53 protein-coding genes and 1 tRNA gene (2 of these 54 cut by a window edge) are annotated in these 57,530 nt (G+C 63.4%); 30 read left to right on the top strand and 24 right to left on the bottom strand.

Features of this window, described 5'->3' with window-relative positions; all coding sequences use genetic code 11:
• From ESB00_RS09545 to ESB00_RS09515, 7 genes are all read left to right on the top strand, one after another.
• Positions 1–166, top strand: the end of a protein-coding gene (locus ESB00_RS09545) for a sugar phosphate isomerase/epimerase family protein (protein ID WP_129047462.1). 692 nt of this gene lie to the left of the window's left edge; 166 of the gene's 858 nt are visible here — the last part of the coding sequence; its start codon lies beyond the left edge, outside the window; its stop codon occupies positions 164–166.
• Positions 167–209: 43 nt separating this feature from the next.
• Entirely contained in the window at positions 210–1,661 is a 1,452-nt protein-coding gene (locus tag ESB00_RS09540; RefSeq protein WP_129047461.1) for a phytoene desaturase family protein, read from the top strand.
• Positions 1,662–1,669: 8 nt separating this feature from the next.
• A complete protein-coding gene (locus tag ESB00_RS09535; protein ID WP_129047460.1) occupies positions 1,670–2,119 on the top strand; it encodes a 3-hydroxyacyl-ACP dehydratase FabZ family protein in 450 nt (149 codons plus the stop codon).
• Positions 2,116–2,931 (top strand): enoyl-ACP reductase FabI, encoded by an 816-nt coding sequence (locus ESB00_RS09530; protein ID WP_129047459.1) that lies wholly within the window; start codon positions 2,116–2,118, stop codon positions 2,929–2,931. The genes ESB00_RS09535 and ESB00_RS09530 overlap by 4 nt, the downstream gene beginning before the upstream one ends.
• A gap of 3 nt (positions 2,932–2,934) precedes the next feature.
• Positions 2,935–3,972, top strand: coding sequence for a 3-oxoacyl-ACP synthase III (locus ESB00_RS09525; protein ID WP_129047458.1), 1,038 nt, complete (start codon positions 2,935–2,937; stop codon positions 3,970–3,972).
• Positions 3,966–4,847: an alpha/beta fold hydrolase gene (locus ESB00_RS09520; protein WP_129047457.1), complete on the top strand. Its 882-nt coding sequence runs from the start codon at positions 3,966–3,968 to the stop codon at positions 4,845–4,847. Before ESB00_RS09525 ends, ESB00_RS09520 begins: the two co-directional genes overlap by 7 nt.
• Positions 4,848–4,998: 151 nt before the next feature.
• Positions 4,999–8,625 carry an NHL domain-containing protein gene (locus ESB00_RS09515; protein ID WP_164976122.1) on the top strand — a complete coding sequence of 1,209 codons (3,627 nt, stop codon included), beginning with the start codon at positions 4,999–5,001 and terminating at the stop codon, positions 8,623–8,625.
• Between the two features lie 662 nt (positions 8,626–9,287).
• On the opposite strand, the gene ESB00_RS09510 is transcribed toward ESB00_RS09515, so the two are convergent.
• From ESB00_RS09510 to ESB00_RS09485, 6 genes are all read right to left on the bottom strand, one after another.
• Entirely contained in the window at positions 9,288–9,947 is a 660-nt protein-coding gene (locus ESB00_RS09510) for a hypothetical protein (RefSeq protein ID WP_129047455.1), read from the bottom strand.
• A gap of 521 nt (positions 9,948–10,468) precedes the next feature.
• The gene (lepB, locus tag ESB00_RS09505; RefSeq protein ID WP_246026450.1) at positions 10,469–11,791 is read right to left on the bottom strand and encodes a signal peptidase I; all 1,323 of its coding nucleotides are present in this window, start codon (positions 11,789–11,791) and stop codon (positions 10,469–10,471) included.
• A 14-nt stretch (positions 11,792–11,805) separates the two neighbouring features.
• A complete protein-coding gene (lepA, locus tag ESB00_RS09500) occupies positions 11,806–13,608 on the bottom strand; it encodes a translation elongation factor 4 (protein WP_129047454.1) in 1,803 nt (600 codons plus the stop codon).
• Between the two features lie 7 nt (positions 13,609–13,615).
• Positions 13,616–14,521, bottom strand: a complete 906-nt coding sequence (gene fabD / locus ESB00_RS09495; protein ID WP_129047453.1) for an ACP S-malonyltransferase — start codon at positions 14,519–14,521, stop codon at positions 13,616–13,618.
• Between the two features lie 45 nt (positions 14,522–14,566).
• A complete protein-coding gene (locus tag ESB00_RS09490; RefSeq protein ID WP_129047452.1) occupies positions 14,567–15,499 on the bottom strand; it encodes a hypothetical protein in 933 nt (310 codons plus the stop codon).
• Positions 15,499–16,593 (bottom strand): type IV pilus twitching motility protein PilT, encoded by a 1,095-nt coding sequence (locus ESB00_RS09485; RefSeq protein ID WP_129047451.1) that lies wholly within the window; start codon positions 16,591–16,593, stop codon positions 15,499–15,501. The genes ESB00_RS09490 and ESB00_RS09485 overlap by 1 nt, the downstream gene beginning before the upstream one ends.
• A 78-nt stretch (positions 16,594–16,671) precedes the next feature.
• Between ESB00_RS09485 and dapA the strand changes: the two genes are divergently transcribed.
• The 3 genes from dapA to ruvA are packed head-to-tail and all read left to right on the top strand — an operon-like array spanning position 16,672 to position 18,898.
• Entirely contained in the window at positions 16,672–17,562 is an 891-nt protein-coding gene (gene dapA / locus ESB00_RS09480; protein ID WP_129047450.1) for a 4-hydroxy-tetrahydrodipicolinate synthase, read from the top strand.
• 4 nt (positions 17,563–17,566) lie between these two features.
• Positions 17,567–18,298 (top strand): 4-hydroxy-tetrahydrodipicolinate reductase, encoded by a 732-nt coding sequence (gene dapB / locus ESB00_RS09475; protein ID WP_179954380.1) that lies wholly within the window; start codon positions 17,567–17,569, stop codon positions 18,296–18,298.
• Positions 18,299–18,898 (top strand): Holliday junction branch migration protein RuvA, encoded by a 600-nt coding sequence (gene ruvA, locus ESB00_RS09470; RefSeq protein WP_129047449.1) that lies wholly within the window; start codon positions 18,299–18,301, stop codon positions 18,896–18,898.
• 53 nt (positions 18,899–18,951) lie between these two features.
• Here ruvA and ESB00_RS09465 read toward each other — a convergent pair whose 3' ends face one another.
• Both ESB00_RS09465 and ESB00_RS09460 read right to left on the bottom strand, forming a co-directional pair.
• Positions 18,952–19,644 (bottom strand): anti-sigma factor family protein, encoded by a 693-nt coding sequence (locus tag ESB00_RS09465; RefSeq protein WP_129047448.1) that lies wholly within the window; start codon positions 19,642–19,644, stop codon positions 18,952–18,954.
• Positions 19,641–20,312 (bottom strand): RNA polymerase sigma factor, encoded by a 672-nt coding sequence (locus tag ESB00_RS09460; protein WP_129047447.1) that lies wholly within the window; start codon positions 20,310–20,312, stop codon positions 19,641–19,643. The genes ESB00_RS09465 and ESB00_RS09460 overlap by 4 nt, the downstream gene beginning before the upstream one ends.
• A gap of 117 nt (positions 20,313–20,429) precedes the next feature.
• On the opposite strand from ESB00_RS09460, the gene ESB00_RS09455 reads away from it, so the two are divergent.
• The 3 genes from ESB00_RS09455 (at position 20,430) to ESB00_RS09445 (ending at position 21,912) form a co-directional block, all read left to right on the top strand.
• Positions 20,430–20,504 (top strand) — tRNA-Lys (locus ESB00_RS09455).
• 112 nt (positions 20,505–20,616) lie between these two features.
• Positions 20,617–21,279, top strand: a complete 663-nt coding sequence (locus ESB00_RS09450; protein ID WP_246026449.1) for a response regulator — start codon at positions 20,617–20,619, stop codon at positions 21,277–21,279.
• Positions 21,280–21,366: 87 nt separating this feature from the next.
• Positions 21,367–21,912, top strand: coding sequence for an OmpA family protein (locus ESB00_RS09445; protein ID WP_129047446.1), 546 nt, complete (start codon positions 21,367–21,369; stop codon positions 21,910–21,912).
• Between the two features lie 101 nt (positions 21,913–22,013).
• On the opposite strand, the gene ESB00_RS09440 is transcribed toward ESB00_RS09445, so the two are convergent.
• The 3 genes from ESB00_RS09440 to purH form a co-directional block, all read right to left on the bottom strand.
• Positions 22,014–23,384: a M20/M25/M40 family metallo-hydrolase gene (locus ESB00_RS09440; RefSeq protein ID WP_129047445.1), complete on the bottom strand. Its 1,371-nt coding sequence runs from the start codon at positions 23,382–23,384 to the stop codon at positions 22,014–22,016.
• A gap of 59 nt (positions 23,385–23,443) precedes the next feature.
• Entirely contained in the window at positions 23,444–24,226 is a 783-nt protein-coding gene (locus ESB00_RS09435) for a M48 family metallopeptidase (protein WP_129047444.1), read from the bottom strand.
• A gap of 121 nt (positions 24,227–24,347) precedes the next feature.
• Positions 24,348–25,895: a bifunctional phosphoribosylaminoimidazolecarboxamide formyltransferase/IMP cyclohydrolase gene (purH, locus tag ESB00_RS09430; protein WP_129047443.1), complete on the bottom strand. Its 1,548-nt coding sequence runs from the start codon at positions 25,893–25,895 to the stop codon at positions 24,348–24,350.
• Positions 25,896–26,055: 160 nt separating this feature from the next.
• On the opposite strand from purH, the gene ESB00_RS09425 reads away from it, so the two are divergent.
• The 4 genes from ESB00_RS09425 (at position 26,056) to ESB00_RS09410 (ending at position 29,966) form a co-directional block, all read left to right on the top strand.
• Positions 26,056–26,439: a Co(2+)/Mg(2+) efflux protein ApaG gene (locus ESB00_RS09425; protein WP_129047442.1), complete on the top strand. Its 384-nt coding sequence runs from the start codon at positions 26,056–26,058 to the stop codon at positions 26,437–26,439.
• Positions 26,440–26,537: 98 nt separating this feature from the next.
• Positions 26,538–27,896 (top strand): MBL fold metallo-hydrolase, encoded by a 1,359-nt coding sequence (locus ESB00_RS09420; protein WP_129047441.1) that lies wholly within the window; start codon positions 26,538–26,540, stop codon positions 27,894–27,896.
• Positions 27,897–28,054: 158 nt separating this feature from the next.
• Positions 28,055–28,492 carry a hypothetical protein gene (locus ESB00_RS09415; protein ID WP_129047440.1) on the top strand — a complete coding sequence of 146 codons (438 nt, stop codon included), beginning with the start codon at positions 28,055–28,057 and terminating at the stop codon, positions 28,490–28,492.
• Positions 28,493–28,589: 97 nt separating this feature from the next.
• On the top strand, positions 28,590–29,966 hold the full coding sequence (locus ESB00_RS09410) for a Gfo/Idh/MocA family protein (protein WP_129047439.1): 1,377 nt from the start codon (positions 28,590–28,592) through the stop codon (positions 29,964–29,966).
• Between the two features lie 141 nt (positions 29,967–30,107).
• On the opposite strand, the gene ESB00_RS09405 is transcribed toward ESB00_RS09410, so the two are convergent.
• The 5 genes from ESB00_RS09405 to der all read right to left on the bottom strand — a co-directional run bounded on the left by ESB00_RS09405 (position 30,108) and on the right by der (position 35,221).
• Positions 30,108–30,905, bottom strand: a complete 798-nt coding sequence (locus ESB00_RS09405) for an inositol monophosphatase family protein (protein WP_246026448.1) — start codon at positions 30,903–30,905, stop codon at positions 30,108–30,110.
• A 161-nt stretch (positions 30,906–31,066) separates the two neighbouring features.
• Positions 31,067–31,999: a ParB/RepB/Spo0J family partition protein gene (locus tag ESB00_RS09400; RefSeq protein ID WP_129047438.1), complete on the bottom strand. Its 933-nt coding sequence runs from the start codon at positions 31,997–31,999 to the stop codon at positions 31,067–31,069.
• Position 32,000: 1 nt separating this feature from the next.
• Complete coding sequence (locus ESB00_RS09395) at positions 32,001–32,567, bottom strand: LysM peptidoglycan-binding domain-containing protein (protein ID WP_246026447.1); 567 nt, start codon at positions 32,565–32,567, stop codon at positions 32,001–32,003.
• A 37-nt stretch (positions 32,568–32,604) separates the two neighbouring features.
• Complete coding sequence (gene fmt / locus ESB00_RS09390) at positions 32,605–33,609, bottom strand: methionyl-tRNA formyltransferase (RefSeq protein ID WP_246026446.1); 1,005 nt, start codon at positions 33,607–33,609, stop codon at positions 32,605–32,607.
• 115 nt (positions 33,610–33,724) lie between these two features.
• The gene (gene der / locus ESB00_RS09385; RefSeq protein ID WP_129047437.1) at positions 33,725–35,221 is read right to left on the bottom strand and encodes a ribosome biogenesis GTPase Der; all 1,497 of its coding nucleotides are present in this window, start codon (positions 35,219–35,221) and stop codon (positions 33,725–33,727) included.
• Positions 35,222–35,341: 120 nt separating this feature from the next.
• On the opposite strand from der, the gene ESB00_RS09380 reads away from it, so the two are divergent.
• The 10 genes from ESB00_RS09380 to ESB00_RS09335 all read left to right on the top strand — a co-directional run bounded on the left by ESB00_RS09380 (position 35,342) and on the right by ESB00_RS09335 (position 45,645).
• On the top strand, positions 35,342–35,722 hold the full coding sequence (locus ESB00_RS09380) for a response regulator (RefSeq protein WP_164976120.1): 381 nt from the start codon (positions 35,342–35,344) through the stop codon (positions 35,720–35,722).
• Positions 35,723–35,882: 160 nt separating this feature from the next.
• Positions 35,883–37,223 carry a signal recognition particle protein gene (gene ffh / locus ESB00_RS09375; protein ID WP_129047435.1) on the top strand — a complete coding sequence of 447 codons (1,341 nt, stop codon included), beginning with the start codon at positions 35,883–35,885 and terminating at the stop codon, positions 37,221–37,223.
• A 43-nt stretch (positions 37,224–37,266) separates the two neighbouring features.
• Positions 37,267–37,530, top strand: a complete 264-nt coding sequence (locus ESB00_RS09370; protein WP_129047434.1) for a hypothetical protein — start codon at positions 37,267–37,269, stop codon at positions 37,528–37,530.
• Positions 37,531–37,698: 168 nt separating this feature from the next.
• The gene (locus ESB00_RS09365; protein WP_129047433.1) at positions 37,699–38,091 is read left to right on the top strand and encodes an iron chaperone; all 393 of its coding nucleotides are present in this window, start codon (positions 37,699–37,701) and stop codon (positions 38,089–38,091) included.
• A 154-nt stretch (positions 38,092–38,245) separates the two neighbouring features.
• A complete protein-coding gene (locus ESB00_RS09360) occupies positions 38,246–39,289 on the top strand; it encodes a Gfo/Idh/MocA family protein (RefSeq protein WP_129047432.1) in 1,044 nt (347 codons plus the stop codon).
• Positions 39,290–39,491: 202 nt separating this feature from the next.
• Positions 39,492–40,760: an MFS transporter gene (locus ESB00_RS09355; RefSeq protein ID WP_129047431.1), complete on the top strand. Its 1,269-nt coding sequence runs from the start codon at positions 39,492–39,494 to the stop codon at positions 40,758–40,760.
• A 13-nt stretch (positions 40,761–40,773) separates the two neighbouring features.
• Positions 40,774–41,970 (top strand): DUF6807 domain-containing protein, encoded by a 1,197-nt coding sequence (locus ESB00_RS09350; RefSeq protein WP_164976119.1) that lies wholly within the window; start codon positions 40,774–40,776, stop codon positions 41,968–41,970.
• 57 nt (positions 41,971–42,027) lie between these two features.
• Entirely contained in the window at positions 42,028–43,227 is a 1,200-nt protein-coding gene (locus ESB00_RS09345) for a Gfo/Idh/MocA family oxidoreductase (RefSeq protein ID WP_179954377.1), read from the top strand.
• Positions 43,228–43,396: 169 nt separating this feature from the next.
• On the top strand, positions 43,397–45,079 hold the full coding sequence (locus ESB00_RS09340; RefSeq protein WP_129047429.1) for an FAD-dependent oxidoreductase: 1,683 nt from the start codon (positions 43,397–43,399) through the stop codon (positions 45,077–45,079).
• The gene (locus tag ESB00_RS09335; RefSeq protein WP_129047428.1) at positions 45,079–45,645 is read left to right on the top strand and encodes a gluconate 2-dehydrogenase subunit 3 family protein; all 567 of its coding nucleotides are present in this window, start codon (positions 45,079–45,081) and stop codon (positions 45,643–45,645) included. The genes ESB00_RS09340 and ESB00_RS09335 overlap by 1 nt, the downstream gene beginning before the upstream one ends.
• Positions 45,646–45,752: 107 nt before the next feature.
• On the opposite strand, the gene ESB00_RS09330 is transcribed toward ESB00_RS09335, so the two are convergent.
• The 8 genes from ESB00_RS09330 to ESB00_RS09295 form a co-directional block, all read right to left on the bottom strand.
• Positions 45,753–46,865 (bottom strand): DegT/DnrJ/EryC1/StrS family aminotransferase, encoded by a 1,113-nt coding sequence (locus tag ESB00_RS09330; RefSeq protein ID WP_218938720.1) that lies wholly within the window; start codon positions 46,863–46,865, stop codon positions 45,753–45,755.
• Positions 46,862–47,866, bottom strand: coding sequence for an NAD-dependent epimerase/dehydratase family protein (locus ESB00_RS09325; RefSeq protein WP_129047426.1), 1,005 nt, complete (start codon positions 47,864–47,866; stop codon positions 46,862–46,864). Before ESB00_RS09325 ends, ESB00_RS09330 begins: the two co-directional genes overlap by 4 nt.
• Before the next feature lie 54 nt (positions 47,867–47,920).
• Complete coding sequence (locus ESB00_RS09320) at positions 47,921–49,222, bottom strand: bifunctional folylpolyglutamate synthase/dihydrofolate synthase (RefSeq protein WP_246026445.1); 1,302 nt, start codon at positions 49,220–49,222, stop codon at positions 47,921–47,923.
• A 79-nt stretch (positions 49,223–49,301) separates the two neighbouring features.
• Positions 49,302–50,228, bottom strand: a complete 927-nt coding sequence (gene accD, locus ESB00_RS09315; protein ID WP_129047425.1) for an acetyl-CoA carboxylase, carboxyltransferase subunit beta — start codon at positions 50,226–50,228, stop codon at positions 49,302–49,304.
• A gap of 17 nt (positions 50,229–50,245) precedes the next feature.
• The gene (locus ESB00_RS09310) at positions 50,246–50,980 is read right to left on the bottom strand and encodes a ComF family protein (protein ID WP_246026444.1); all 735 of its coding nucleotides are present in this window, start codon (positions 50,978–50,980) and stop codon (positions 50,246–50,248) included.
• Between the two features lie 64 nt (positions 50,981–51,044).
• Positions 51,045–51,803, bottom strand: a complete 759-nt coding sequence (truA, locus tag ESB00_RS09305; RefSeq protein ID WP_246026443.1) for a tRNA pseudouridine(38-40) synthase TruA — start codon at positions 51,801–51,803, stop codon at positions 51,045–51,047.
• Positions 51,804–51,857: 54 nt separating this feature from the next.
• The gene (ruvX, locus tag ESB00_RS09300) at positions 51,858–52,289 is read right to left on the bottom strand and encodes a Holliday junction resolvase RuvX (protein ID WP_129047423.1); all 432 of its coding nucleotides are present in this window, start codon (positions 52,287–52,289) and stop codon (positions 51,858–51,860) included.
• Positions 52,290–52,365: 76 nt separating this feature from the next.
• Positions 52,366–53,454, bottom strand: coding sequence for a mannose-1-phosphate guanylyltransferase (locus tag ESB00_RS09295; protein WP_129047422.1), 1,089 nt, complete (start codon positions 53,452–53,454; stop codon positions 52,366–52,368).
• Between the two features lie 92 nt (positions 53,455–53,546).
• Between ESB00_RS09295 and ESB00_RS09290 the strand changes: the two genes are divergently transcribed.
• From ESB00_RS09290 to ESB00_RS09280, 3 genes are all read left to right on the top strand, one after another.
• The gene (locus tag ESB00_RS09290) at positions 53,547–53,867 is read left to right on the top strand and encodes a rhodanese-like domain-containing protein (protein WP_129047421.1); all 321 of its coding nucleotides are present in this window, start codon (positions 53,547–53,549) and stop codon (positions 53,865–53,867) included.
• A 260-nt stretch (positions 53,868–54,127) separates the two neighbouring features.
• A complete protein-coding gene (rimO, locus tag ESB00_RS09285) occupies positions 54,128–55,552 on the top strand; it encodes a 30S ribosomal protein S12 methylthiotransferase RimO (RefSeq protein ID WP_129047420.1) in 1,425 nt (474 codons plus the stop codon).
• 192 nt (positions 55,553–55,744) lie between these two features.
• Positions 55,745–57,530: the 5' portion of an ATP-binding protein gene (locus ESB00_RS09280; protein ID WP_129047419.1), read on the top strand. Its footprint extends 899 nt past the window's final position; the window shows 1,786 of its 2,685 coding nt (coding positions 1–1,786); its start codon is at positions 55,745–55,747; the stop codon falls past the right edge of the window.

Here is a 57,530-nt window from a genome sequence, read left to right as displayed (position 1 = left end):
GCCGATCGACAACGTCGCCGTCGGCACCGGCCAGATCGACTGGCCGGCGGTCCTCAAGGCTGCGCAGGACATCGGCGTGAAACACTACTTTGTCGAGGACGAGACGCCCACACCGCTCGTGTGCATTCCCGACAGCCTGAAGTATTTGCGAGCACTCAAACTCTGAGTTGCGCTTTTCGCGGGGCCCCACTCACATGGGGCCCTTTTTCATGGCTTACGACTGGCTCAAAGGCATCGAGGATCACTACGACGTGGTGGTCATTGGCAGCGGACTCGGCGGACTGACCTCCGCCAACGTCCTCGCAAAGTGCGGGCACAAGGTGCTGCTGCTGGAGCATCACTACCAGCTCGGCGGCCTGGCCACCTGGTTCACCCGCAAGGGCGGTCACATCTTCGACATCTCCCTGCACGGTTTTCCGATCGGGATGATCAAGTCCTGTCGCAAATACTGGGGCCAGGACATCGCCGACTCGATTGTGCAGCTCAAGGGCGTGCGGTTCATCAACCCGCAGTTTGAGGTCAACACGACCTTCGACCGCGAGGATTTCACCCGGCAGATGGTCGAGAAATTCCAGGTCCCGGCCGAGACGGTGGAGCGGTTCTTCACCGACCTGCGGGCGATGAATTTCTACGACAACAACCCCGAGACCACGGGGCAGATGTTCGAGCGCTATTTCCCGGGTCGCGACGACGTGAAGCGCCTGCTTATGGAGCCCATCGCCTATGCCAACGGCTCCACGATGGACGATCCGGCGATCACCTTCGGCATCGTGTTCTCCAACTTCATGAGCAAGGGCGTCTATACCTTCCAAGGCGGCACCGACGTGCTGGTGAAGAAGATGGCCGCCGAGCTGAAGAAGAACGGCGCCGAGCTGCGCAAGCACGTGCTCGTGGAGAAAATCCTGACCGAGGAACGCGACGGCCGCAAAGTGGTGACCGGCGTTGTCGCCAACGGCCGCACCATCCGCTGCGACGCGGTGGTCTCGAATTCCAACATCAAGAACACGGTCCTGCGCCTCGGCGGCGAGGAGAACTTCAGTCAGGAATTCGTGGCCCAGACCAAAGCTGTGCGGGTTAACAGCAGCTCCTGTCAGGTCTATCTCGGAATCAAGAAGGGCGAGACACTGCCGCACATCGGCGACCTCGTGTTTACCTCCGACGAGCCGAAGTTCTCCAGCGAGAAGCTCGTGGACCTGCACACGACGAGCCGCACCTTCTCGATGTATTACCCGGACACCCGTCCGGGCAGCGACCGCTACACGGTCGTCGTGTCCATCAACGGCCGCTACGAAGACTGGAAGAGCCTGAGCGAGGAGGATTACGCCAAGCACAAGCAACGTCTGATCGACGAGTCCATCGCTTCGCTTGAGAAGTTCATCCCCGACGTGCGCGCCAAGATCGACTGGATGGAGGCCGCCACGCCGCGCACGATCGAGTATTACACGCACCATTGGAACGGCACGTCGTTCGGCACCAAGTTCGAAGGCCTCAAGGTCTCGATGGATCTGCCCAACCAGCTGCCCGGCCTCTACCACGCCGGCTCGGTCGGTATCATCATGTCGGGCTGGCTCGGCACCATCAACTATGGCGTGATCGTCGCCAACCAGGTGGACAAATTCATCGCCGCGAAGAAACGCACGACCGAGCCCGCCCACACCTGATTTTCACCGTGACCGAAGTCGAAAAACTCATCCCGCACCGTCCGCCGTTCCTGTTCGTGGACGAAATCGTTTCCCACGAGGGCGAGTCCCTTGTCGCCAAGCGCACCTGGCGCGCCGACGAGGATTTCTACAAGGGCCACTATCCCGGCGCCCCGATCACGCCCGGCGTGCTCCTGAGTGAGTCCGTCTTCCAGACCGGTGCCTGCCTGATGGCCAAGCTCATGGCCGGCGCAGCCGGACAGGGCGGGGGAGTGCCGCTCCTCAGCAAGGTCTCGGACATCCGTTTCCGCCTGCCGGTTTATCCGGGCGAGACTGTTACCATCGAGGTGAAGCGCAAGGAGACGGTCGGCGAGTTTCACTTCCTCACCGGCCTGATGAAAAACACCGAGGGCAAGAAGATCATGAACGTCGAGTTCGCGGTCGCGTGGAAGAAACCCGAGGGCCAGGTCACCACGTGAGCGACTTTCTCCAGCTTTCCGGCAAGACCTTCCTGGTCCAAGGCGTGGCCAACAGGAAGAGCGTCGCATGGTTCATCGCCAAGACGCTGGAAGAGCAGGGCGCGCGGGTGGTCTATGCCGTGCGCTCCGAGGCGCGGAAAAAATCCCTTGAGACGTTGCTGGCCGGAAAGCCGGTCTTCCTGTGCGACGTTGAGCAGGAGGGCGCCGCCGACCAGCTGGCCGCCGAGGTTGCGGCGGCCGGTTTCGCGCCGCTGCACGGGTTGGTCCATTCAATCGCTTTCGCCAACTACAGCGAGGGCTTCAAGACCTTCTCTGAGACGAAGCGGAAGGACTTTCTGCAGGCGACGGCCATCTCGGCCTTCTCGCTCGTGGAACTCGCGCAGGCCTTCAAGCCGCATCTCGCGAAAAATGCCTCGGTCATTACCATCGGCATTTCCTCGCTGCTCGTGACGCCCGATAACTACGGCTACATGGGCCCGATCAAGGCCGCGCTGGAGTCCTGTTCGCGCTTTCTGGCCAAGTCCTTCGGCTCTGCCGGGACCGGCGTGCGCTTCAACGTCGTCGGCTCTGGTCCGCTCAAAACCAGCGCCTCCGCGGGCATTCCCGGCTACATCGAGAGTTACATCTATGCGGAGAAACTGACCTTCCGGAACAGGAACCTTGAGACCCAGGAGGTGGCCAATGTCGCCGTGTTCCTGCTCAGCGAGCGCAGCAGCGGCCTGAACGGCACGACCCTCGTCGTCGACGCCGGACTGGGCAGCAATTACTTCGACAAGGAAATCATCCGGCTGGCCATGCGGCCGGAGAAATAAGCCATGCGATTCAAGCACGCCTGCATTGAATCGCTCGCCGTGGCGCTCCCGGACGATGTCTGGACTTCCGCCGCCATCGAGGAGCGCCTGAAGCCGCTCTACGACCGGTTGAAACTACCCGCCGGCCGGCTGGAACTCATGACGGGCATCAGGGAGCGCCGCATGTGGGCGCCCGGCACGAAGCCGTCCGACGCCAGCGCCGCCGCCGGCCGCAACGTGCTCAAGGCCTCGGCGCTGCGCGCGGAGCAGATGGAGGTCTTCATCCACTCGGCGGTGTGCCGCGACATGCTGGAGCCCGCGACGGCATCGTTTGCCCACCGCAAGATCGGCCTCGGGACCGACTGCCAGGTATTCGACGTGTCGAACGCGTGTCTCGGATTCCTCAACGGTTTGGTAACGCTCGCGGCGATGGTCGATGCCGGGCAGATCAAGTGCGGCATGGTGGCCTCGGGCGAAAACGGCCGCCCGCTCGTGGATCGCACGATCCGGCACTTGCTGGAAACGCCGCTCGACCGGAATGCGATCAAGCCGTTCTTCGCCAACCTGACGATTGGCTCGGCGGCCGTGGCGGCCATCGTCTGCCACGAGGACCTGGTCCCCGCCGGCCGGCCCAAGCACCGGCTGGTCTGCGGCAGCGCCCATGCCGAGACGAAGCACAGCGACCTCTGCCAAGGCGATAGCGACGGCGACACGCTCGTGATGGAAACCGATTCCGAACAACTGCTGCTCGCCGGCATGGACGTCGCCAAAGCGACGTGGACCAAATTCGCCGCCGAGTCGGGCTGGGGTGTCGGCACGCCGGATCGCGTCATCACCCACCAAGTGGGTTCCGCACACCGTCGGAAACTCTACGAAACGCTGCAGCTAGATGCGGCCAAGGATTTCGCCTCGGTGGATTTTCTGGGTAACACCGGTTCGGCTGCGCTGCCGGCCACGCTGGCGCTGGCGGCGGAGCGTGGCGCGCTGCAACCCGGGCAAAAAGCCGCACTCCTGGGCATCGGCAGCGGTCTGAACAGCCTGATGTTGGCCGTCGAATGGTGAGAGGGACGACACAACTCCCAGACTGGCTCACCGAGCTGTATCCATTCGAACCGAAGCAGTTCGACACCGGCGCAGGCGCGCTCAGCTATCTCGACGAAGGCCAGGGCGACGAAGCCGTGCTCATGGTCCACGGCAACCCGACGTGGTCGTTTTTCTACCGCAATGTCGTGCTGGAGCTGCGCGGGCGTATGCGCTGCATCGTGCCGGACCATCTGGGGTGCGGCCTTTCCGACAAGCCCCAGGATTACGACTACACGCTGTCCAACCATGTGGCGAACCTCGGCCGGCTGCTCGATTCGCTGAATCTGCGCAAGATCCACCTGATCGTCCACGATTGGGGCGGACCGATCGGGTTGGGGGCCTGCCTGCCGCGTCATGAGAAGCTGGGCAAGGTGGTCATCCTGAACACGGCGGCCTTCGCCGATACCGTCGTCCCGGCTCGCATCCGGTTCTGTCGCATCCCGGTGATCGGGGAGTTGGCCGTGCGCGGCTTCAATGGCTTTGCCTGGCCCGCTACGTGGATGGCCGTCACCAAACCGCTGCCAGCGGCGATTAAGCGCGGATTCCTGTTCCCCTACGACTCATGGACCAACCGGATCGCCACCCACCGGTTTGTGCGCGACATCCCACAGGGAGTGGGGGCCCCCAACGACGAAGCCCTGACGAAGATTGAAGCTGCCTTGCCCCTGCTGAGGCAGCACGAAGTCAGGATCATCTGGGGTGGACGGGACTTTTGCTTCAACCGGCACTACTTTGACCGCTGGAAAGCGCTCTTTCCAACTGCGCCTAGCGATTATTTGGCCGGCGCCGGACACTACCTCCTGGAGGACGACCCAACCGCGGTGTTGGCCGGCATTACCCACCATTTCCAGTAAAAATTATCCTGTGTCCTGCGCCTGAAACGAGACCTCAAGTCAGGACTGAAAGTTCTCACGAAAAGTGTGGAACCGGCCGCTTTTGTCGCTTACCAAAACCAACTTGCACATGATCAACACAAGGCTTGCCCCCCGTAACCGTTCCACCCGCTTGCATTCGCTTCTGGCCCGCTCGCTCCGGCGGGTGACTTTTCTGGTGGGGCTTGGCGGCCTGCTTGGCTCAGCCCTGGCCCAGGATTACACCTACAGCACCTTCGCCGGTGTGGCCGGCAAGGGCGGCAACCTGAACGGCAGCGGAGGCAATCAGCTGGTGCCCATCTTCAATTTTCCCATCAGCGTGGCTGTGAATCCGGCCGGTGACATTTATGTGGCTGATTCGGCCAACTCCCTGATCCGGAAGGTGACTCAAGCCGGGGTCGTAACCACATTCGTCGGCACCGCCGGTCGGGTGGGGGGCAATGACGGCAGCACCACCGATCCGAATGTCACGTTTAACCTGCCTCAAGGCACGGTGGTGGACAGCGCCGGCAACCTTTACGTGTCCGATTACGCCGGCCACACGATTCGCAAGATCACCGCCAGCGGCACCGTGACCACACTCGCGGGCACCGCGGCCACCGCCGGCACGGCTGATGGCACGGGGAGTGCGGCCCGCTTCCAGAATCCCAGCGGACTGGCCGTGGACACCGCGGGCAATCTCTATGTCGCCGACTCTGGGAGCCATGTGATTCGAAAGATCACACCCGCCGGCGTAGTCACAACTGTGGCCGGCACCGCCGGATCGGCCGGCAACGCCAACGGACTGGGGGCCGCCGCCCGGTTCTTCAATCCGCGAGGTATCGCGGTGGACAGCGCGGGCATTATTTATGTCGCCGACACGGGCAACAACATGATTCGCCGGATCGCGACCGATGGCACCGTCACAACCCTGGCCGGCGCGCCCAACACCTTTGGAGGCACGGATGGCACCGGCGCCGCCGCCCGGTTCAATTTTCCCAACTCCCTGGCGGTCGATACCGGTGGCAACGTCTATGTTGCCGACCAGCTCAACTCGACCATCCGCAAGGTGACGTCCGCAGGCGTCGTGACGACGCTGGCCGGCTCCGCGGGTGTGGCCGGGCGGGTGGATGGGAGCGGCAGTGCCGCGCGCTTCGACCGGCCGACGGGCGTCGCAGTTGACTCCTCGGGCAACATTTATGTCGCCGACTATCGGAATCAGCTGATTCGCAAAGTAACCTCCGCCGGCGTCGTGACGACGCTGGCCGGCTCGGGCGGCTTGGCTGGCCTGCAAAACGGCTCCGGCTTCCTGCTCGACCCCGTCTTGTTCCGCAACCCGGCCGACACCGCCGTCGATTCTGCCGGCAATATTTATGTTTCCGACTCCGGCAATCATGCGGTCCGGAAAATCACCCCGGATGGAGTCACCATGCTTTTCGCGGGCAGCACCGCCGGACTGCGTGGTTTCAGCAACGGCACAGGCAACGCGGCGTCTTTCTACAGCCCCGCCGGTCTGGCCTTCGACAGCGCAGGAAATCTCTTTGTCGCCGACTCCGCCAATCATCTCGTGCGCCGTATCACTCCCGCTGGCGAGGTCTCTTCCTATGCAGGCGTCGCCCTGACTTCCGGAACCACCAACGGGGACCGCAACAGCGCCAAGTTCAACTACCCGAGCGGGGTGGCGGTGGATGCCGCCGGCAACGTTTACGTGGCCGACTATGGCAACCATGTCATTCGGCAGATTTCCGCTGCGGGTGTGGTCTCAACCTATGCCGGCTCGGAAGGACTCTCCGGCGCCATGGACGGCTCAGGTAGCAGCGCCCGCTTCAACTATCCGCGTGACCTGGCCATCGACACCGCCGGCAACCTCTATGTGGCGGACACCGGCAACCATGTGGTGCGACGCATTGCGCCCGGCGGAGCCGTCACGACCCTCGCCGGCTCCTTGGGTGTGCCCGGTTCCACGGATGCGACTGGCAGCAGCGCCCGCTTCAGCGGCCCGAGCGGGGTGGCGGTGGACGCCAACGGCAATGTTTACGTGGCTGACACCAACAGCAGCACCGTGCGCAAAATATCACCGTCCGGAGCCGTCACGACCATCGGTGGCCAGGCTGGCAGCGTCGGCTCGGTTGACGGGGCCGGCTCCACAGCACGGTTCAACTATCCCAGCGGCCTCGCGGTGGATAGCACCGGAAATCTCTACATCGCCGACAACCGCAATCACACCATCCGCAAGGGCTTTGCGCCCGGCAACAGCGGTGGCGGGGGCGGCGGGGGCGGGGGCGGTGGGAGCGGCAACGATGGCAGCGGTGGTGGTATCGACGACAGCAGTGTCGGCTCGGGCCATTTGCTGCAGCCGAACGGAATCACGGTGGATGCGCTGGGCAATTATTACGTCTGCGACACCGCCAATCACTGCATCAGGCGAGTCAGTTCCACAGGCATTGTTTCAGTCCTGGCCGGACGCAGCGGCACCTCGGGCACGACGGATGGCACGGGAGAGGCCGCGCGGTTCAACAGCCCCACCGGCATTGCCTATGACAACGCCGGCAACCTCTACGTAACCGACACCGGCAATTCCACGATCCGCAAGGTCACCACCTCCGGTAGCGTGACCACGTTTGCGGGGACGGCCGGATCGAGTGGGACGACCGACGGCACGGGCACGGCCGCGCTCTTCAGCATGCCGACGGGCATCGCCTACGACGCCTCTTTGGGCGACCTTTATGTATCGGATGCCGCGAGCGCCACCATCCGCAAGATCACCAGTGGAGCGGTGGTGAGCACCTATGCGGGTGCCGCCCGCGTAACGGGCGATGCCGACGGCCACCGCACCGCCGCACGATTCAACAATCCCACCGGCCTCGCGCACGACAGCTTTTCCTCGCTGTTCATCGCCGATACCTACAATCACACGCTCCGCCGCATCAACACCGCACGCCGCACGGTTTCAGCCACAGCGGCCGGAACCATCGGCACCGCGGGCAACGCCCTGGTGGTCGTCACGGACTCGGCGTTGACCAACAGTCCGATCACCCTGAACGTGCCGGTGGCCGCCACCGATGAACCCGCCACCTGGGCGGCGAAAGTGGTGACCGCATTGAACGGTAATACGACATTGGCGGCGCGTTATACGGCTAGCTCGAGCGGGGCACTCATCACGCTCACGTATCTTTCGGGAGTGGATGACTCCAGCGTGGCCAACCTATCACTGGACAACGGAACCTGCACCGGCATCACGCCGGCACCGACCAGCACCGCCTCCACGGTTTCCGGGTTGGTGAGCACCATCGCCGGCTCGCCCGGAATCAGCGGCATCTACGACGGCATCGGCGAATATGCCTTGTTTAACCTCCCGCAGGGTGTGGCGGTTGATTCCAGCAACGGCGTCCTCTATGTCGCGGATACGGGCAACAGTTGCATCCGCCGCGCCGTTCCTACCGGAAGTGTCATCACCGTGGCCGGCATTGCCGGTATTTCCGGCAAGCGCAGCGGCCCGGCCGAACAGGCGTTGTTCAACCAGCCGAAGGGCCTCATTGCGGGCAGCAGCCTGATTATCCTCACCGACAGCGGCAACTCGATCTTGCGGGCCATCGGAGTAGGGACCAGCGGGGTAACCGTATCCACCGTGAAACTGACAACTGAAACCACTTCCGGCGGCGGAACCGATGGCGGTTCATCCGGCGGTGGTGGCGGTGGTGGTGCCCCAAGTCTCTGGTTCGTCGCCGCGCTCAGCAGCATGTGGGCGCTCCGCCGCTTTCAGAAAGCGAAGCGCTCTTGAGCACTGCCGGGTCAGGCCAACTCGCAGAATCAGCATGCGAGTTGGCCAGGAACCGCCATCAAGTTTGAGGCGGGGTTCTGGTAGGAAATTCTTAGCGAACTCGATGCTCAGCCGTAGATGGCAGGCAACTGCTTGGGGTTACCAAAAGGGTAATGCACAGAAAATCAGCATTATGTATATTAGACATAACCTATATTGTGCATGTTTTAGCTCTAGGCAAGGCATATTTCCAATTTTCCTCCCATCCGGTTTGAAATGCCACTGAGTCAACCGAGCAGGTATCTGTTATCTGTAACCCCCGCCTCAGTCAACCGACCTGTGAGGCACCTGATCAGAGAATTGAGGTAAAAGTTTAGGATATGGGACGAATACCAAGGGCGGCTACGCCGCCTACTCAGGCCCGGCCGACACATGCTTTAGGGGACAGTTGTCCCAATAATAACAAGGTTAGGGAATGCGGACCGCTTCGCGGCCCGCATTCCCACAACCTATCCCAGATAGGCCCCGACGCGACGGCGCGAGTTTGGTCAGTGTCGGCCGGGATTGCCCTCGACCCGTTGGGGTCGCGGGCCGGGCAATCCCTAATGCCCATATGCGGCGATGTCTGCCGGGATGGGCACACGAACGATTGAGGGGTTTTTCCACAAATCGACAGGCTCTGCCTACGAAGGCGGAATCTCGGCAGCTAGACGCCTTAACGAGCGAGTCGATTCCCATGCCTCTCTCCACCTGTCCGGCTCATCAAATACGAGTCCGTAAACCGTCAAATGCGTATAGGTCCCAGCGGGATCAGCACAAAGCTTATCCATCATCTCTTCCTTCTCGTGAAAGGTGCTCCAAATCCAAGCGGCAATGATAGTGCCCTTGGAGCCAGTGAGACCAAAGCAGGGAACGGATTTATTCGCCTTGTAGGCGCGAAATTCCGGAGGCTTTGGTTTAGCGGCAGCAGCAGACATTTGCTTCCGGTTCGCTTCATCCACAGCAGCCAAATAGCCCGCACGCGCCACCCCTACCCGATGAACCAGCTTCTTGCCCTCGATACTGAGAGGCGGAGGCTCTGGAATACGAACCTCCTTCAACTTCCCCCCAGAACGGCCAATAGCGCGATTCCTACGCTTCTCCTGCGCAGCTTTGAGGGCAGCCTGCTCATAACCTTCTACCGACTCAATAGCATCATGGCGTTGAACAAACCAGTTCACACCGCGAAGCAGCTCCAAAAGGATATCCACGTTAAAGTCAGAAACTCCGCCGACACGACTGACGGCGGAGTGACCAAGCCAAACCCAATGGACGGATACGCCGATCTCGCTATCAATCTCCATCCACCAGTAAAAATCACCCGGAATGAGAGACTGGATGGAGCGCCTAACAGTATGAACGACAGAAGTTGATGCGGCGCCTAGGACAACGCCGTCAGATACCTTAAGCAGGTCTTTTGCCTTCGCCCTAACCTTAGCAGGTTTCACAGCAAGAGACTAGGCTACCGCTTCGAGGCTTCACGAAGAAATTCCGCCATAGCTGCGTGGAATTTGTCACTAGGACAGCGTGCGATAGATTCAGCAACGTGAGCCAAGAAAGGCCCCGGTTTCATTCCCTGGCTACGGGCTAACTGAACAAGGGGCGTCATAGCATCACGACTAACCCGTGAGCTCACCTTCACCTTAATTGTCGCTAACGGTTGCATATATTTTCCTTTTCCTTCCCGTTCAGACAATAAGAGAGACAAACTAAGCCTGTGTAATGGTCGGCCTATCCCAATCTGCCGCCGATATTGCAGAACTTATTCTATATTGTGCTAGTAAATAGGTCTGCTCAGAGCCTCGTGCATCCATCCAACTTAATTCTACTTAGCCACGCCCCAACGCTTGGTCAGTGGATAGTAGATAAACAACGGACGCCCCACGACGTCCATTTCCGGTACGAAGCCCCAAACGCGGCTGTCCGCACTGTTTGAGGAATTGTCGCCCATGGCGAAATATGAACCCGCAGGAACGTCGAGCACTTCGCCGCCCTCCAGGTGACTGGATCCATTGAAGTAGCCGCGATAAAGTCCCTCGCGCCTGGCGTTGTGCGCAAAGGCCTCGGACCCCGTGATAGGCTCGCCGTTGCGATATAGAACCGGTTCCCGAATCTCCAATTGATCTCCGGGAAGGCCTACAAGTCGCTTCACATAATACTGGCTGATTTGACGGCCATTCGCGTCCTTCATGCTCTCGTGATCGATGTTGTCCGTTTTGAATACAAAGCCGGAACCAACCGACGGACGGACAAAGTTATAACTCATCCGGTCCACGAACAACAAATCGCCCGTCAGGATGTCGAAAGACACAATATCTTCGCCCTGTCGCACCTTGCGCCCCGTGGGAACCCAGTAAATGCGCGCTTCTATCCGCCGGCCGCCGCTGGTCACTTCCATCATGGACGACTCCAGCTGGCTGGCACCGTTGGCCTTTTGGGCCGCCTGCATCAGACCGTTACGGTTTCCGGCAAACAGCGTTTTCTCCAACACGTCATCGTAGCCGAATTCGGAACGGGCCCAGTCGGCCGGCACCGTCAGCTTCACCGGCTGTCCGCCTACCATAACCGTGTATTCGCGCATCAACGTGGGAAAAATGAAGAGGCTCCGTCCCGCTCGCTCCGTGTAGGCCGGTGCGCCGCTGCGGAATACCGGCACCATGACTTCACCTGCGGCCGGTGCCTTCATGGTATAGTTCACGGCACCCAAGCCAACCAGGCGCGCCGCCTTGCCAAGCAGCCCCGGCTCCTCGCCGGGGGTGAACACTTCCGAAGTCATGCCATAGTAGCTGGGCCACATGGAATTGGTCGGGATCTTGAACGGTTGAACAAAATACGCACGCAGCCCGAGGATCACGATCGCCGCGACCAGGAAAAATTCGACGTTTTCGGTCAGGGAGGTGGTCGGATAAAGCCGTCCGCCACAGGTCCGCATCGCTCCTTCGAGACGTTCGATGGCGGGTTTCAGCGCCGGCACGGCGGCCTTTTGCCTCACCAGCGCTTTAACCTCCGCCATCGCCGCCAGCAGTCCCCCGCCCTGTTCTTCCGTCAGCAGATCCTTGCGGAAATCATGGATCCGCTGGGCCATCTCCAACCACTGGGCGGCACTGCGCCGCAGTTTGGAATCTTCGGAACGCAGGAAGTCGAACACGGGCAAAGAGGGGGTTAGCTGTTCGTTTTAAGAACCTGGATGAAGGCATCCGGCGGGATCGAAACGCGACCGATTTGTTTCATCTTCTTTTTGCCTTCCTTCTGCTTGTCGAGGAGCTTGCGCTTGCGGCTGATGTCGCCGCCGTAGCATTTCGCGGTGACGTCCTTGCGCATCTCGCGCACGTTGTCTCGGGCGATGATTTTGCCGCCGATGGCGGCCTGCACGGCGATCTTGAACATCTGCGGTGGAATGATGTCGGCCAGCTTCTCGCAGAGCGCCCGGCCCTGCCCCTCGGCCTTGCTGCGGTGCACGATGCTGGCAAAGGCGTCCACGGGGTCCTGATTGACGAGAATGTCCATCTTCACGAGATCCGACACCCGGTATTCGCCGAGCTCGTAATCCATGGAACCATACCCGCGGGTGATGCTCTTCAGCCGGTCGTTGAAATCGACCAGGATTTCGTTGAGCGGCAGCGTGCAGGTCAGCATGACGCGCGCGCCATCCAGCGTATCCGTATGGTCGCAGGTGCCGCGCTTCTCCATGATGAGCGAGAGAATGTCGCCCATGAACTCGTTGGGGATGTGGATCGCGGCCTTGATGGTCGGCTCGGAGATTTCCTCGATGCTGCCGGGGTCTGGCAGGTTGATCGGATTGTCCACCTCGAGCACGGTGCCACCATGCTTCTTCACCTTGTAAACCACGCTCGGATAGGTGGAGATGATCTCGACGTCGTATTCGCGCCGGATGCGCTCCTGGACCACTTCCATGTGCAGCAGACCAAGGAAACCGCAGCGGAAGCCAAATCCAAGCGCGACAGAGCTCTCGGAGGAATAGACCAATGCGGAGTCGTTCAGCCGCAGCTTCCCAAGGGCGACCTTGAGTTTCTCGTAGTCGTCGGACTCGAGCGGATAAAGACCGCAATACACCATCGGCCGCACCTCCTTGTAGCCGGGCAGCATGTCGGCCGCGGGCTTCTGCGAATGGGTGATGGTGTCGCCGATCTTGATCTCGTCGGTGCTCTTGATGTTGCTGACGATGTAGCCGACATCGCCCGGGCCGAGGTGAGAAACCTTCTCCATGCCCGGACGGAACACGCCGACCTCCTTGACCTCCGATTTCTGTCCGGTGCTCATCAGCACCATCATTTCACCGGCTTTGATGGTGCCGGAGAAAACACGGCCGTAGGAAATGACCCCGCGGTAGGAATCATATTTGGAATCAAACACCAGCGCGCGCAGCGTCGGATAGTCCGTCCAGCGGGGCGGAGGCACGCGGGTTACCACGGCTTCAAGAATGTCCTGGATGCCGATGCCCGACTTGCCGCTGGCGAGGATCGCCTCTTCGGCCGGGATGGTGAGAATGTCTTCCAGCTGCTTCATGCAGAGCTCGAGGTTGGCGCTCGGCAGGTCGATCTTGTTGATGACCGGGATGACCTTGAGGCCCTGCTGAAAGGCCAGATGCGCATTGGCCACGGTCTGGGCCTCGACGCCCTGCGCCGCGTCAATGAGCAGCAGCGCGCCTTCGCAGGCCGCGAGCGAACGGGAGACTTCGTAAGAAAAGTCCACGTGCCCCGGGGTGTCCGTGAGGTGCAGCTTGTAGGTCTTTCCGTCCTTGGCCGGGTAATTCATCACCACCGGGTGCATCTTGATCGTGATGCCGCGCTCCTTCTCGAGATCCATCGAGTCGAGGTGCTGTTCGGTCAGCACGCGCTGCGACACCGTGTTGGTGTATTGCAGCAAGCGGTCGGACAAGGTGGTCTTGCCGTGATCGACGTGAGCGATGATGCAGAAATTCCGCGTGAGAGGTGCCAGCGACATGATGTGGTCAGGCGGGAATATCCGCGTGTTCGGCAAAGGATTTGACCACCCAGGCCTTGTCGGTGCGCTTGGCGAGGCCGGCCAGCACGGCGCCGGGGCCGCACTCCCAGAATTCCGTGGCGCCCGCGGCCACGGCGCTGCGCATGCAGTCTTCCCAAAGCACGGAGGAAACCACCTGCTTCACGAGCGCCTCCCGGATGGCCGCAGGTTCGGTGACAGCCAGACCGGTGGTGTTGGTGAAGACCGTGAACTTCGGCGTCCGGAACTCCACACCGGCAAGAAAACGGGCAAACTCCACCCGGGCCGGCTCCATGAGGCGGCTGTGATAGGCACCGGCGACATTGAGCGCGATGACCCGTTTCAGTCCCTTGTCCTTGGCGGCCGCAACGAGCGACTCCACCTTGGCCTTGTCGCCGGAGACGATGATCTGTCCGGGGGCATTGAAATTCGCCGCCTGGATGTCGAATTCACGGCATAGTTCTTCGATCCTGGCCCGCTCCTCGCCGATGATGGCGGCCATGCCGCCAACTGACTTTTCACAGGCCACCTGCATGAGCCGACCCCGCTCGGCCACCACCTTGAGGCCGGTGGCAAAATCGAAAACTCCGGCGGCGGTCAGGGCCGTCACTTCACCCAAGCTGAGGCCCAAGGCCATGGATACCGCGGGAAGTTTCCCCTTTTCCTGCAGAGCGGCCACCAACGCGAGACCGTGCACATAGAGAGCGGGTTGACAGACCTTGGTCTGGGTCAGTTCTGCATCCGGTCCTTCAAAGCAAACCTTGGTCAGACTCCAGCCCAGCACCCGGTCAGCCTCATTGTAAAGCGACTGCGCCGCGGCGGAGCCTTCGTAAAGCGACTTGCCCATCCCGACCTTCTGGGCGCCCTGACCTGCAAAAAGGAGTGCCAATGACATAGATGAAGGGTCGGTTAAACCCACCCGATTGGCAAAAACCAAGTCCTAAAATTTGTTCAGCTGGGGAAAGTATTTCTTGTCGTCCGCCTGCGGCGGCGGAGGGGCTTTTCTCTCTGCGGGACGCAGCTCCGGCACGGGCGTCAGCGGCGCAACAGACACGCTGGGCTGCGGCCCCGCTGCGAGGCTCGGAAGTTGAGCCGGAGGAGCCGTGTGAAGCGGCCGATTGAGAGCGTCCAATCCAATCCCCATGGCCGAAGAATTATCCAAATAAGGATTTGGCCCCGAGGGGAGTTGGGCAGGCTCGCTGGTCGCCGGACTGGCCGCTCCCGTGGTGTCAGTCGTGAGCGGCTGCCCGGGAGCCGTGACTCCAATCGGCTGCCCCGGTGAGCCGGACGACCGCCCTCGGACGAAATCATCAAATGCCGGTCCACGCGAAGGCGAGTTGCCCAGCCAGCCTTGCAGAAAAGGCGCAAGCGGATCGGCGACGGGCTTTCTGGTGCCGGCTGCAACGTTTTGCCGTCCCTCCTCCACCTTTTTTTGCTCGTCGTAGATCCGGAGCAAATACTGCGGGTCGGTGGTATCGGCAGGCGCGGACTCCATGGCCGCGCCTGCCTCAGCCGCCTCTTTCTGGCTCGGTTCGAGCGCGGCGCGCTTGTCCGCTGCTTCCAGTCGCCGGACCCCGTTCACGAGCCAGTTTTGGCTCTCCGCCCGTTCTTTTTCCGTTTTGCGCTGTTTCTCCTGTTTGTCAGGCGTCATGAGGACGGGCAGCGGCAACGATTCCTGACCGGGAATGCTCAAGCCTGGCGTTTCGGCTCGCAGACCCTCCTTGGCCTCGGGACCGCGGCTGCCGGTCTGGCCGCTTTCCAGTTTTCGCAGTCCCTGCTTGGACGATTCCAACGGCGCCACGGGTTCCGCGCCCTGCCCTGGCATGATGACAGCCAGATAGCCCAGCGCGAAAGCTGCCGCGTGACGCTTCATCAGGTCTTGAAGAAGATGCCCTTCAGATTCATCTCGAGTGCGGGCGGGTTGGGCGAGAAGCGGAGTCCGTCGGCCTTGCTGATTTTGCCTTCCTTGATCAGGCGGTAGAGATCCTTGTTGAACGACTTCGACATGCCGTCGGAACCGGATTCCAGCAGCTGCTGAATCTTGTCATTCTGACCGTCGAGGATGAGGTTTCGCACCGTGGCGTCGGCCACAAGGATCTCATGCGCCGCATAACGGCCACCACCTTCGAGGGCCGGAATCAGTTTTTGGCAGATGAAGCCTCGCAGCGAACCGGCAATCTGGCGGCGGGCCTGGGCCAGCTGCTCCGGCGGGAAGAACTCGAAGAGACGCGTGAGCGACTGGGCGACCGTGGCCGCGTGCATCGTCGAGAACACCAGGTGGCCGGTTTCGGCGGCGGAGATCGCGGTCTCGAAGGTTTCCTTGTCGCGCATTTCACCGATCAGGATGACGTCGGGATTCTGGCGCAGCACCGACTTGATCGCCATTTCGAAGTTGGGCACGTCGAGGCCGATTTCGCGCTGCTGAAACAGCGACTTGTCGTCGCTGAAAGTGTATTCGATCGGGTCCTCGATGGTCACGATATGCTTGTCCATGTTCTGGTTCACCCAGTTGAGCATGGCCGCCATCGTGGAGCTTTTGCCCGAACCGGTCGCGCCGCAGACCAGCAGGATCCCGTCCTTGGCCTGGGACATCTTGATGAGCGTCTCGGACTCGATGTTGAGTTCGGCGAACGTCGGCGGACGGCTCTTGATGTGACGAAAAACGATGCTGACCAGGCCGCGCTGATGGAAGGCGTTCACGCGAAAACGACCGATGTCGTCGGCCGCGTAGGCGAAGTCCACCTGGCCGTCCTTGTCCCACTTGTCGCGGAAGATGCGCGGCACTTTTTCGTCCACGAAGGCCTGGGCGTGCTCACAGCTGATGGGATCCATCTCCACCGAGCGCAAACGGCCGCCGAGACGCAGATAACCGGGCTTCTCGGACTTGATCACGATGTCACTGGCGCCGCTCTCCACGGCAAGTTTGAGCAGATCGTTGATGATTTCTAGGTGGATTGTGTTGCTCATGGAATTTTATGCGTGAACCGCCCTTAAAGCTGTGCTTTGCCTAAAGGCTAACTTTGCTTCGTTCAAGGTAACTTTCCCATGAATCGTCCCCGCACCTTCACCGGCACCTACACCGCCATCGTCACGCCGTTCCGTGACGGGGCCGTCGCATACGATGAGCTGAAGAAATTGGTGAATTTCCAGATCAGGGGCGGCATCAGCGGTCTCGTGCCGGTGGGCACCACCGGGGAGTCGCCGACGGTTTCCCACGAGGAGCATCTCGATGTCATTCGCTGCACAATCGAGACCGCGCGCGGCCGCGTGCCGATCATCGCCGGCACAGGCTCCAACTCGACCCGCGAAGCCATTGACATGACCCGGGCCGCCGATGAGGCCGGCGCCGACGGCTTCCTGTTGGTGGCGCCCTACTACAACCGCCCGACGCAGGAGGGGCTTTACCGGCACTTCGCCGAGATCGCCGGCATCACCAACAAGCCGATCGTGCTCTACTCGATCCCCGGCCGCTGCGGCATCGAGATCAGTGTGAAGGTCATTGAGCGCCTGCGCGCCAAGTTCCCGCATGTCGCCCACATCAAGGAGGCCGGCGGCAGCGTGGACCGGGTTGACCAGATCGTCGCCGCGCTCGGCAACGACATGACCGTGCTGAGCGGCGACGACTCCCTCACCCTGCCCTTCATGGCCGTCGGCGCCAAAGGCGTGATCAGTGTGGCCAGCAACCTTCTGCCCAAGGAGGTCAGTCGGCTCGTCAGCCTGGCGCTCGCCGGCGACTATGCCAAGGCCCGCGCGCTGCACCGCCGCCTGTATCCGGTGTTCAAGACAATCTTCATCGAATCCAACCCTGCCCCCATCAAGCTCGCCATGGCCGAGGCCGGGATCATCGGTTCGCCCGAAGTGCGCCCTCCGCTGTGCGAACTTACCGACGCCAGCCGCGAAACGCTGCGTGCCACCCTCAAGGCTTTCGCCCGCTGAGCCCATGAGCCTGAAGATTCTGCTCAACGGTTCCAAGGGACGCATGGGGCAGGCCGTAGCTGCGGCCGCCGCCGACATGCAGGCAACCATCAGCGCCGCCATCGATGCCGGGGATGACGCCGCCACCCACCTCGGGGCCTGCGACGTGATCATAGATTTCAGCTCCCATCACGCCACCGGCAAACTGCTCGAACTCGCCGTAACCCGACGCAAGCCGATTGTGATCGGCACGACCGGCCACGCGGCCGACGAAAAGGCGCGTCTGCTCGCGCTCGCCGCGCAGGTTCCCTGCGTGTGGGCCGGCAACTTCTCCGTCGGCGTGAACCTGCTCTTCGCCCTCACCCGCCGCGCCACTGCCGTGCTCGGCGCCGACTACGACACCGAAGTCATCGAGATGCATCACCGTTTTAAGAAGGATGCGCCCAGCGGCACCGCCGCGCGTCTGCTTGAAATCATTCTTGAGGAGCGGAAGCTGACCGCCAATGCCCTGAAGCACGGGCGCTCCGGAATTACCGGCGAACGGCAACCTTCCGAGGTCGGCGTCCACGCGTTGCGCGGCGGTGATGTCGTCGGCGACCACACGGTGCTCTTCGCTGCGCTCGGTGAGCGCCTGGAGCTCACGCACAAGGCTTCCGATCGGGGCATTTTCGCCCGTGGCGCAGTTCGCGCGGCCAAGTGGGTCGTGAGCCAAAAGCCCGGCGTTTACGACATGCAGGACGTGCTCGGACTGAAATAAATGATCACCAGCGTCTCCGGCATCCTTGTTTCCGCCACGCCGCTCGTGGCGGTGATCGAAACCGGCGGACTTGGCTACGAGATCAACATTCCGGTCACGACCGCCGAGCGGCTGCCTCAGCCCGGTCAGGTCGCCAAGCTGCACACCCTTGCGGTTTACCGGGAGGACTCGCAGACGCTTTACGGCTTCGCGACGGTCGAGGAGCGGAATTTTTTCCGGTTGCTGGTCGAGAAAGTAACCGGGGTTGGGCCGAAAATGGCGCTGAGCGTCATGAGCAAGCTCTCCCTGCCCACGCTGAAATCAGCCATCGCTGCGGGCGATGTCGGGTTGCTGGCCAAGTGCCCGGGCATCGGCCGGAAAACCGCTGAACGCCTCGTCATCGAGCTGCGCGACAAACTCAACCCGGCCGACCTGGGTGCGGTTCCCGCTTCGCTCGAAAGTTCCACTCCGGTCGCGGACAATCGCGTAAACGACGCCGTGCTCGCGCTCACTGCCCTCGGCTACAAGGCGGCCGATGCCGACAAGGCCGTCCGCCAGGCGTGGGTGGCGCTTGGGCCCAAGGCCACGACCGAGGCCCTGATCAAGAAAGCGCTCGGTTGAGCGTCGGCGGACACAAAAAAGCCGCCCCGGCTCGGGGCGGCTGAATGAATCGCTCAGCGCTGGAATTGGAATGCCGAGAACTCGGCTTGCTGCGCGGGCGTTGCCTGATGACTGCGGAACACGCGTTGTTCCTGGGCGGAATTGGCGCGGACCGGATCAAACAGGCTGTCGTCAAACAGCGGCTGTAGGCGACCGGCCTGCAGCCGGGCGTTGCTGAAGCTTCGCTCCTCATCCTGCTCGCGCAGGACGGTCAGCATGGCGCTGTAGTTGTGATTGGTGGCCGGGGTTTCGTGGAGGCCGGCGGATACGGGAGCCAGTTCATGGGCCGAAACGGTGGCGGCGCTGACCGCAGGGGCCGAAACCGCGACAATCGCAGCAGGCTTGGCATTGACCGTGGCAACCGGTGTGACCGTCTCAGTTGTCGGATTCTGACGGAAAAAGACGAGAGCCAGGCAGGCGGCCGCCGCCATGCCACCGGCGTAATAGACCCAATGGGCGCGGCGACGACGGCTTTCAAAAAGCTCGATGACGCCGGTCTGGGTGGTTTCCGTGGCGGAGGTCTCGGCGCTGGCCCGGAAGCTGGCATACACCTGCTTCGTGGCGGTGTGGATCTGGCAATACTGGCGGTAAACGGCCTGACGCTTCGGGTTGGCCTGCAACTCGGCCTCCAGCTCCGCGGTTTCTCCGGCCGTGATCTGCCGGTCGATGTAGAGATTCAGCAATTCGATGAATCGATGGTCTTTCATGGCTGGAATTCCTCCCCTAGTTTTTCGCGCAGGCTCTCACGAGCGCGCGCGATACGGCTTTTGACCGTGCCCACGCTGATGCCGAGGATTTCGGCGATTTCTTCGTAGGAAAGGTTCTGCACATTGCGCAGGATCAGGATCTCGCGGTGCTTCTCGTTGAGTTCCTCCATGCACTCGGACACGCGGCCGACGAATTCCTGGGTGACGGTGGCGTCTTCGGGCGTCTCCTGCTCGGCGGGAATCAGTTCGGCGAGCGTCGTATCGTTTTCATCGCCCAAGGGTGCATCAAAGGATACGGACTTGTCGCGCTTGCGGCGCCACCAGTACCAGTAGCGGTTGCGCGCGAGATTGGTGGCAATCTGGTATAGCCAGGTAGAGAAAGCGGAGTCGCCGCGGAAATTTGCGAGACCGCGATGGGCCCGAATGAAGGCGTCTTGGGTGACCTCCTCGGCGTCCTGCTGGTTGCGCAGAAGCTGGTTGGTCATCGCATAGATGCGGTCCCAGTAACGACTTACCAGTTGATCAAATGCCGAATTGTCCCCGCCTTTGAAGCGGTCAACGAGCATGCGGTCTAGGGCAACTTCCTGAGCCTTGGCGGTCATGTGGTCAGGCTCTTTCTGATCAGGAAATTTGAGAATTGTTCCCACGGGGATCGCAGTAATTTGCATGGAGCTTGCACCCGGAATGACGCGCCGGTCAATGCCGCGGTTGCAGTGTCGAGGCCTGCAATTAATTCTTGCCATGCCCCGGCGACGAAAAACTATCTCCAGTCCTCTGGTCGGAACGGGTCGATAGCTCAATGGTAGAGCAGCGTCCTTTTAAGTCGTTGGTTCTGGGTTCGAATCCCAGTCGACCCACCACCCCGCTCCTGCCACTTGAGGACATACCCAATCTGGGGTTGTAATCTTCCCCAGATTCTGGACAGTGCGACCACCTAGTTTCTAGGGGCAAGCCCCCAAGTCGCCATCAGCCGTGTCCACCAATCTGCCAGCCGCCAAACGCATTGTAATCGTCGAGGATCACACCGCCATTCGCGAGATGTTGGCGGAAATTCTGCGGGTCGATCCTGCCTACAAGATCGTGGGAGAGAGCGGCGAAGGCCATCAGGCCTGCCAGCTCTGCCTCGACCTTAAACCCGACTTGATCGTGCTCGATGCCCGCCTCCCCGGCCTGAGTGGCGTGGACATCCTCCGCCGCATCAGCAAGCCGCTCAAGTCCACCCGCGTGCTGGTGTTTTCCGCCTACGAAACCCCGGCGCTCGTCCGGGAAATGCTGGAGGCCGGCGCCCACGGTTTCGTCGAGAAGACCGCCGGTCTGGGGGAATTCAAGAAAGGCCTGGAGACCATCTCCAAGGGTGGCACCTACTTCGGTCCCGGCGTGGCCGCCCTCCTGCGCACGGTGGTGGCCAACAAAAACTCCGCCACCGGGGTCGAAACCCTGACCGACCGGGAGCGTGAAATCCTCAAGCTGGTGGCTGAAAGCAACAGCACCAAGCAGATCGCCCAAAAACTCGAGATCAGCGTCAAGACGGTGGATAATCATCGCACCAACCTGATGAAGAAGCTCGACCTGCACGACGTCGCCAGCCTGACCCGTTACTCGCTGGAGATCGGGCTGATCGATCACCGCAAATGAGCCGTTGGCCCGGACGCTGCTCCGGACTGTTTAATTCTTGCGCGCCCCAAGCCTTTATCCAATAACCGCCAGACTCTTTCGCCTTCCATGAAGCACGTTTCCAAACTCCTCGGCCTCTCCCTTGTCGCCGCCGCCCTGCTGCTCAGTGCGTGCGCCAAAAAGCCCATGCGCGCCCCGGTTGACACGACCGCGACCGGCCCGGGTTCTACGGTGAATCCAGACGAGATCGCGATGCCCGGTGAGACCATCAACCTCGAGAACCGAGACCTTGGTGCTGCTCCCGATGCCGCCAACAAGAGCGTGGTCGAGCCCATCTACTTCGCCCTTGATCGTTTTGCCGTCGCCCCCGCCGAGCGACCGAAGCTGCAGAACGTGCTGAAGTGGCTGCAGGACAATCCCGGCAAAAATCTCGTGCTTGTCGGCCACTGCGACTGGCGCGGCACCGCCGAATACAACCTCGGCCTCGGTGAGAACCGCTCCAACTCCGTGAAGCGCTACCTCGTCTCCCTTGGCGCCGACGCCGCCCGCCTTGAGACGCTCTCCAAGGGCTCCACCGAAGCCAAGCAGGGCGGCAGCGAAAGCGAGTGGGCCAAGGATCGCCGGGTGGACTTCATCGAGCTGGTGAAGCAGTAATCTTCCGACGCATTTCAAAACCAAGGCCGCGGATTCCTCCGCGGCCTTTTGTTTTGTATAGAATGGAGCCGGGGCGCCCTCGCCCCGGTTCGGTCTCTCCTTCATCCTTTCGCCAGCTCCTCCAGCATGCGCTCGGACATCTCGATGCCCTTCTTCATAACGCCGAGGTGAAAACTCTCATTGGGCGCATGCAGATTGTCCTCCGGGAGGAACAGTCCGGGCATGACGGCGTCGATGCCGAGCACTTCCTTCAGGTCAGCGATCAGGCCGACGCTACCGCCCTCGCGCAGAAACAGTGGCGGCTTGCCCCAGGTCTCGACCACCGCCTTCTCCAGCGCACGGAAACCGCGTGCCAGCACGGGCGACTGGTCTTTCGGCGTGTTGGAGCGGTCGGGCGGGATCGCCACATAGGGCGTGGCGTGGTGCTGCTCGGTGATCGTCATGGTCACCCCTTTCGGGCAACGCGCGCGGATCGCATCGAAAACGACCTGCTTCATGTTGGTGGGCGTCTGGTTCGGCACGAGGCGGCAGGTGATTTTCACCCGCGCCTTGCTCGGGATGACGGTTTTGGTCCCCTCCCCCTGATAACCACCGCTAAAACCGTTGAACTCGAGCGTGGGCAGGAAACGGATCGCCTCGAAGGGAGTGTAGCCCGGCGGCGTGTGGAATTCATTGATCCCAAGAAACGCCGCGTAATCCGACTCCTTCAGGCCGAGCGTGGCGAGCTGTTCGCGCTCCCAGGCGTGCGGCTCGATCACGCTGTCGTAGAAACCGGGAATGTTCACGCGGCCGTCCGGCGTGTGCAGTGACGCACACAGCTCGGCCAGCGCCTGCAACGGGTTCATGAGCACGCCGCCGTGCATGCCGGAATGCAGATCGCCCTTGGGCCCGGTCAGCTCCACTTCAAAGGCCATCATGCCGCGCAGGCCGACCGTGACCACCATCTGGTCGGCATTCGGGATGCCGGTGTCGGACAAATAGACGAAATCCCCGCGCAGCTTCTCCTTGTTCGCGAGCAGGAAGGTCTTGAAGTTCTGACTGCCGATCTCCTCCTCGCCCTCGACCACGAACGTGATCCGCAGCGGCAGATTCGGGTTCTTCTCCAACAGGCGAGCGACGGCGGCAAAATGCACCATGAGCGGCCCCTTGTTGTCGGCGGTGCCGCGACCGAACATGCGCTCCCCCTTGATCGTCGGCTCGAACGGCGGCGTGTGCCACTTGTCGAGCGGGTCGGGCGGCTGCACGTCGTAGTGGCCGTAGATGATGACATGCGGCCAGGCCGGGTTGTCGCCGCGCTTGGCGACGATCACCGGATGCAGCGCGGTCGGCACCACCTCGACGGCGAAGCCCATCTCCTTGAGCAGGCCCGACACGAACTGCTGTGCGCCGACCATGCCGGCTTTGAACTGCGGGTCCGCCGAAACGCTGGCATGCCGCACGTATTCCTTCAGTTTTTCAACGGGGTCAAACATGCGGCCACCTTGCCGCAGGTTGTGTCATAGCGCTAGCCCGAAGTCGCGGCGCGCACGCTTCAGTAGCGTTCTTTTGCTTTCTCGTAGAGCGGCAACACTTCCGGCATCCACTTCTGCAGGTCGGCGATGCGTTCGGCGTGGGGCGGATGCGTTGAAATCCATTTCGGGGGCTGGGGCCCGTCTTTCTGCGCCGCCATCTTCCGCCAAAACGTGACTGCCGCCATCGGATTGTAGCCGGCCCGTGCCGCATAGCGCAGGCCGATGAAATCCGCTTCGCTTTCGTTGCCGCGCGAGAAAGCCAGCGTCGCACCCGCGGCGCCGAGGCCGTAGGCCACACGGATCAGGTCGCGATGCTTCTTGTCCTCTGTGGCCACTTCCACGCCCGCGCCGATCAGGCCCGCGACCAGCCCTTGCGACATGCGCTCCGCCCCGTGTCGGGCCGTGACGTGCGCGATCTCGTGGCCCATGACGATGGCGATCTCGTCGTCGGAACTGGCGAGGTTGATCAGTCCGGTATAGACGCCCACCTTCCCGCCGGGCAGGGCAAAGGCATTGATGGTCTTGGGCTCGTCGAACACCACGAACTCCCACTTGGCCCCGGGCAAGGCATCGCCCACGGCATCCGCGATGCGCTTGCCGATGCGGGACACGCGGGCGTTGGCCTCGATGTCAGTGGAGAGCTTCTCCTTGGTTTTCATTTCGGTAAACGCCGCCGCCCCCATCTGCAGTTCCTCGTTGGGCGGGATGATGATCATCGAGCGACGACCGGTCTCCGGCACCGTGTAACAGCCGGCCAGCACCAGCAGCGCAGCGACGGGCACCCATAGGAAAATCGTTTTCATGCGACAAGGATAGCTGCCAACCAACATCCGCCAAGCGGAAGTTTGGATCGGCTGTAGCGGCGCAACACCTGTAACCGCCGACCTTGTCCGATGGCGCTCATAGCGCGCCGCTACAAGCAGCTCAGTGCTTAAAATGCCGCACGCCGGTGAAGACCATCGCCATGCCGCGCTCGTCGGCGGCCTTGATGACTTCCTCGTCGCGCACCGAGCCGCCCGGCTGGATGGCGCAGGTGGCACCGGCGTCGGCGGCGGCGATCAGGCCGTCGGCAAAGGGGAACAGCGCCTCGCTGGCCACGACCGAGCCCTTGAGGTCGAGCTTGGCCTCACCGGCCTTCCACACGGCGATGCGCGAGCTGTCCACGCGGGCCATCTGCCCGGCGCCGATGCCGAGCGTCTGCTCGCCGCGGCAATAGACGATGGCGTTCGATTTGACGTGCTTGCCGACCTTCCAGCCAAAGAGCATCGAGGCCCATTCGTCGGCCGTGGGCTGGCGCTTGGTCACGATCTCGCAGGCCGCCATCTTTTCCATCGAGCGGTCGCGGTCCTGCACTAACACGCCACCGACCACGGAACGTACTTCCTGCAGGGCGTCGGCGCCGATGCCCTCCTTGGCGATCATGAGACGGAGATTCTTCTTTTTGGCGAAGATCGCCAGCGCCTCGTCGGAGAACCGCGGGGCGATGATGACCTCGGTGAAGATGTCCTTGATCTGCTCGGCGACGTCCACGCCGAGGGTCTGATTGACGACAATGATGCCGCCGAACGGCGCCTGCCGGTCAGTCGCGTAGGCCTTGTGCCACGCTTCGATCAGTGAGTCGGCGCTGGCGACGCCGCAGGGATTCGTGTGCTTCAGGATCGCCACCGTCGGACGCTCGAATTCGCCGATCAGGTAGGTCGCCGAAGTGATGTCCAAAATGTTGTTATAGCTGAGCTCCTTGCCCTGCAGCTGCTGGAAGTGGTCGTGGAAGGTGCCATAGAGCGCGGCCTTCTGGTGGGGATTCTCGCCGTAACGCAGGCTCTGCGCCTTCTTCAATGTGAGCGAGTAACTCGCCGGGAATCCACTCAGGGCCTCGAGGTCGGGTTCGGCCTGCTGGCCCTCGAGATACTTCGCGATGGCGGTGTCGTAGGCGCCCGTGCGCTGGAAGACCTTCAGCGCAAGCTTCCGGCGCAGCGCGCCCATGCCGGCGGGGTTGGCCAGCCCGACAATCACCGAGGCATAGTCGTCGGGATCGCAGACGACGGTCACGCTCTCGTGGTTCTTTGCGGCGCTGCGCAGCATGGACGGTCCGCCGATGTCGATATTTTCAATCGCCTCCTCGAACTCGACGTGCGGCTTCGCGACGGTCTGCTCGAAGGGATAGAGGTTAACCACCACGAGGTCGATCAGCCCGATGCCGTGCTGGCGGGCCGCAGCCAGGTGGTCTTCCTTGTCGCGGCGGCACAGCAGGCCGCCGTGGATCTTCGGGTGCAGGGTCTTCACACGACCTTCCATCATCTCCGGGAAACCCGTGTGCTCGCTAACCTCGGTCACCGGCAGACCCGCGCCGGCGAGGAGCTTGGCCGTGCCGCCGGTCGAGAGCAGGCGGTAACCATGCTGTTTGACGAGGGCCGTGGCGAAGTCCACCAGACCGCGTTTGTCACTGACCGAGAGCAGCGCGAGCTTTTCCATAGGAACGGCCTTTGTGCGCCCCGCCCAATTCCCCGGCAAGCCGAAAGCCGGTCAGAAAACCTGAAAGCTGAGACCTGAAACCTGAATATGATCCAGAGATGTGGCTTAATCCACAGGTTTCAGGTTTCAAGTTTCAGGTTTCCCTGTCTTCCTCCTTTCCATGCCCGCGTCGCTTGAACTGCCCGGTCTCAAGGTCCATCTGGACAACCTGGTCTATCGCCACGGCGGAGAGCAGCTACCGCCTGACAAGCCGCACGCGTTCATCTACTTCCTCACCATTCGCAACGACTCCGACCGCATCGTCACCCTGCTCGGACGGAAATGGATCATCGAGCACGCCGACGGCACGCGCCTGGTCGTCGAGGGCGACAAGATCGTCGGCGAGACCCCTACACTCGCCTCGGGAGAGCATTTTTCCTACAACAGCTACCACGTCGGCCACTGCGACGCCCGGGCAACGGGCAGCTTTCACGGCGTGGACGAGGACGGCCAGCGGATCTATGTGCGCATCCCGGCGTTTGACATGACGATTCCACGGGGTTGACCTGTCTTTGTCATCGCGAGTCCGGCTCCGCCGGACGTGGCGATCCAGCCGACTGGATGGCCGCGGCGTTCCGCCTGGCGCCCTGACGGCCCCTTTTAATGAAGCTCATCGATCTCAACGGCGACGGCGGCATCGGCGCGAATTCGCTCTATATCCAGCTCGGCGACTTCCACCTCGTCATCGACAGCGGCCTGCACCCCAAGAAATCCGGCCGCGACGCCGCCCCGAACCTCCGCCCGCTCCAGGGCGTGAAGCTCGACCTGATCATCATCACGCACTGTCACCTCGACCACATCGGCTCACTCCCGTTGCTCCTGCGCAACCAGCCCGATGTGCCGGTGATCATGACCCAGCCCAGCCGCATGCTCATCGAGCGCATGCTGCACAATTCCGTCAACGTGATGGTCCGCGAGCGCGAGGAGAAGGGCACGGCCGATTACCCGCTGTTCACGCACGAGGAAATCGACCGGATCGCCCCACGTCTCTACGGTCACCCCTACAACCACGCCAAGAAGTTCTCGGGCGCCAAGGACGACATCGAGTTCATCCTCCACCCCGCCGGCCATATCCCCGGCGCCGCCGGCGTCGAGATCCACCATAAGAACCGCCGACTCTTTATCACCGGCGACGTGCTCTTCAACGTCCAACGCATCCTCGCCGGCGCCATGTTCCCCAAGGCGAAATTTGACACGCTTGTCATGGAGACCACGCGCGGTGTCACGGAGCGTGCCGCCGAAAAGACCCGCTCCTTCGAGATGATCCGACTCGTGGAGACAATCAATGCCACGATCGAGCGGGGCGGCTCCGTGCTCATCCCGGTCTTCGCCCTCGGCCGCATGCAGGAGATCATGGCCATCCTCCACGATGCCCGAAAATTCAACAAGCTGGTGGACGCGCCGATTTTCGCCTCCGGCCTCGGCATGGACATCGCCGACCTCTTCGATCAGATCGCCAAGAAGACCGGCGCCGTCCACTTCACCCGCACGATTCTCAAGGACCTCCAAGTCCGCAAGACGCCCCGTGACATCAAGGCCGGCAAGGAGCCGCCCCAGCAGGGCATCTACGTCGTCAGCTCCGGCATGATGGTCGAGAAGACGCCCTCCTACACCCTCGCCTCCGCCCTCGCCGCCTCGCCGAAGCACAGCATCTGCTTCGTCGGCTACTGCGACCCCGAGACCGTCGGCGGCGCGCTCCTCGCCGCCGAGAAAGGCGAGCCCTTCCTCTTCGCCGACGCCAACGTGAAGGTGAAGCTCCGCTGCCAGATCGAACGCTTCGAGCTCTCCGGCCACGCCGACCGCGAGGAACTCCTCGACTACGCCGTCCAGAGCCACCCCCGCTCGATCGTCCTCACCCACGGCGACCCGCCCGCCCGCGCATGGTTTGCCGAGCAGCTCAAGGAGAAGCTCCCGAAAGCCAAGGTGCTCGATCCGGTGCCGCTGCAGACATATACGGTTTAATGAACGGTAATAATTCAGTCCAAATGCGAGTTCACCGAGAACGTGAATTCTCGCCGCACCATATCCTAATCGGTGCTGCACATTTGGCCTTAGAACGCGCACGAATGAGGGCCCCCGGCTGGTTATACGATGAACTAGTCACGATAACTTTTTCCGCTATGGCCTTAGAGGCCCTAGCCAACGCTTTTGGCGAGCGCCTTATCCCGCGTTGGAAAGATTACGAATCAGCTAGCCCAATCGCCAAGCTGCGCATTGTCGTCGTAAATCTAAAAATGCCGGAACCAAATTTTGAGACTGATCCTTGGGCCGCAGTTATATGGCTTGTCAAAATTCGCAACAAGGTCGCCCACGCCAAGCCAGAGTATATCAAGTTCGATAAAACTATGTCGCGTGCGGAATTTGAAAGACAGCGTTTTGATGCTCCGACATCAAAACTCGAATTGGAGATATCGCTAGAGAATGCCGAGAGAGCATATAAAACCATTGATGTGATATTTGAATTATTGTGTAAGCATACACCAATTGAGCAATTGGATGGTCTGCTAAGCGACGGTTTTTCAGGAACAGTATCCATTTCTGAATCGAAGAATGCGTAGGCAAGTCGCTTGGGGCATCCCCAGCATAGTCGTAGTTCTAAGCGATATGCTGCGACGTTTGACAGCACGACAAGGAGGTTAACTCTAGTGGAACCCCATGAAGTCACTGTCCACTCTCCCCCGGCGCGAATTCCTCAAGAACTCCGCGCTCGCTGCCACCGGTTTGTTTGCCCTGCCTTCGCTGTTTTCCGCCAGCCTCGGCACCCGCCCTCGCCGGCCGGGGCCGGCTGACCGAATCAACCTTGGCGTGATCGGCTTCGGCACTCAGGCCCATGCCTGTGTGCCGACCTTCCTGGGCGATCCGCGGCTGCAGGTCGTGGCGGTGGCCGACCCGGTGAGGGACCTGCCGAACTACGGCTACAAGGGCGAACTGCGCGGCGGCCGACTCGTTGGTCAAAAGGTCGTGGAGGCGCATTACGCCGAGTGGAAGGACTCCGGCACCTTCAAGGGCTGCCGTATCTATGAGGATTTCCGCGAAATGCTGGACCGCGAGGACCTCGACGCCGTCTATGTGAGCACGCCCGATCACTGGCACTGCGCGGCGGCGCTCCACGCGATCAAGCGCGGCCTGCATGTTTACGGACAGAAACCGCTGTCGCTGACCGTGGCCGAGGGCCGGCGCATGGCGCAGGCGGTGGCCGAGTCGGGCGTCACGTTCCAAACCGGCTCCCAACAGCGCAGCTCCGTGCATTTCCGCACCGCCTGCGAGTTCATCCGCAACGGCCGCATCGGCCGGGTCCAACAAGTGAAGATCGGCTTCAGCGGCGGCCACACCAACTGGTCGGGCCTCGCCAACCGGAACAAGCCCGAACCCGTGCCGGCCGAGCTGAACTACGACCTGTGGCTCGGGCCCGCACCCGAACGACCCTACACGCCTGCCCTGCTCCAGCTCAACTGGCGCCACAACTGGGACTACTCGGGCGGCTTCGTGACCGACTGGGGCGCGCACCACCTCGACATTCTGCAATGGGCGCTATGCGAGGATGCCGGCGGCCCGGTTCGGATCGAGAACGTGAAGGCTACCCTGCCTGACCCGGCGGCGGTTTACAACACGCCGACCGCGTTCGCCTTTGACGTGGTCTATGCCAACGGGGTGCGCGCGAACGTCTCGGACTCCCACCGCAACGGCCTCCACTTCACGGGCGAGGACGGGCGCGCGATCTTCGTGGGCCGCGGCGTGCTGGAGATGACCCCCAAGGAACTCGCGCGGAAGAAAATTGAGCCCGGTGAAATCCACCTGCCCGTGAGCGGACTCCACGAAAAAGATTTCGTGGACCACATCTACGACGGCGGCACCCCCATCGCACCCGTCGAGATCGGCCATCGCTCCATCACCATCGCCCACCTCGCCAACATCGCGATCCGTCTCGGCCGCGAGAAACTCCAGTGGGACCCGGCGAAGGAACTGATCATCGGCGACCCAGCCGCGAGCGCGATGCTGTCCCGGCCCTCGCGCAAGGGATTCGAGGTGTGAGCGGAGGCTCGGTTCCAATTGCAGACCAGGGCTGCACGGTGTAGCTGCGCTTGAGCCGTAGGCGAAAGCGTGGTCCGAGAACGACCACGTTGTCGCTCCGCTCCAACGCGGCTACTGTTCAATAGACCCCGCCCCTACAAATCACCGCCCCAAAATCTCCCGCAGCTTCACCACGGTCGCGGCGTTGCCAGTGACGTATTGGACGCGCGGGGCTTTCAGCGTGAACTCCTTCATCGGATAGGGTGAAGCGGTCAGGTAGTGGATCTTCGCGCCGGACTCCTCAACCAGAGCGCAGGCGGCGGCGATGTCCCAGAGGCGGTTGTTGTGCTCCACCACCCCGTCGAGCAGGCCGATGGCCACGTAGGCGAGGTGCAGCGTGCTGCTGCCGAGTCCGCGGATCTTGAAGTTCTCGATCAGGCGCTTGCCCTCGCCAGCGTAAACCTTGTCCACTGGCGAATGAAACCCGATCAGGCTGTGGCCGCTCGGGGAATCGGGCCGGGCCTTCACTTGCTGGTCGCCGTCCCACACGCCCCTCCCGGGGCCGCCGTGGATGAGCTTCCGGCGGGCGAGGTCGTAGATCACGCCATAGACCGGTTCGCCGTGTTCGAGCAACGCGAGCGAGATGGCGCAGTGGGCGATGCCGTTGGCGTAGTTGTTGGTGCCGTCAATCGGGTCGCAGACCCAGCAGAATCGCGAGGTGACGGGCGTGGGCGTTTCGGTCGGCGTAAGTTCCTCGCTGAAAAACTGGTCCTCGGGAAAGGCTTTGGCGATGGCATCCTGCAGGTGCTGCGAGATGGCGACGTCCACTGGCGTCACCTTGGTGCCGTCGTATTTGATCTCGGCGCGGGCCCGGCCGAATTCCCGGTGCATGAGTTCCGACTCGGCCATGACGGCCCGCTTCGCGACTTCGATACGTTGGTCTGGTTCTGGGTTAGCCACGGATTACACGGAGGCACACGGATGCCAGACAGGAAAGACATTTATGGCGAAAGTCTCGTTTCCTCCACGGATGAAACGAGGAGCACTTAGTAAAACACCCCGACCCAACTCCGTTCTCTCGGTCAGCTCCTGTGCCTGGCCTTGGCGGCTGTTCGTTCTACTCAGAGGTTCAGTCCCATCTTGCCGAGCACGCGGGCGAGGTCGTCGTTGCCGGCGTATTCGATGATGATGCGGCCGTTCTTGTCGGAGTGCTTAAGCGAGCTGCGGGCGCCGAGGTGCGAGGTGAGTTTTTTCTCGATGTCGGCCAGTGCAGTGGCCGTGGCCCCGGGCATGCGGCGCTTCTTGCCGGTTTTGCCGCCGGCGTGAGAGCGAAGGAGTTCCTCGAGGGCGCGAACGCTCAGCCCCTGCTCCAGGGTGCGACGGGCGAGCACGGCGCGCTCGGCCGAGCCTTCGACGCCGAGCAACACCTTGGCGTGGCCGACGCTGAGCATGCCCTTGCCCACGTAGCCCTGCAGCTCGGCCTCCAGGCCGAGCAGGCGCAGGGAATTGGCGACCGTGGCGCGGCCCTTGCCGACGCGCTGGGCGGCGGCATCCTGCGTGAGGTCGAAATCGCGGATGAGACTGGCGTAGCCGTGCGCTTCTTCGATCGGGTTGAGGTCGGCGCGCTGCAGGTTCTCGATCATCGCCAGCGTGGCGGCCGAGGCGTCGCTCGAGTTCATCACCCGCGCGGGAATCGATTTCACGCCGAGCTTCTGGAAGGCGCGCCAGCGGCGCTCACCCGCGATGAGCTGGAACTTGTCGCCCGCGGACCGCACCACAATCGGCTGCAGCAGGCCCTCGGCGCGGATGCTTTCCACGAGTTCGGCCAGCGCCTCGTCGGAGAACTCCTTGCGCGGCTGATACGGGTTGGGCTCGACGTGGTGAACCGGAATTTCCCGATAGCCGGGCAGCCCCTCGACCACCACCGGGGCCGGGACGGGAGCGGGCGTGGCAGCCGGAGCGGGTGCCGGAGCGGCGGGCTTGGGGGCGGCGGCGGAGCTGGTGATCAGCGCGCCGAGACCGCGGCCGAGACGGGAAGGAGATGGCTTGGCCATGTTATTTGGCGAGGGGAATGAAGAGCGTCTGCCCGACGCGAATCTTGGTCGGGTCGGCAATCTTGTTGGCGTTGATGATGTCCTGGAGCTTGGCGCCGTTCTTGCGGGCGATCACTGCGAGCGTGTCACCGGACTGGACGGTGTAATTGATGCCTTCCTTGGGAAAATCTTCCGCGAACGTGGTCTGCACGACGGGGCGCGTGGCTTGGCTCTTGGCGAGGGCGTCGAGCGCGGCGTTGGTCTGCTTGCCCAGCTTTTCCAGCTGGCCGGCGACCTGCGCCAGAATCTCGCGCTTCTGGTCAACCAGCTCGGATTCAAGCGTGCGGTTCACGTCGGCGATGGCCTTGTTGAGTTGCTCGACCGTGGCATAGCTCCGGTTGGCCTTGTCCTGCAACGCGCTGTTTTCACGCGTGAGCTGCTCGACGGTCATGGTCAGTTCACCGACGCGCTGGGTGAGCAGCATGACATCTTGGCGGAGAGAGGCCAGCTCCGCGCGCTCCATCTGGGCGGACGCGCCGACCGCGAGAAACAGCATCAGGGCGCCGAAGCGCAGGGTAAAAGCTCGCATAGGCGTCAGGTTGGGCGATTCGTCCGCAAAAACAAGCCTAGCCCTTGCGATAGGGAAACGGCTGCCCCGCGACCAGCGCCGGCATCGGTCGCGACAGCAACAGCGTGCCCGGCGCAACCGGGAACCCGCGCAAAAATTCCCCCGCCGGGAGCATCTTCCCGCCCGGCCGCTGGAGCCGGCACAACCGCAGGACCCCCTGCCCCGTCGCGACCAGCAAACCGTCGTCCTTGTGCCCGAGAACTGTGCCCGGTGTTTGGCTAGACGCGGACGGGCCGGTCTCTGGCTGACCCAATGCGTCAGCCAGGCCGAGTTTGACCGGCTGGCCATTGATCTCGACCGAAGAGCCGGGCCAAGGATTAAGGCCGTTGATGCGCGCGGCGAGCGCGGCGGCCGGCGCGGTAAAGTCGAGCACACCGTCGGCCTTTTCCAGGCGACGGCAGAAGGTCGCCTGGGCGGCATCCTGCGGGGTGAAAACCTGGTGACCGGCGGCGATGGCCGGGAGGCAACGCGCGAGCAGCGGCACGCAGGCCTGCGCCAGTTTGGCCTCGACCTCCGCAGCGGTATCGAGCGGCGCGATGGTCACGCGTTCGACATCGGCCACGGGGCCGGCGTCGAGTTGCAGCACCATCCGCATGAGAGTCACGCCGGTCTCGCGATCGCCGCAGGCCGTGGCAGTCTGGATCGGTGACGCGCCGCGGTATTTCGGCAGGATCGAGGTGTGCAGGTTGAGCGTGCCGAGGCGCGGCGTGTCGATCGCGTCCTGCTTGAGGATGTGGCCGTAGGCCATGACGAGTGTCAGCTCGGGTGCGCAGGCGGCGAGTTGCGCGCGGGCAGCGGCATCGAATTTGTCCGGCTGGTGCACCGGCAGGCCGCGGGCCTCGGCCCAGAGCTTGATCGCGTTCGGCTGCACCTTCTGCCCGCGTCCCATCGCCCGGTCCGGCTGCGTGAATACGGCCACGACCTGACCCACTTCGCTGCGGACCAGCCAGTCCAGCGCCGGCAGCGCGATGGCATCGGAGCCCATGAAGACGAGTTTAAGCATGGTGACGTCCCAGTGTCATGCTGAGCTAAGCGAAGGATCCAGCGGAATGACCGCAGCGCACCTCATCCTGGATTCTTCACTGCGTTCAGAATGACAGGTGGCGGCAATCATTTCCTCAATCGTCCAGCATGCTCGGATCAAACTCCATCTCCTCGCCGCCGCCCTCCTCCGTGCCGCCATCGCCGGTCTTGCTCTTGCGGTAGGCCAGGCGCTGCTCGATCGGCACCTTCTTCTTGCCGACGAGGTCGAAGTGGATCGGGCAGCCGTCGAGTTCGAACTCCTTGACGAGGCCCGCCTCGAGGTAGCGGCGGTAAGATTCGGTGAGCGTGCGCTCCTGGTTGCAAAACACCTTGATGCGAAACGGCCGGCGCGAGGTCTGCGTGGCGTAGTAGATCTTGAAGCGCTGGCCGCCGATCGCCGGCGGCGGTGTGCGGTCCGCCAGCTTGATGAGCGTGGCGTTGAGCCGCGCGGTCGGGATCTTGGTGTCGAGGCGGCGGTCCAGCGCGCGGGCGGCGCGCAGCATGCGGTCGATCTCATGGCCGGTCAGCGCCGACACGAACATCACGGGCGCACCGGGCGTGAAGAACAGCTGGTCAAACATCGCCTTCTCGAACTTCTCGCGAAAATCGCGCGCGTTCTTGTATTTCTCCATGCCCGGCGAATGCGTGCGGAAGGCCTCGTGCACGAGGTCCCACTTGTTGACCACGATCACGATCGGTTTCTGCGCCTTAACGATCTCGCCGGCGATGGCCTTGTCCTGCTGGGTGACGCCGTCCATCGCGTCGAGCACCATAAACACAACGTCGGAACCGTGGATGGCCTCGAGCGAGCGCAGGCGGGAAAAATACTCGACCGACGACGACAGCTTGGGCGCGGCGCGGATGCCGGCCGTGTCCACGAGGCGGAACAGCCACGGCTTGCCGTCCTTGTTGGTGTAGCTGAAGTCGAGTTCGACCGCGTCGCGCGTGGTGCCGGGCACGTCGCTGACGATAAGGCGGTCGCTCTTGAGCAGGCGGTTGCTAAGGGATGACTTGCCCACGTTGGGGCGGCCGAGGAAGCAGATGTGCAGACGGGCGCGCTCCTCGTCGGTTTCCTCCTGCACCGGTCCGAGCTTTTCCAGGACCGCGTTGCGCACCTCGGCCTCGCCGTTGCCGTGCTCGGCGGAGATGTAGAACGGCTCGCCGAAGCCCAACCGGTAGAACTCCGAGATGTCGGCTAGCTTTTCCTGCCCGCGGTCGGCCTTGTTGGCGACCAGCAGCACATGCTTCCGGCTCTTGCGGAGGAGTTGCGCGATGCGCTCGTCGAGGCCGGTCACACCCTCGCGGGCGTCGATGACAAAGAGAATCACGCTGGCTGCCTCGATCGCGAAGCCAACCTGCGCTTCGGAGGCCTTGGTGATGCGTGCCGGGGTGTCGCTGCCGGTCAGGCCCAGACCGCCCGTGTCGAGCAGCGTGTAGCCGCCGTCCTCAACCTCCGCCGTGATGACATCGCGTGTGACACCCGGCATGTCGTGAACAATGGATATGCGCTTGCGGGCCAACCGGTTGAACAGGCGGCTTTTGCCCACATTGGGGCGGCCCACGATGGCGACGGTGCGCGGTGCATTCTGCATCCCCCGAGGTATCGCGCCCCGGGCGACGCTGGCAAGCGATGATTCCAGCGCGGGCCGCCTGCCCGCCGGCTCAAGTTCCGTCCGCCGGTGTCGATGGAGAGCAGCACGGGCCATCGACTTATGAACATCCTTATCGCCGATGACGAAGCCCGCTACCGGGTCATGATGGGCCATTTGTTCGAGAAATGGCCCGAGCATCAGCTCACGCTCGCCGAAGACGGCAACGAAGCCTGGACCCTGCTTGACGATCCGAAGCGCTGGTTCGACGTGGTCTTTCTCGACCTGAACATGCCCAAGTCCGGCGGGCTCGACGTGCTCCGCCGCCTGCGCGAGTCGCCGCTGCACAAGTCGGTCGAGCCGGTCATCTGCACCGCCAGCAATGACCGCGAAACGATCAAGCAGGCCATCGCCCTTGGCGTGCGCCACTACATCGTGAAGCCCTGGACCGAGGCCCAGATCGCGGACAAGCTGCGCCAGATCGCCGCCAAACGCGCCGCATAGTCCGCGCCCTCTGGTGTAGCCGCCTTGGAGCGAAGTCGCTCGACGGACTCGGGACCTTGAGCTTGCCGAAACGGCGACTAGGTGGTCGCGCACATACGACGCCCCGCCCCCAAGTTTAGTGTTTATTCCCGCCCGTGACTGGTTTCAGTGCGTGGCTCCGATGTTCGAATCACTCACCGAGAAACTGACCGGCGCACTGCGCAACCTGCGTGGCACCGGCACCCTGTCCGAAGCCAACATGGCCGACGCCCTCAAGGAGGTGCGCGCCGCCCTGCTCTCGGCCGATGTCCATTTCAAGGTCGCCCGCGACTTCATCGACCGCGTCCAAGAGCAGTGCGTTGGCCAGAGCGTGCTGAAATCCGTGTCGCCCGGTCAGCAGGTCGTGAAGATCATCCACGACGAGTTGGTGAAGCTCCTCGGTGAAGGTGCGACCGAACTCGCCGCTAAGCGTCCGCTGAAAGTGCTCATGGTTGGTCTGCACGGCTCGGGCAAGACGACCTCCACCGCCAAGCTCGGCAAGCTGCTCAAGAAAAAGGGCGCCCGGCCCTTCGTCGTGGCCGGCGACGTCTATCGCCCTGCCGCCATCGACCAACTCGAGATTCTCGCGAAGCAGGAGGAACTGGGCTTCTACTGCGACCGGGCCTCCAAGGACGTCCCCGGCATCGGCGCGAAGGCCCTCGAGTCCGCCCTCGCGCAGAACGCCGACGTCATCCTCTTCGACACCGCCGGGCGCCTGCAGATCGACCACGACCTCATCGAGGAGGTGAAGAAGCTCAAGGCGGCCGTGCAGCCCGACGAGGTCATCCTCGTGGCCGACGGCGCGCTCGGCCAGGAGGCGGTGAACGTCGCCAAGGCCTTCCACGACGCCCTCACGCTCACCGGCCTCATCCTCACCAAGCTCGACGGCGACACCCGTGGCGGCGCGGCGCTCTCGATCAAGTCCGTCACCGGCGTGCCCATCAAATTCATCGGCACCGGCGAGAAGACGGAGAACTTCGAGATCTTCCACCCCGACCGCCTCGCCTCGCGCATCCTCGGCATGGGCGACGTCGTGTCGCTCGTCGAGAAGGCGCAGGAGACCATCGATCAGAAGGAAGCCGAGCGCATGGCCGAGAAAATGCGCAAGGCGGACTTCAATCTGGAGGACTTCCTCGCGCAGATGCAGCAAGTGAAGAAGATGGGCTCGATGCAGTCCATCCTCGGCATGATGCCCGGCATGAGCGGCGTGCAGCTGCCCGGCGACGCCGACCGCCAGATGAAGCGCACCGAGGCCATCATCCAGTCAATGACCGTGCAGGAGCGCCGGAAACCTTCGCTGCTCAACGGCAACCGCCGCATCCGCATCGCCAAGGGCGCCGGCGTGCAGGTCGTCGAGGTCAACCAGCTCATGAAGCAGTTCGACCAGATGCAGAAGATGATGAAAATGATGAAGGGCGGAAACCAGAAGAAGCTCATGCGCCAGATGGAACAGATGCGCGGCCGCGGCGGCATGCCGTTCTGACGCCTCTCGATGGAGGCGGGATTGTCAGTCCCGCGAGTTCCCGATGCCTCGCTTCCTGCAACTGCTCCTCGCGCTCGCCGCCCTCGGTGCCGGCCTCTGGCTGCTTTATGCCGGCTACGGCCGCGAAGTCTCACTCGCCGGCAAGACCGAGACCGGACTGACCTATTTGAAGACCGGCATCGACGGAAAGACCCGCGTCATGACGCACCACTGGCACTACGGCGCCGGCCTGCTCCTGATCATCGGCAGCATCTGGTGGCTGGCGAAGGGCGGCGGGACGGTGAAGACCAAGAGGTCTCGCCGGTAGGATTCGGATTGAAGCGTAGCCTTGGAGCGCAGTGACAATGTGGTCTGTGCGCGACCCCACGCTTTTGCCTCCGGCTCAAGCACGGCTGCTACTCCGAATAGATCCGCGCCACAGACCCAAACCCAGCGTTTGACGCTGACCCTTGCGCGACTATACCCACAACACCCCATGGCTCCCCCCAAAGCCTCCGCCCGCCCCAAGACTGTGATCGAGTATCTTGCTGCCGCCGACAATCGTGCCCGCCCCCGCCTGCGGGAACTCCGCAAAATCGTGCGCACCGCCGCGCCGGGGGCCGTCGAATCTCTCAAATGGGGCATGCCGGCTCATTCGTATAAGCGTATTCTGGTTATGTATGCCGCCTTCAAGAATCACGTCAGTCTCTTCCCGGGCACACCCAGCATCCGCGCCTTTAAGCAGGAACTGGCCAAGCACGATGGCTCCGGCTCGACCGTGCGTTTCCCGCTCGACCAGCCCGTGCCCGCCACCCTCATTCGACGCCTCGTGAAACATCGCGTCACGGAAAGCGTCGAGAAGGACGGCAAATGGCGGACTGAGCCCTGACTTTTTGTCCCCACGACGGAGGCTTAGCGAAGATGGCGAAGCAAACCCACCAAATACACGAAATGACCAAACATGAATCAGCGATGGCAGCTTCCTCCTTCTCTCCTTTTCGTGTCTTCCTTGTATTTCGTGGTTAAACCTTCCGTCTAAATCTATGTCTTCTCCTCTCGGATTTGCAGTCGTCGGCACGGGCATGATCGCCGGCTACCATGCGCAGGCCATCGCCCAGACCCCCGGCGCCAAGCTCGTTGGCGTGGTCAGCCGCTCCGCGGATCGCGGCGTCGCCTTTGCGGCCAAGCACGGCATCCCGGTCATCACCGCCACGGTCGAGGAGATGGTCGCCCGCGCCGATGTCCAGGTGCTCAACGTCACCACCCCGAGCGGCGCGCATCTCAATCCCGCGCTGACTGCCATTCGCGCTGGCAAGCATGTGGTCGTCGAGAAACCGCTCGAGATCACGCCCGCCCGGTGCGACCAAATCATCGCCGCCGCCGAGCAGCAGGGTGTGAAGGTCGCCGCCATCTTCCAAGGTCGTTTCGGCGCCGGCGCGCAGAAGGTCAAGGCCGCCGTCGAAGCCGGCCGCCTGGGCCGCCTGGTTCTCGCCAGCGCTTACGTGAAGTGGCACCGCACCGTCGAATACTACAAGACCGCCTGGAAGGGCACCTGGGAACTCGACGGCGGCGGCGCACTGATGAACCAGGCCATCCACGGCGTGGACCTGCTCCAGTGGCTGGCCGGTCTGCCGTCCGAGGTGTCCGGACGCTTCACCCGCCGCGTCCATACCGGCATCCAGGCCGATGACACCACCGTGGCCACGCTCCGGTATCCCGACGGCGCCCTTGGCACCATCGAGGCCAGCACGGCACTCTGGCCCGGCTGGTCGCGGCGCATCGAACTTTGCGGCGAGAAAGGCTCCATCTGCCTGGAGGATGACTTCATCGCCCGTTGGGATTTTTCCACAGCCGAGCCCGGTGACGACGCCATCCGCCACGCCAAGCGTGACGACGTGCTCGGTTCTGGTTCTTCCGTTCCCGGAGGCATCGCCATCACCGGTCACCTGCGGCAGATCGGCGATCTCGTCGAAGCTGTGCGCGATAACCGTCCGCCCGCCATCGGCGCGCGCGAAGGCCGCAGGGCGGTCGCGCTCGTCCACGCCATTTACGAATCGGCCAAGAGCGGCCAGGTGGTTAAAGTATGAATCCCCACCCGAGCACTCCCTCTGCCATTCTGAACGCAGCGAAGCATCCAGTGCCACCGCACCTCACGACCGCCGCACTGGATTCTTCGCTGCGCTCAGGATGATACGCAACGCCGGGGCTTTCGCGTAACCGCTTAAGCCCCTCTCCGATCGCCTCTCGCCCTCGCGGCCTCTTCTCTTCACCCACGCACCCACGCCACCCATGACGTCACCCCAAGCCCCTGCCCCATCCACCGCCACCGGCAAAGCCCGGATCATGGTCCTTCTCGCCGCGTTTCTCGGCTGGATGTTCGACGGCCTTGAAATGGGCATCTTTCCGCTCATCGCCCGGCCCGCACTCCAGCAGATGCAGGCCGCTTCCGGCATCGTGGACGACAAGTTCGTCGGTTTCTGGATGGGTTGGGTCACCGCCGTGTTCCTGCTCGGTGCGGCGGGGGGCGGCCTGCTTTTCGGCTGGCTGGGCGACAAGATCGGGCGCGTGCGTGCCATGAGCATGGCGATCCTCTGTTATTCCATCTTCACCGGCCTGGTATATTTTGCCGCGGAACCCTGGCACCTCGCCGCGCTGCGCTTCATCGCCGCGCTCGGCATGGGCGGCGAGTGGGCCCTGGGCGTTGCGCTCGTCATGGAAGTCTGGCCGGAGAAACACCGCCCGATGCTCGCGGGCGTCATCGGCGCGGCGGCCAATGTCGGGTTCGCGCTCATCGCCTGCGTGGGCATATTTTTCGCGGTGACACAGGACACCTGGCGCGTGGTCGTGGTGATCGGCGCCCTGCCGGCCGCGCTCACCTTCTTCGTGCGGCTCTTCGTGCCGGAGTCGGAAAAGTGGCAGCATGCCGCCGCCGCCAAGCCCACCCAGCCGATGAAGGAAATCTTCTCGAACCGTGCGCTGATCAAGCCGCTCGTGCTCGGCATGCTGATCTCTTCGGTCGCGCTGATCGGCACCTGGGGTTCCGTGCAGTGGCTGCCGCTCTGGGCCGACAAGATGGCTGGTCCGGAGCTCCCGAAGGCCAAGGCCTACACGCAGGCGCTCTCGGCACTCGGTTCCGTCTTCGGTTGCCTCGTCGGCGCCTGGCTCGGCGGCGTGCTGGGCCGGCGACCCGCCTACTTCTTGCTCAGCCTGGGCTCGCTGGTCAGCTGCGCGCTCCTTTTCCGAGGTGTGGACACCTATGGCGCCACCTTCCTGACCCTCACCTTCATCGTGGGCGCGATCACCGCCGCCTTCTTTGGCTGGCTGCCGCTCTATCTGCCGGAGATTTTCCCAACCCGCGTGCGGGCCACGGCGCAGGGCCTGTCGTTCAACGCCGGCCGCATCCTCGCCGCCGTCGGTGCGCTCCAAATGGGCGCGCTGATGCAGACCTTCCATGGCAGCTACGCGCAGGCCGGTGCGGTTATCTCGCTGGTCTATGTGTTTGGCCTGGTCATCATCTGGTTCGCCCCCGAAACCCGCGGCAAGCCGCTGCCCGAGTAATTCATTCTTCGCCATGACCTCTCTCGTTCGTCTCTTTGCCCTGCTTGTCGCCACTGCCACGCTGGCTTCCGCCGCCAACTGGCGCGTCACCGTGCCGGCCGCCGAGGTGGATCGCGCCGCCGTGGTGGTGTCGTTTCCCATGCCCGCCGCGGCCTCGCGCAACGCCATTGTCAACGGCCGCGCCGGCACGTTTTCCGTGCAGGTGGACGACGGCGGCACCGCCCGCTTCGTGCTGCCCCATATCAAGGCTGGTGAGTCCCCCGTGCTCACGTTGCGGCCGGTGGATTTTTATTCGACCGATGTTGCGAGTGTGGCGGCCGACGGCCGGGTAAAGCTCACCGTGCGGGGCAAGCCCGTGCTCGACTACTGGACCCGGGAGGAACCCCTGCCCAACGACCGGGTGGACAAGAAATTTCTGCGCAGCGGCCACATCCACCCGGTGCACTCTCCCGCCGGCACGGTCATCACCGGCAGCTATCCGGCCGACCATCTGCACCATCACGGCATCTGGGCGCCTTGGACCAAGACGCAGTTCCAGGGCCGCGCCCCGGATTTCTGGAACATGGGCCAGCTCACCGGCAAGGTGGAGTTTGCCGAACTGGTCCGCATCTGGAGCGGTCCGGTGCATGGCGGATGGGTGGCCATGCAGCGCCAGATCGACCTCTCCGCGCCTTCGCCGGTCACCGCGCTGAACGAAACCTGGGAGGTCACGGTTTACGAAGTGACCGCGACCGTGACGCCGATGCGCGTTTTCGACCTCGTTATCACGCAGACCTGCGCGACGCCCGATCCGCTCATCCTGCCCGAGTATCGTTACGGCGGCCTCGGCTTCCGCGGACACGATGGTTGGAACGGCAAGGACAACGCGACCTTTCTCACCTCCGAAGGCGAGACCGACCGTGTGAAGGGCAACACGAGCCGCGCCCGCTGGGTCCACATCGGCGGACGCAGCGACGGCGCCCTCGCCGGCGTGGGCATTCTAGGCCACCCGGAAAATTTTCGTGCGCCCGAGCCGCTGCGTCTGCACCCCACGGAACCCTTCGTCTGCTTCGCCCCATCGCAGCTCGGCGAATTTCGCATCGAGCCGGGCAAACCTCACGTCATGCGCTACCGCTTCGTCGTGACGGACGGTCCGGCCGACGGAGCCCTGCTCGAAGCCTGCTGGCAGGCCTACGCCAAGCCCGCGGTTGCCACGTTGTCGGCAGAGTGACACGCTGTTGTACTGTCCACCTCGGCGCGCCTCGCCAATGGTCTCGTGTCTCGCAGAATGACTGAAGTCACTTCACCCCACCTGCCGATGACCGACCAACCCCGCCGCCATTTTCTCAAAACCCTCGCCGCCGGTGCCGCCACCGTCGCGGTCTCCTCCTCCGCCCAAACCTCTCCCGCCATGAGCACCCAGAAAGCCGACGGCATGAACTACGCCCCGAAGGGCAAACCCAACCCGGTCGTGAAGCCCGGCGAATTCGTCTTCGCCGCCGCCCACCTCGACCACGGCCACATCTACGGCCAGTGCAACGGCCTCACCGAGGCCGGCGGCACGCTCAAGTGGGTCTTCGAGCCCGACCCGAAGAAGCTGGAGAATTTCCTCAAGCAATTCCCCAACACCAAGGTCGCCCATTCGCTCGACGAGATCCTCGCCGATCCCGAGGTAAAGCTCGTCACCACCGCGCCGATCCCGAAGTTCCGCGGCCCGATGGGCTGCAAGGTCATGCAAGCCGGCAAGGATTACTTCACTGACAAGCCGCCCTTCACCACCCTCGCGCAGCTCGACGAGGCGCGGAAGGTCGCCGCTGCGACGGGCAAGAAGTTCATGGTGTATTACAGCGAGCGCCTGCATGTGGAGTCCGCCATGTTCGCCACCGATCTCGTGCAACAGGGCGCCATCGGCCGCGTGCTGCAGGTCATCGGCCTCGGGCCGCACCGCGAGGGCCCGGGCCGGCCCGACTGGTTCTACGACCACGACAGCTACGGCGGCATCCTCTGCGACATCGGCTCGCACCAGTTCGAACAGTTCCTCACCTACACCGGCGCGACCGACGCTACGATCCAACACGCCGCCGTCGCCAACTACGCGCACCCCGACAAGCCCGGGCTGGAAGATTTCGGCGAGGCCAACCTGCTCGGCAACAACGGCGCGACCAACTACGTCCGCGTGGACTGGTTCACCCCGAAGGGTCTCAGCACCTGGGGCGACGGCCGCACCATCATCCTCGGCGAGAAAGGCTACATCGAGCTGCGCAAATACGTGGACGTCGGCCGCGACAAGAAGGGCGACAATGTCTATATCGTGGACGAGACCGGCGAGCGCTACCTCAACGTGGACGGCCAGGTCGGTTTCCGCTTCTTCGGCGAGTTGATCCTCGACTGCATCCATCGCACTGAAAAAGCCATGACCCAGGCCCACGCCTTCAAGGCCGCCGAGCTCTGCCTCAAGGCCCAGGCCGCGGCGAAGAAGATCGCGTAGGCGGTTTCGCAACTGCATGCGGCGCTTGATGCCGCCGATTTACAAAGGCCCGCAGCATTGCGGGCCTTTTTTTGGGCGAAGCTTAAGCTCTCATTCGCGATGCAAAGTCTCGCAAAAATGTCCGGTTGCATCCCGGCAAATCCTGACCTCCATTGGCGCACCCCACCCCATGTCCGTTTCCACGCACTCGTATGACGCCATCGTCGTCGGCTCCGGTATTTCCGGCGGCTGGGCGGCGAAGGAACTCACTGAAAAAGGCCTGAAGGTCCTGCTCCTTGAGCGCGGCCCAAACGTCGAACACATCACCGGCTACCCCAGCGCGCTCAAGGCACCGTGGGAGCTGCCGCATCGCGGGAAAAAGTCCCGCGAACTGATCGCCGAACGCCCGATTTCTAACCGCGACCTGCTCCACGAGGCCAACGCCGAGTGGTGGGCCGACGAGCAGGACTGCCCCTACACGGAGGTGAAACCCTTCGACTGGTTCCGTGGCTACCAGGTCGGCGGACGTTCCCTGCTCTGGGGCCGTCACAGCTACCGGTGGAGCGATTTCGACTTCGAGGCCAACGCCAAGGACGGACACGGCGTGGACTGGCCCATCCGCTACGCCGACCTCGCGCCGTGGTATGACCACGTCGAAAGCTTCGCCGGAATCAGCGGCTCGATCGAGGGCCTGCCCCAGCTCCCCGACGGCAAATTCCTGCCGCCCTTCGAGCTGAACTGCGTGGAGAAGGATGTCGCGGCCCGCCTGCGCAGCCAGTTCGGCGGCCACCGCCGCCTGATCATGGGCCGGCTCGCCAACCTCAGCCAGCCACACGCGGGGCGCGTCAACTGCCAGTTTCGCGACAAATGCTGGCTCGGCTGCCCCTTCGGCGCCTACTTCAGTACGCAGTCGTCCACGCTCCCGGTCGCCGTGGCCACGGGCAATCTCACCCTGCGCCCCGGCTCGATCGTCACGCGCGTGCTTTACGACAAGGACGCGAAGCGCGCCACCGGCGTCGAGGTCATCGACGCCGAGACGCACCAGACTTACGACTACCAGGCGAAGATCGTCTTCCTCTGCGCCTCCGCATTCAACTCGACCTGGGTGCTGATGAACTCGGCCACCGACATCTGGCCGGAGGGCCTTGGCAGCAGCAGTGGCGAACTCGGCCACAACGCCATGGACCACCACTTCCGCGTCGGTGCCTTTGGCCAGGTCGAGGGCTACCTCGACCGGATCGTCGCCGGCCGTCGCCCCGGCGGTTTCTACATTCCGCGCTACCGGAATCTGTTTGGCGACAAACGCGATTACCTGCGCGGCTTCGGCTACCAAGGCGCAGCCTCTCGCCTCGGCTGGGAACGCGAGGTGCCCGAACTCGGCATCGGCGCCCCGCTCAAGGAAGCGCTCAGCCAGCCCGGCCCGTGGGTCATGGGCATGACCGGCTTCGGCGAGATCCTGCCCTACCATGAAAACCGCATCACTCTCGACCGCGCGAAAAAAGACAAGTGGGGCCTGCCCGTCCTCGCGATGGACTGCGAGATCAAGGAGAACGAACTGAAGATGCGCCGCGACATGCAGGACGACGCCGCCGAGATGCTCGAAGCCGCCGGCCTGAAGAAAGTCATCAAGACCAGCGCCGGCTACAACTTCGGCCGCGGCATCCACGAGATGGGCACGGCCCGCATGGGCCGCGATCCCAAGACCTCCGTGCTCAATGCCCACAGCCAAGTCTGGGACGCACCCAACGTCTATGTGACCGACGGCGCCGGCATGACCTCCGGCAACTGCGTGAACCCTTCGCTCACCTACATGGCCCTCACCGCCCGTGCCGCCGCCCACGCCGTCAATGAGCTCAAGAGGAGGAACCTGTGATGAACCCGCCCAACATTCTCACCCGCCGTGAAGCTCTCGCCCGCCTGAGCTTTCTGCTCGGCGGCGCGCTCATCGGCGGCGACACCTGGCTGCGCGGCGCGACCGTTGCGGGCAAGACCATCGGCGACAATTTCAGCGCCACCGACATTGCGCTGCTCGACGAGATTGCCGAGACGATCATCCCCACCACCGCGACTCCGGGCGCCAAGGCCGCGGGCGTCGGTGCCTTTATGGCGATGATGGTCACCGACTGCTACGACGACGCACACCATGCCGCCTTCCGGGCCGGCCTCGAAAAGCTGCGCGCCGAAAACTTCGCCGCCGCCACGCCTGCCGCCCGCACCGCCCGCCTCAACACGCTTGATGCCGAACAGAAGGCCCACACCGGCACGCCCGCGCACTTCTTCAAGATGATGAAGCAGCTCACCGTGCTCGGCTACTTCACGTCCGAGATCGGCGCCTCGCAGGTGCTGATCTACGAGGAGGCGCCGGGGCGTTTCGACGGAAACATGCCCTACAAGCCGGGTGATCGCTATTTCTTCACGCAGCCAAACAGGAACCTCTAAGTTTGCGTGCTGCAGCCGCGTTTGAGTCCCGCGAACGCGGGATGAAAGCGTGGTCGTCATGTCCGACCACCTTGTCGCTGCGCTCCAAGTCGGCTACTGATCAAACCTCACGCAAAAAAGCCGGACACTTCCCGCATGACCCGCTCGACGTCGGCATCGGTCAGACCCGGATGCAAGGGCAGTGAGAGCACCTCGGCGCAGGCTTGTTCCGTGTGCGGCAGGCTCTGGGCGGCGTCATGATAGGCGGGCTGCCGGTGGACGGGCACGGGATACAACACGCCGCAGAGAATATGCCTCTTCTCGAGGTGGATCCGCAGTTCCTCGCGACGCGGCGTGCGAACCACAAACTGGTGCCAGCAATGGGTGCGGCCTTCGGCGGTGACCGGCAGGACCAACGGCAGCCCCTTGAGCGATTCGAGGTAGCGGGCCGCGATCGTCGCACGGCGCAAGTTGTCGGCGTCCAGTTTGGTCAGGCGCACGCGGAGGATCGCCGCCTGCAGCTCGTCGAGCCGGCTGTTGCGGCCAGGCATCTCGCTCACGTAGCGCTTGCGCCAGCCGTATTGCCGGAGGAGGCGGACCTGTTCGAGCAAAGCGACATCGCCGCCGCAGACAGCACCACCGTCGCCCAGCGCGCCGAGGTTCTTGGTCGGATAGAAGCTGAAGGCCGCCAGCCGCCCCCAGGTGCCGGCCTTGCGCCCGCCGATGGCGGCCCCGTGCGCCTGCGCACAATCCTCGATCACCGTCAGGTTGTGCGCCGCCGCGACCGTGGTCAGATGCGGCATGTCCACCATCTGGCCGTAGAGATGCACGGGCACGACGGCCTTAATTTTTGGATCACGCAGCGTGGTCAGCATCGCCTCCAACGCACCGACATCCATGAGCATGGTCGCGGGGTCGATCTCGACATAAACCGCCCGCGCCCCCGTGGCGGTGATCGCGGAGACCGTGGCGGTGACAGTGTTCGCCACGGTGACCACCTTGTCGCCCGGTCCAATGCCCGCCGCGCGCAGGGCCAGCTCGATGGCGTCAGTGCCGTTGGCCAGGGCGACGGTGCCGGCCACGCCCAGCCATTGGGAAAACTCCCTTTCGAAGCCATCACCCTCGGGGCCCAGAATGTAGTGGCCGCTCAGCAGTACACGCCGGATGGCCGCGTCGGTCTCGGCCTGCGCGGCAAGGTAGGCAGCCTTGGGATCGGCGGGCAGTATCTTGGGCGAGTTCACAGGTAGTGCGGCAGCTCTTTGCGGTAGTAGGCGACGGTCTTGGCCAGCGCCTGCCGGATGTTGGTCTTCGGTTTCCATCCCAGTTCGCGCTCAATCAGGCCGCAGTCCGAGTAATAATCCCCGATGTCGATCTTGCGCCGGTCGGCGGGGAACTCCCGCACCGTGTAGCTCCCCTGCCCGGCCACATCCACCAGCAGCGCGGCCAGGTCGCGCAGGCTGATGCGCCCGACACCACCGAGATTGAACACCTTTCCCACCGCCTGCGGGTGGGTCGCCGCGACGAGGAACGCCTCGACCGCGTCGTCCACGTAGGTGAAGTCGCGCAGCTGAGTCCCGCCCCACACCTCGACCGGCTTCTCTTCAAGGATCTGCTTGATCCACACGCCGACAAACGTCTGGCGCGCGTCTTTCACGCGCATGCGCGGGCCGATGGTGTTCGTGAGCCGCAGCACGGTGCTGGGCACGCCGTGAACCTGGCTGTAAAGCAGGTGATACTCCTCGCCCGCGAGCTTGTTGATGCCGTTCACGTCCACGGGGCGCAGCGGGTGCTTTTCGTCCACCGGCAGGTAGTCGGGCCGGCCGTAGATCTGGCGCGTGCTGGCGAAAACCACCCGCAGCCGCGGGTTATGCTTCCGGCAGGCCTCGAGCAACGTGAGCTGGGCACGGCAGTTGATTTCCAAATCCGTCTCCGGGTCCGTCATTGAGTCCATGTGGCTCGTCTGCCCGGCGAGGTTGAAAAGAAATTCCTGTCCGCGCAGAAACTCCGGCAAGCTGTGCCGGTCGCGGACGTCGGCGAGGTTGATGTTCGTCTTGGCTTCGATCCCGCGCACGTTGCGCCGGTTGCCGCCGTATTCGGGGATGAGGCTGTCGAGCAGCGTGACCTTCGCCCCAAGCTTCACCAGCGTGCGCGCCAGGTTCGAGCCGATGAATCCGAGTCCGCCGGTGATGAGCACGCGCTTCCCCTTGAACGCCTTGGCGAATGACGGTGCGGGTTTCTTCATCGGGGTGGCGGGAAACTGTCAGCGCCGGCGCCGGGAAACAAGCGCGCAATGGATTCAGAAGTCCTGGAGCTTGTCCTCTCGCGTACCCCGGCCGGGATCGAGCCGCTCCAGCACTTCACCGAGCAGATAGATCGAACCGGTCACTACCACGGTGTCACCCGGTTGGCCGAGCGTGCAGGTCCGGGGCGTCGGGAAAATGTTCGCGAGATCCCCGCGTTGCACGAGGGCGCGGGACGCCTCGGGCACCAGGGCGCGCATCTCGTCGTAAGGCGTGGCGCGGGCCTGGTTGGGCGTGACGAGGTGCAGGCTCGCGGCGTGCGAGAGCACCACGTCCAGCAGAGCGCGGGCCCGAAACTCGCCCAAGGCCCCGGCGATGATCAGCGGCTTGCGTCCGGTTTCCCGCTCCAGCTTGGCGAGATTTTTGGCCAGCTCCCGGGCGCCTTCGGGATTGTGCGAAGCGTCGAGGATGAGGTGCCGCCCGCCCGCCTCCAGGCGTTGCCAGCGCCCGGGCCAGTCCACCTGACGCAATCCGCGCGCGACCACCTGATCCTCGGTTTGCAGCGCAGCCGGCAGCAGGCGCACCGCGAGCGCAGCGGTGGCGGCGTTCCAGCGTTGGTATTCGCCTTCGAGGTTGGTCTCGGGGTAGCGGGCAAGGTCTTCGCCAAAAACATCGCGCACCGAGTGCACCGGCGCTTGCCGGTCCGCCGCCACTTCCCGGATCACACGCTCGGCGCCGGGCGGCATGCGCCCGATGACTACCGGGCGGCCGGGCTTGATGATGCCGGCTTTCTCGCGGGCGATTTTCTCCACCGTGTCGCCGAGTTCCGCGCAGTGGTCGAGGCCGATGGAGGTGATCACGCTCACCGCGGGCGAAACGATATTCGTCGCGTCGAGCCGTCCGCCCATGCCCACTTCCACCACGGCCACGTCCACCCGGTTGCGCTGGAATTGCAGGAAGGCCATGGCCGTCATGAATTCGAAGAAGGTGGCGTGTTCGTCGGCCGCAAAGACCGCTGCCTGCTCCGCAACCGGTCGCAACTCGCGCGCGTAGGCCACGATTTCCTCCTCAGTCAGCAAACGGCGGTTCACCTGCACGCGTTCGCCGAGTTTCACGAGATGGGGCGACGTGTAGAGCCCGGTGCTCCGGCCGGCCGTGCGCAGGATGGACTCGATCATCGCCGAGACCGAGCCCTTGCCGTTGGTGCCGGCGACGTGGATCACCGGGTAACTCCGCTCGGGATGCCCCAACGCCGCGGCCAGTCGTTGCATGCGATCGATGCCGAATTTCATGCCCCCGGCCTTGAGGCTGTAGAGGTAGTCCTTGACTGAACTGTAGTCGGAGAGCGGCAGGATCACTGAGGCCGGCTTAGGGGAATTCTATCGGACCTATAGGGCGTATAGGACTTATCAGGCTTATGGACCGACTTGGCCGCGTTCAGGCGCTGGCCGCGCTGACCGACGGGAATGGCGAGGCGGTCGGGACCTTGTGCGGGATGTATTTGTGCGTGTGCAGCGCCTGGAGGATGCTGGTGAGGCGGTCCTTCATTTCGAGACGGCTGACGATCTGGTCCACGAGGCCGTGCTTGAGCAGGAACTCCGAGGTCTGGAAACCGGCCGGCAGCGTCTGCTTGGTGGTTTCCTTGATCACGCGCGCACCGGCGAAGCCGATCATCGCGCCCGGCTCGGCCAGGATCACGTCGCCCAGCGTGGCGAAGCTGGCGGTGACACCGCCGGTGGTCGGGTAAGTCAGGATCGAAATGAAGGGGAGCTTCGCCTCGGCCTGGCGTCCGAGAGCGGCGCTGGTCTTGGCCATCTGCATGAGGCTGAAGATGCCCTCCTGCATGCGGGCACCGCCGGAGGCGCTCACCACGATGCAGGGAATCTTTTTCTTGGTCGCACGCTCGATGGCGCGGGTGATCTTTTCACCCACGGCTGCGCCCATGGCGCCGCCGCAGAAGCGGAAATCCATCACCGCCAGCGACACCAGGATGCCGTTGAGTTTGCCGGTACCGCAGATCACGGCCTCGGGCAGACCGCTGTCCTTCTCGTAGCGTTTGATGCGGTCGGGATACGCGGCGGAGTCCACGAACTTCAGCGGGTCGGCCGACTTCACGTTGGCGTCATGCTCCTCGAAAGTGCCCTCGTCGATCATGCTGGCGATACGGGCGCGGCAGCCGATGGGGAAATGGTAGCCGCTCTTCGGCACCACCATGAGGTTGGCTTCAAGGTCCTTGTTGAACACGATGTCACCCGAGACGGGGCACTTGGTCCAGAGGCCTTCTGTATTGACCTTCTTCTTGGTGGTTTTGGCGCCCGTGGCCTTGGGGGCCGAGGGCTGCTTGGGTTTGGCAAAATGCGACATGGCGTAAAAAGGAATGATCAGCCGTGGCCGAAGGTGGCGACGTCGAGGCTCAGCGCACCACCGCGGCGCAGCACGGCGGCGCAGGAATTGAGTGTGGAGCCCGTGGTGAAGACGTCATCTATAAGGAGGTAACGATACGTCGGATTAAGGGTGGCGCCGGGAGCCAAAGCAAAGGCATTTTTCAGGTTCTCCCGGCGGGTTTCGCGGTCGAAATGAGTCTGGGTGTGGGTGTCGGCCACCCGCTGCAAGAGCTGCTGCACTTCCGCTTCGCCGTCCGTGGCTTGCGCAAGGCACTCGGCCAGTAAAAGCGCCTGGTTGTAGGTGCGCTCGCGCAGCTTGCGCGGGTGGAGCGGCACCGGCACCAGCACGGCGCCGCGGGCATAATCGGCGTAGCCCGGCGCCTGCCGCATGGCGGTCACGATGTCCTCCAGCACGTGCAGCGCGCGGTGGTATTTCAACGCGTGGATCAGTGAGCGTCCGGCGCCTTGCAACAGGATGGCGGTGCGGCCCTCGCCAAAGACCGGATGCAGCGTCTCGCAGTGCTCGCAAAGCCGGTCCTCGGCCATGTCGCCGAAAAAGGGATGCCCGCAGGTCGTGCAGTGGGGCGACCGGACAAGGTGTAGCAAAGGCGCGCAAAACGGGCACAGGTGCCGGAAGCTCCCCGCCTCCACCGCCCGGCCGCAATGCACGCAGCTGCGGGGAAACAGCACGTCCAATCCGTCACGGCAGAGCTGCTGGAGCGCTAGTTTCACGGCAGACCACGGATAGATTCATTCCGCATCCGTGTCCATCTGCGTAATCCATGACATCCCTTCTTCAGTAAATCACCTTCACCATGAACAAACCCTGGGGCGGAGCGGTGACGACTTCGGCGATGCGCTTCCGCGTTTTTAGCAACGCCGCGACGTCCGCGGGCTTTATCTTGCCTAGACCCGCATTGACCAGGGCGCCGGCGAGGCTGCGCGCCATCTTGTAGAGAAAGCCGTCGGCTTCGAAGGTGAAGGATACGCGCCGGCCCTGCTTCTTGACCTCCAACCGCCGCAAGTGTCGCACGGTGGTCTCGTAGGTGCGGTCGTTCTCGCCGGAAAAGGCCCAAAAGTCATGATTTCCGCGCAAGACTTTCGCCGTGGCCTGCACCGCCGCCCAGTCGAGCTCCCGGCCCAGAGACCAGCAATATTTCACCTCGAAGGGGTCGGCATCGCCGAGATGCACGTGGTAGCGGTAGATTTTTCCCGTGGCATCAAACCGCGCGTGAAAATCCGGCCGTGCCGCGCGCACCGACTTGAGCAGGATGCTGCGGGGGAGCCCGGTCTGGATGGCCTTGCGCAGCTTCTCCGCGCCGTGACGCCAGGCCGCGTCGAAGTGGAAGACCTGCGCGTGGGCATGCACCCCCGAATCCGTACGCCCGCTGCCTTCGATGCGGATGAGATCACCGAAGATGGCCTTCAACCGTGACTCGATGAGATCCTGCACCGTATTGCGGCTCTCCTGGCTCTGCCAGCCATGGAAAGTCGTGCCGTCGTAAGCGACGACGCACTTCCATCGCAGCGGTTTGTCTTTGACCACAGATTTCACGGATGAGGACGGATAGATTCCTTCTTCATCCGTGTCCATCCGGGTAATCGGTGGTTATTGCGGTCCGGAAATCGCCGGCGGCAGCTTCTGATCCAGGTAGTCCTGGAGGATCAGGCAGGCGGCGCGGGAATCGATCAGACCGCTGTCGCGGACGGCGCGGCGGTTCTTTTTGGCGATGCTGGATTCGGCCTCGGCGCTGGTAAGGGTTTCATCCACGAGATGCACGGGAAGGCCGAACTCCGCTTTGAGTCGCGCGGCGAAGGCATCGACCTCCTTCGCCTTGAAGCCGACGGTGCCGTCCATGTTGTAGGGATAGCCGAGGACGAGCTCGGTGAATCGACGCAGGCGGATCAGTTCGCCCAGCTTGCGCCAGCGCACGGTCTCATCGGCGTCGGTCAGGGCCGGCAGCGGCGTGGCGACGCCGATCTCGTCGCCCTGGGCCAGGCCGACGCGCTTGGTGCCGTAATCTATGCCGAGACAACGCATGAGCTGTAGCGGCGGTCTGTGACCGCCGAACGGCGCTCATAGAGCGCCGCTACAATTCGCCCTGACACCGTGCCATTCACAAAAATTTCCTCAGCGCCGCGTCTTCGCCCAGGCGCTTGAGCAGCGCCTTGATGTCCTGGGCCTTGTCTTTGGGGCAAACCAGGGTGGCCTGCGCGGTGTGGACGACGACGAGATCGCTCGCGCCGACCACAGCCGTGAGATGGCCGCTCTCGCTCACGACGATGTTGTTGGCGCCGCCCTCGACCATGGCGAGGCCACGCAGGACGTTGCCCGCGGAGTCCGGCGTGAAATGCTTGGCGATCGCCGGCCAGGCGCCGACGTCGTCCCAGTCGAAGGTGGCCGGCACAACCACGACGTTGGTGGATTTTTCCATCAGCGCATAATCCACGGAAATCCGGGGCAGCGTCGGGTAAACCTCCGGCAGCGCCGCCGTCCAACCGCCAGCGGATTTCGCCGCGGACTCAAGCTTGGTCAGACCGGCGTAGAGCTCGGAAGCATGCGCGCGAAAGGCAGCCTCAACAACGGGCACGCGCCAGACAAACATGCCGGCGTTCCAGAAATATTCCCCGGAGGAAAGGTATCTCTTGGCGGTCTCGAGATTCGGTTTTTCGACGAAACGCTTCACGGACATGACGTCTCGTCCGCCCACCCGCTTCCAGGGACCGGCTTGCTGAATATAGCCGAAACCGGTCTCGGGCGCCGTCGGCTTGATGCCCAGAGTCACCAGCACATCGGCCGACTCGGCCGATTCGAAGGCGACGTTCAGGAGGGCGGCATACTCCTTAACGTCATGGATGACATGGTCGGCCGGAAGCATGGCGAAGGCCGCGCCGGGACTCCGCTGTTTCACCAGCAACATGGCCAGACCGGTCGCCGCCGCGGTATCGCGCCCCATCGGCTCGGCCACGATGTTGCCGGCTGGCAGGTCGGGACATGCGCCCCGACAGCCGGCCTGCTGCGCCTGCGTGGTGAGCACGAAGATGTTCTCACGCGGCACAACGCCGGCCACGCGGTCCACCGTCTGGGCGAGCATGGTCTTGTCCCCGACGATCGGGAGCAGGTGCTTGGGGGTGGCGGCGCAGCTCTGCGGCCAAAACCGCTCGCCGCGACCGCCAGCCATGATGACAACGAATCGTTCAGGCATAGGACTTATGAAGTCTATTGCACTTGTAGCTAGGCGCCGTGGTCAATGGCTAACTGGTTGCCATGCGGAGCTGTCCGCTTTGCCTAGGCTCCATGGAAACGCCACTCGAAGTTGATGTCACCACCGCCGCCCGGCTCCAGCAGGAAGGCGCCCTGCTGCTCGATGTGCGCGAACCCATCGAGGTCGCCACCTGCGCCATCGCCGGCAGCCGTCACATCCCCATGCGCCAGATTCCCGAGAGCCTGCCTGACCTGCCCCGGGACCGGCTTATCCTGGTCCAATGCCACCATGGCGGCCGCAGCCTGCGGGTCACGCAATTCCTCCGCGCCAACGGCTTCACGCAGGTCAGCAATGTGGCCGGGGGGATCGACGCCTGGGCCGAGCAAATCGACCCCACCCTGGCCCGCTATTGAGGGGCTTGACTATCCCGCGCCCTTTCGGGCACAAAGACCGCTCACTTACTCCACCTATGGGTCAACAACTCAACAAGCACATCAAAAAGAAACGCCGCGTCGCCTATCACAAGCGCCGCAACGCCAAGATCAAGGCCGCCATCAAGGCCGCCAAGAAGAAGTAAGGCCCTTCCCAGGACGCCTTGCCTGTAGCGGCGGTCTATGACCGCCGTTTTCTTTTGCCGGACCCGCGGTTACCAGCCGCCTCCACAAACGCACCCATGATCAAAGTCAGCCTCATCTCCCTCGGTTGCGCCAAGAATCTCGTGGATAGCGAGATCATGGTCGGTCACCTGCATCAGGCGGGCATGGCCGTGATACCCGAGGCCGAGAAAGCCGACGTGGTCATCGTCAACACCTGCTCGTTCATCGACTCGTCCAAGGAGGAGTCGATCGGCCACATCCTCGAAGTTCACCAGAACAAGGGGATGAAAAAGCGCCGCAAGGAGCAGAAGCTGATCGTCGCCGGCTGCATGAGCCAGCGTTTCTCCAAGGACCTCAAGACCGAGCTGCACGACGAGGTGGACGCCTTCATCGGCCTGGACCAGGTCACAAAGGTCGCCCCGATCATCGAGGAAATCTACGCCAAGGACCGCGGCTCCGGCGGCGCCAAGGCCGCCCCCGCCGTGCTCTTCGAGGGCAAGTCCACCTACATCCCGGACTACGACACGCCCCGCTTCCGGCTGACGCCCGCCCATTTCGCCTACATCAAGATCGCCGAGGGCTGCAACCACCCCTGCACGTTCTGCATCATTCCGCAGATCCGCGGCCGGCACCGCAGCCGCACGGTAGACAGTGTCGTGCAGGAGGCCCGCCGCCTCGTGAAGGAAGGCGTGAAAGAGATCAACCTGATCTCCCAGGACACGACCTTCTTCGGCATGGACACCTGGGAGCAGCGCCCGAATCCCCGCACGCCTGTTGATTCCAGCCGCGGCACCGCGCTCACCACCCTGCTCCGTGAGCTCAACGCCATCGAGGGCGACTTCTGGATCCGCCTGCTCTACACGCACCCGGCCCACTGGAGCGACGAACTCATCCGCACCATCGCCGAGTGCCCGAAGGTCGCGCGCTATATCGACATCCCGCTCCAGCACATCTCCGACAACATGCTCGGCAAGATGCAGCGTGAGACCAGCGGCGACTACATCCGCGACCTCATCAAGCGTATCCGCGCCGGCATCCCCGGCATCGCCGTCCGCACGACGTTCATCGTCGGCTTCCCCGGCGAGACCGAGGCCGACGTCGCCGAGCTCTGCGAATTTATCGAACAGACGAAGTTCGAACGTCTCGGCGTCTTCCGCTACTCGCAGGAAGAAGGCACCCGCGGCGCCAAGATGCCCGACCAGATTCCACCCAAGGTCAAGGAAGCCCGCTGGCACAAGCTGATGGCTTTGCAGCAGCGCATCGCCGGTGAAGTCTCCAAGTCTTACGTCGGCCAAAAGCTCAAGGTCCTCGTCGAGGAGCCCGGCGTCGCCCGCGGCGAAGCCGATGCCCCCGACATCGACGGCCGCGTCTATGTGCCGCGCGACCTTCCCGTCGGCGAGTTCGTGAACGTGGCCATCACCGGCTATCAGGACTACGACCTCCTCGCTCTGCCCAAGGGTCAGAAGCCGAAGGAGTTCAAAGTCGCCCGCCAGGCTCAGTAAGCGTTCCCGCAGCGGACGGTTGCGCGGACCGCCGGACACACGGGGGATGCGCCCCCTCCCAATGGCCATAGGAGCCATGGGCCAAAAGTTCTATTTCGTCGTCAAAAGCGACTGAAACCAGGTCCCCATGGCACGTTCCGGCTGTCTTGGCTCGCGAAGTGCAGGCGGATTTTTCAACCTCTCCGCAACCTCTTGCACTCGACCTCCCAGTCTGTCGCTCCAGCGACCGCCGCGGACGGAGCGGTTCTTGTCGTCGCCCATGACGGCCGCATCCAGCTCGCCAGCGCCGCCGCCGCCGCATTGTGGCAGGCGAGGCCCGACGAACTGGCGGGTGACTTCTTCCCCAACCTTTTTGTCTTTGAGGTCACGTCGCAGGAGCCCGGCTGGGTCCAGTCACAATGGGAAGTGCTGGTCGCGGCAGCCGCCAGCCGCCCCATCGCGCTCCGCCTCCAGCCCAAAGAGGCCTCCGATTTTGAAAGCCTGGTGCGCATCGAGCCCGCCGCGGGCAATCCTCCGCAACACCTCGTCTTTGTCGCCCGTCCGGCTTCAGGCGCCGGCACTACCCCCGTCGCCACCGTGACGGCCATCGCGCCGGTCGCAGCCCCCGCCGAGCATTTTCTCGGGTTGTTGAACGACCGCGGTCCGCTCGGTTTCTTCGACCTGAACTTCCTCCGCAACGAGGCCTATTACTCGCCCACCTGGAAGAAGCTGCTCGGCTACGCTGACGACGCGATGCCCAACACCTACGAGGCCTGGCTTGCGCTGATTCATCCCGATGATTCCGCCGCCGCCCCCGACCGCCAGGGCCGCGTCGCCACGGGCACCCGGCCGTTCTCGCACGAGTTCCGCATGAAACATGCGCTCGGCCACTACGTGTGGCTGCAGTGCGTGGGCGTGCAGGTATATGGGCCCAACGGCGCGCTCCAGCGCGTGATTGGCGCCAATCTCGAAATCGGCGACCGCAAGGAGTTCGAGGAACTCGGTCTGCGGGCGGAGGAGCGCATGCGCGAGTTCGGCGGCGCGGGCCGCGCGGGACTCTTCGACCTGGATTTCAGCGCGGGGCTCTACTGGCTCTCGCCGGGCTTCAAGACCTTCCTCGGCTACTCCGCGGCGGAGCTGCCGGACACCTTGGAATCCGTGCTACGCAGCCTGCCGATGGACGAGACCACCGGCGGAGCGCAGGCCTATTTTCTCTCCCGCCATCCCGGCCAGATCGCCTACTTCGATGTCATTCACCTCCGCCACCGCGAGGGCCGCGACGTGCCGGTGCAGGCCTGCGTGATCCGGCAAATCTCGCGCAAGAAGGAGCTGCAGCGCGTGCTCGGCTACGTCATGCCGCTGGCCGAAGGTCTCGCACCGACTCCCGAGGAGGCATTCTCGGCGCCTCCGCTCGCCGCACTGCTGGCCGAGTTGCACGAGGGTGTGCTCGTGGCCGATGCCGGAGGAAACGTGCTCCATCTCAACCCCAAGGCTGAGAAGCTGCTGGGCCGCACGCTGGCCCAGTGCCTCGGACAGGAGGCCGGCGAAGTTTTCCGCCTGGTTCACCTCCAGAGCGGCCAGCCGGGAGAGAATCCCGTCGCCAAAGTCCTCGCCACCGCCGAGCCCACGGCGCTCAACACCGAGTTCGCCCTGGAGGCCGGCGACGCTGCGCCGCAGCCCGTCGCGTTCAGTGCGCGCGCCGTGCCCGACGCCACTGGTCGCCCCGCGGGGGCGGTCGTCGTTTTCCGTCTCCCGAGCGAGATGAGCCTGACACCCGAGGAACTCGTGCGTGCCAACCGCTTCGAGGCGCTCGGCCAGCTCGCCGGTGGCATCGCCCACGACTTCAACAACCTCCTCACGACCATCCTCGGCGGAGTGTCGCTGGCCAAGGAGAACCGTGACTACTCCGGCCTCGAAAACAGCGAGCGCGCCTGCCTCGCCGCCAAGGGCCTCAGCAAGCAGCTCCTCACCTTCTCGCGCGGCGGCAGCGGCGTCCGCC

This window comes from Oleiharenicola lentus (genome assembly GCF_004118375.1).
Taxonomy (GTDB): domain Bacteria; phylum Verrucomicrobiota; class Verrucomicrobiia; order Opitutales; family Opitutaceae; genus Lacunisphaera; species Lacunisphaera lenta.
This window is presented reverse-complemented; position numbering and strand designations above follow the sequence as displayed.

Coding starts and splice junctions, on each gene's coding strand:
- ESB00_RS09540 (WP_129047461.1), top strand. CDS start 210: ATGGCTTACGACTGGCTCAAAGGCATCGAGGATCACTACGACGTGGTG.
- ESB00_RS09525 (WP_129047458.1), top strand. CDS start 2,935: ATGCGATTCAAGCACGCCTGCATTGAATCGCTCGCCGTGGCGCTCCCG.
- ESB00_RS09520 (WP_129047457.1), top strand. CDS start 3,966: ATGGTGAGAGGGACGACACAACTCCCAGACTGGCTCACCGAGCTGTAT.
- ESB00_RS09510 (WP_129047455.1), bottom strand. CDS start 9,947: ATGGAGATTGATAGCGAGATCGGCGTATCCGTCCATTGGGTTTGGCTT.
- lepA (WP_129047454.1), bottom strand. CDS start 13,608: ATGTCGCTGGCACCTCTCACGCGGAATTTCTGCATCATCGCTCACGTC.
- fabD (WP_129047453.1), bottom strand. CDS start 14,521: ATGTCATTGGCACTCCTTTTTGCAGGTCAGGGCGCCCAGAAGGTCGGG.
- ESB00_RS09490 (WP_129047452.1), bottom strand. CDS start 15,499: ATGAAGCGTCACGCGGCAGCTTTCGCGCTGGGCTATCTGGCTGTCATC.
- ESB00_RS09485 (WP_129047451.1), bottom strand. CDS start 16,593: ATGAGCAACACAATCCACCTAGAAATCATCAACGATCTGCTCAAACTT.
- dapA (WP_129047450.1), top strand. CDS start 16,672: ATGAATCGTCCCCGCACCTTCACCGGCACCTACACCGCCATCGTCACG.
- dapB (WP_179954380.1), top strand. CDS start 17,567: ATGAGCCTGAAGATTCTGCTCAACGGTTCCAAGGGACGCATGGGGCAG.
- ruvA (WP_129047449.1), top strand. CDS start 18,299: ATGATCACCAGCGTCTCCGGCATCCTTGTTTCCGCCACGCCGCTCGTG.
- ESB00_RS09465 (WP_129047448.1), bottom strand. CDS start 19,644: ATGAAAGACCATCGATTCATCGAATTGCTGAATCTCTACATCGACCGG.
- ESB00_RS09460 (WP_129047447.1), bottom strand. CDS start 20,312: ATGCAAATTACTGCGATCCCCGTGGGAACAATTCTCAAATTTCCTGAT.
- ESB00_RS09445 (WP_129047446.1), top strand. CDS start 21,367: ATGAAGCACGTTTCCAAACTCCTCGGCCTCTCCCTTGTCGCCGCCGCC.
- ESB00_RS09440 (WP_129047445.1), bottom strand. CDS start 23,384: ATGTTTGACCCCGTTGAAAAACTGAAGGAATACGTGCGGCATGCCAGC.
- ESB00_RS09435 (WP_129047444.1), bottom strand. CDS start 24,226: ATGAAAACGATTTTCCTATGGGTGCCCGTCGCTGCGCTGCTGGTGCTG.
- purH (WP_129047443.1), bottom strand. CDS start 25,895: ATGGAAAAGCTCGCGCTGCTCTCGGTCAGTGACAAACGCGGTCTGGTG.
- ESB00_RS09425 (WP_129047442.1), top strand. CDS start 26,056: ATGCCCGCGTCGCTTGAACTGCCCGGTCTCAAGGTCCATCTGGACAAC.
- ESB00_RS09420 (WP_129047441.1), top strand. CDS start 26,538: ATGAAGCTCATCGATCTCAACGGCGACGGCGGCATCGGCGCGAATTCG.
- ESB00_RS09415 (WP_129047440.1), top strand. CDS start 28,055: ATGGCCTTAGAGGCCCTAGCCAACGCTTTTGGCGAGCGCCTTATCCCG.
- ESB00_RS09410 (WP_129047439.1), top strand. CDS start 28,590: ATGAAGTCACTGTCCACTCTCCCCCGGCGCGAATTCCTCAAGAACTCC.
- ESB00_RS09400 (WP_129047438.1), bottom strand. CDS start 31,999: ATGGCCAAGCCATCTCCTTCCCGTCTCGGCCGCGGTCTCGGCGCGCTG.
- ESB00_RS09395 (WP_246026447.1), bottom strand. CDS start 32,567: ATGCGAGCTTTTACCCTGCGCTTCGGCGCCCTGATGCTGTTTCTCGCG.
- fmt (WP_246026446.1), bottom strand. CDS start 33,609: ATGCTTAAACTCGTCTTCATGGGCTCCGATGCCATCGCGCTGCCGGCG.
- der (WP_129047437.1), bottom strand. CDS start 35,221: ATGCAGAATGCACCGCGCACCGTCGCCATCGTGGGCCGCCCCAATGTG.
- ESB00_RS09380 (WP_164976120.1), top strand. CDS start 35,342: ATGAACATCCTTATCGCCGATGACGAAGCCCGCTACCGGGTCATGATG.
- ffh (WP_129047435.1), top strand. CDS start 35,883: ATGTTCGAATCACTCACCGAGAAACTGACCGGCGCACTGCGCAACCTG.
- ESB00_RS09370 (WP_129047434.1), top strand. CDS start 37,267: ATGCCTCGCTTCCTGCAACTGCTCCTCGCGCTCGCCGCCCTCGGTGCC.
- ESB00_RS09365 (WP_129047433.1), top strand. CDS start 37,699: ATGGCTCCCCCCAAAGCCTCCGCCCGCCCCAAGACTGTGATCGAGTAT.
- ESB00_RS09360 (WP_129047432.1), top strand. CDS start 38,246: ATGTCTTCTCCTCTCGGATTTGCAGTCGTCGGCACGGGCATGATCGCC.
- ESB00_RS09355 (WP_129047431.1), top strand. CDS start 39,492: ATGACGTCACCCCAAGCCCCTGCCCCATCCACCGCCACCGGCAAAGCC.
- ESB00_RS09350 (WP_164976119.1), top strand. CDS start 40,774: ATGACCTCTCTCGTTCGTCTCTTTGCCCTGCTTGTCGCCACTGCCACG.
- ESB00_RS09345 (WP_179954377.1), top strand. CDS start 42,028: ATGACTGAAGTCACTTCACCCCACCTGCCGATGACCGACCAACCCCGC.
- ESB00_RS09340 (WP_129047429.1), top strand. CDS start 43,397: ATGTCCGTTTCCACGCACTCGTATGACGCCATCGTCGTCGGCTCCGGT.
- ESB00_RS09335 (WP_129047428.1), top strand. CDS start 45,079: ATGAACCCGCCCAACATTCTCACCCGCCGTGAAGCTCTCGCCCGCCTG.
- ESB00_RS09325 (WP_129047426.1), bottom strand. CDS start 47,866: ATGAAGAAACCCGCACCGTCATTCGCCAAGGCGTTCAAGGGGAAGCGC.
- accD (WP_129047425.1), bottom strand. CDS start 50,228: ATGTCGCATTTTGCCAAACCCAAGCAGCCCTCGGCCCCCAAGGCCACG.
- ruvX (WP_129047423.1), bottom strand. CDS start 52,289: ATGCGTTGTCTCGGCATAGATTACGGCACCAAGCGCGTCGGCCTGGCC.
- ESB00_RS09295 (WP_129047422.1), bottom strand. CDS start 53,454: ATGCCTGAACGATTCGTTGTCATCATGGCTGGCGGTCGCGGCGAGCGG.
- ESB00_RS09290 (WP_129047421.1), top strand. CDS start 53,547: ATGGAAACGCCACTCGAAGTTGATGTCACCACCGCCGCCCGGCTCCAG.
- rimO (WP_129047420.1), top strand. CDS start 54,128: ATGATCAAAGTCAGCCTCATCTCCCTCGGTTGCGCCAAGAATCTCGTG.